At 46.2% G+C, this 57671-nt stretch carries 53 protein-coding genes (1 of these 53 running past the window's edge); 8 read left to right on the top strand and 45 right to left on the bottom strand.

Going from position 1 to position 57671, the window contains the following annotated elements; all coding sequences use genetic code 11:
* The 3 genes in view from gucD to kdgD are tightly spaced (at most 13 nt apart) and all read right to left on the bottom strand, a layout consistent with a single transcriptional unit that may run on beyond the window.
* Positions 1-407: the beginning of an alpha-ketoglutaric semialdehyde dehydrogenase GucD gene (gene gucD / locus PCH02S_RS28565; RefSeq protein ID WP_127457502.1), read on the bottom strand. Its footprint begins 1051 nt before the window's first position; only the first 407 of its 1458 coding nucleotides appear in the window; its start codon is at positions 405-407; its stop codon lies beyond the left edge, outside the window.
* A gap of 3 nt (positions 408-410) precedes the next feature.
* A complete protein-coding gene (locus PCH02S_RS28560) occupies positions 411-1412 on the bottom strand; it encodes a mannonate dehydratase (RefSeq protein ID WP_127457501.1) in 1002 nt (333 codons plus the stop codon).
* Between the two features lie 13 nt (positions 1413-1425).
* Positions 1426-2352 (bottom strand): 5-dehydro-4-deoxyglucarate dehydratase, encoded by a 927-nt coding sequence (kdgD, locus tag PCH02S_RS28555; protein ID WP_127457500.1) that lies wholly within the window; start codon positions 2350-2352, stop codon positions 1426-1428.
* 139 nt (positions 2353-2491) lie between these two features.
* Between kdgD and PCH02S_RS28550 the strand changes: the two genes are divergently transcribed.
* Positions 2492-3499, top strand: coding sequence for an AraC family transcriptional regulator (locus PCH02S_RS28550; RefSeq protein ID WP_127457499.1), 1008 nt, complete (start codon positions 2492-2494; stop codon positions 3497-3499).
* Positions 3500-3504: 5 nt separating this feature from the next.
* Positions 3505-4347, top strand: a complete 843-nt coding sequence (locus tag PCH02S_RS28545; RefSeq protein WP_127457516.1) for an EcsC family protein — start codon at positions 3505-3507, stop codon at positions 4345-4347.
* A 310-nt stretch (positions 4348-4657) separates the two neighbouring features.
* Here PCH02S_RS28545 and PCH02S_RS28535 read toward each other — a convergent pair whose 3' ends face one another.
* From PCH02S_RS28535 to PCH02S_RS28510, 6 genes are all read right to left on the bottom strand, one after another.
* Positions 4658-5464 carry a serine/threonine protein kinase gene (locus PCH02S_RS28535; RefSeq protein ID WP_127457497.1) on the bottom strand — a complete coding sequence of 269 codons (807 nt, stop codon included), beginning with the start codon at positions 5462-5464 and terminating at the stop codon, positions 4658-4660.
* Between the two features lie 96 nt (positions 5465-5560).
* Positions 5561-5899 (bottom strand): PadR family transcriptional regulator, encoded by a 339-nt coding sequence (locus tag PCH02S_RS28530; RefSeq protein WP_127457496.1) that lies wholly within the window; start codon positions 5897-5899, stop codon positions 5561-5563.
* Positions 5900-6067: 168 nt separating this feature from the next.
* The gene (locus PCH02S_RS28525) at positions 6068-7177 is read right to left on the bottom strand and encodes a GerAB/ArcD/ProY family transporter (protein ID WP_127457495.1); all 1110 of its coding nucleotides are present in this window, start codon (positions 7175-7177) and stop codon (positions 6068-6070) included.
* A complete protein-coding gene (locus PCH02S_RS28520; protein WP_127457494.1) occupies positions 7170-8342 on the bottom strand; it encodes a Ger(x)C family spore germination protein in 1173 nt (390 codons plus the stop codon). The genes PCH02S_RS28525 and PCH02S_RS28520 overlap by 8 nt, the downstream gene beginning before the upstream one ends.
* Before the next feature lie 29 nt (positions 8343-8371).
* Positions 8372-9886: a spore germination protein gene (locus PCH02S_RS28515; RefSeq protein WP_127457493.1), complete on the bottom strand. Its 1515-nt coding sequence runs from the start codon at positions 9884-9886 to the stop codon at positions 8372-8374.
* Between the two features lie 140 nt (positions 9887-10026).
* Entirely contained in the window at positions 10027-10833 is an 807-nt protein-coding gene (locus PCH02S_RS28510) for a class I SAM-dependent methyltransferase (protein WP_127457492.1), read from the bottom strand.
* A 48-nt stretch (positions 10834-10881) separates the two neighbouring features.
* Here PCH02S_RS28510 and PCH02S_RS28505 point away from each other — a divergent pair, with 48 nt between their 5' ends.
* Positions 10882-11553: a GNAT family N-acetyltransferase gene (locus PCH02S_RS28505; RefSeq protein ID WP_246069290.1), complete on the top strand. Its 672-nt coding sequence runs from the start codon at positions 10882-10884 to the stop codon at positions 11551-11553.
* Positions 11554-11582: 29 nt separating this feature from the next.
* Here the strand turns inward: PCH02S_RS28505 and PCH02S_RS28500 are convergent, their stop codons facing one another.
* Positions 11583-12143: a dihydrofolate reductase family protein gene (locus PCH02S_RS28500; protein WP_127457491.1), complete on the bottom strand. Its 561-nt coding sequence runs from the start codon at positions 12141-12143 to the stop codon at positions 11583-11585.
* Positions 12144-12172: 29 nt separating this feature from the next.
* Positions 12173-12793 carry a hypothetical protein gene (locus PCH02S_RS28495; protein WP_127457490.1) on the bottom strand — a complete coding sequence of 207 codons (621 nt, stop codon included), beginning with the start codon at positions 12791-12793 and terminating at the stop codon, positions 12173-12175.
* A gap of 190 nt (positions 12794-12983) precedes the next feature.
* On the opposite strand from PCH02S_RS28495, the gene PCH02S_RS28490 reads away from it, so the two are divergent.
* The gene (locus tag PCH02S_RS28490; protein WP_127457489.1) at positions 12984-13856 is read left to right on the top strand and encodes a pentapeptide repeat-containing protein; all 873 of its coding nucleotides are present in this window, start codon (positions 12984-12986) and stop codon (positions 13854-13856) included.
* A gap of 64 nt (positions 13857-13920) precedes the next feature.
* On the opposite strand, the gene PCH02S_RS28485 is transcribed toward PCH02S_RS28490, so the two are convergent.
* The 3 genes from PCH02S_RS28485 to PCH02S_RS28475 form a co-directional block, all read right to left on the bottom strand.
* Positions 13921-15501: an extracellular solute-binding protein gene (locus tag PCH02S_RS28485; protein WP_246069289.1), complete on the bottom strand. Its 1581-nt coding sequence runs from the start codon at positions 15499-15501 to the stop codon at positions 13921-13923.
* Positions 15502-15782: 281 nt separating this feature from the next.
* Positions 15783-17393: a glycosyl hydrolase family 18 protein gene (locus tag PCH02S_RS28480; RefSeq protein ID WP_127457513.1), complete on the bottom strand. Its 1611-nt coding sequence runs from the start codon at positions 17391-17393 to the stop codon at positions 15783-15785.
* Positions 17394-17469: 76 nt separating this feature from the next.
* Positions 17470-17871: an NUDIX hydrolase gene (locus PCH02S_RS28475; RefSeq protein WP_127457488.1), complete on the bottom strand. Its 402-nt coding sequence runs from the start codon at positions 17869-17871 to the stop codon at positions 17470-17472.
* A 106-nt stretch (positions 17872-17977) separates the two neighbouring features.
* Between PCH02S_RS28475 and PCH02S_RS28470 the strand changes: the two genes are divergently transcribed.
* Positions 17978-18415 carry a DUF6376 family protein gene (locus PCH02S_RS28470; protein ID WP_127457487.1) on the top strand — a complete coding sequence of 146 codons (438 nt, stop codon included), beginning with the start codon at positions 17978-17980 and terminating at the stop codon, positions 18413-18415.
* 58 nt (positions 18416-18473) lie between these two features.
* Here PCH02S_RS28470 and PCH02S_RS28465 read toward each other — a convergent pair whose 3' ends face one another.
* From PCH02S_RS28465 to PCH02S_RS28405, 13 genes are all read right to left on the bottom strand, one after another.
* Positions 18474-19046, bottom strand: a complete 573-nt coding sequence (locus tag PCH02S_RS28465) for a dihydrofolate reductase family protein (RefSeq protein ID WP_127457486.1) — start codon at positions 19044-19046, stop codon at positions 18474-18476.
* Between the two features lie 101 nt (positions 19047-19147).
* Positions 19148-20338: an oxalate decarboxylase family bicupin gene (locus PCH02S_RS28460; protein WP_164819776.1), complete on the bottom strand. Its 1191-nt coding sequence runs from the start codon at positions 20336-20338 to the stop codon at positions 19148-19150.
* 107 nt (positions 20339-20445) lie between these two features.
* Positions 20446-21399, bottom strand: a complete 954-nt coding sequence (locus tag PCH02S_RS28455) for a DUF4871 domain-containing protein (RefSeq protein WP_127457485.1) — start codon at positions 21397-21399, stop codon at positions 20446-20448.
* Positions 21400-21402: 3 nt separating this feature from the next.
* Positions 21403-21954, bottom strand: a complete 552-nt coding sequence (locus tag PCH02S_RS28450; RefSeq protein WP_246069288.1) for an RNA polymerase sigma factor — start codon at positions 21952-21954, stop codon at positions 21403-21405.
* A 296-nt stretch (positions 21955-22250) separates the two neighbouring features.
* Positions 22251-23069, bottom strand: a complete 819-nt coding sequence (locus PCH02S_RS28445) for a class I SAM-dependent methyltransferase (protein ID WP_127457484.1) — start codon at positions 23067-23069, stop codon at positions 22251-22253.
* Positions 23070-23196: 127 nt separating this feature from the next.
* Positions 23197-23703, bottom strand: a complete 507-nt coding sequence (locus PCH02S_RS28440; protein ID WP_127457483.1) for a hypothetical protein — start codon at positions 23701-23703, stop codon at positions 23197-23199.
* Positions 23704-23801: 98 nt separating this feature from the next.
* Positions 23802-24485: a DUF7002 family protein gene (locus PCH02S_RS28435; protein ID WP_127457482.1), complete on the bottom strand. Its 684-nt coding sequence runs from the start codon at positions 24483-24485 to the stop codon at positions 23802-23804.
* Between the two features lie 123 nt (positions 24486-24608).
* Complete coding sequence (cysI, locus tag PCH02S_RS28430) at positions 24609-26327, bottom strand: assimilatory sulfite reductase (NADPH) hemoprotein subunit (RefSeq protein WP_127457481.1); 1719 nt, start codon at positions 26325-26327, stop codon at positions 24609-24611.
* Between the two features lie 35 nt (positions 26328-26362).
* Positions 26363-28198 carry an assimilatory sulfite reductase (NADPH) flavoprotein subunit gene (locus tag PCH02S_RS28425; protein ID WP_127457480.1) on the bottom strand — a complete coding sequence of 612 codons (1836 nt, stop codon included), beginning with the start codon at positions 28196-28198 and terminating at the stop codon, positions 26363-26365.
* A gap of 199 nt (positions 28199-28397) precedes the next feature.
* Complete coding sequence (locus PCH02S_RS28420) at positions 28398-28688, bottom strand: hypothetical protein (RefSeq protein ID WP_127457479.1); 291 nt, start codon at positions 28686-28688, stop codon at positions 28398-28400.
* A 33-nt stretch (positions 28689-28721) separates the two neighbouring features.
* Positions 28722-30551, bottom strand: a complete 1830-nt coding sequence (locus tag PCH02S_RS28415) for a cache domain-containing sensor histidine kinase (protein WP_164819775.1) — start codon at positions 30549-30551, stop codon at positions 28722-28724.
* 25 nt (positions 30552-30576) lie between these two features.
* On the bottom strand, positions 30577-32106 hold the full coding sequence (locus PCH02S_RS28410) for an extracellular solute-binding protein (protein ID WP_127457477.1): 1530 nt from the start codon (positions 32104-32106) through the stop codon (positions 30577-30579).
* A 23-nt stretch (positions 32107-32129) separates the two neighbouring features.
* On the bottom strand, positions 32130-33224 hold the full coding sequence (locus tag PCH02S_RS28405) for an SGNH/GDSL hydrolase family protein (RefSeq protein ID WP_127457510.1): 1095 nt from the start codon (positions 33222-33224) through the stop codon (positions 32130-32132).
* A gap of 220 nt (positions 33225-33444) precedes the next feature.
* On the opposite strand from PCH02S_RS28405, the gene PCH02S_RS28400 reads away from it, so the two are divergent.
* Both PCH02S_RS28400 and PCH02S_RS28395 read left to right on the top strand, forming a co-directional pair.
* Entirely contained in the window at positions 33445-35019 is a 1575-nt protein-coding gene (locus PCH02S_RS28400; protein WP_127457509.1) for an FAD-dependent oxidoreductase, read from the top strand.
* A gap of 39 nt (positions 35020-35058) precedes the next feature.
* Positions 35059-36117, top strand: a complete 1059-nt coding sequence (locus tag PCH02S_RS28395) for a Gfo/Idh/MocA family protein (RefSeq protein ID WP_127457476.1) — start codon at positions 35059-35061, stop codon at positions 36115-36117.
* A 410-nt stretch (positions 36118-36527) separates the two neighbouring features.
* On the opposite strand, the gene PCH02S_RS28390 is transcribed toward PCH02S_RS28395, so the two are convergent.
* The 12 genes from PCH02S_RS28390 to PCH02S_RS28335 all read right to left on the bottom strand — a co-directional run bounded on the left by PCH02S_RS28390 (position 36528) and on the right by PCH02S_RS28335 (position 50834).
* Positions 36528-37367 (bottom strand): Gfo/Idh/MocA family oxidoreductase, encoded by an 840-nt coding sequence (locus PCH02S_RS28390; protein WP_127457475.1) that lies wholly within the window; start codon positions 37365-37367, stop codon positions 36528-36530.
* 61 nt (positions 37368-37428) lie between these two features.
* Positions 37429-38961, bottom strand: coding sequence for a type 2 periplasmic-binding domain-containing protein (locus tag PCH02S_RS28385; protein WP_127457474.1), 1533 nt, complete (start codon positions 38959-38961; stop codon positions 37429-37431).
* A gap of 90 nt (positions 38962-39051) precedes the next feature.
* Complete coding sequence (locus PCH02S_RS28380) at positions 39052-39972, bottom strand: carbohydrate ABC transporter permease (RefSeq protein ID WP_127457473.1); 921 nt, start codon at positions 39970-39972, stop codon at positions 39052-39054.
* A gap of 21 nt (positions 39973-39993) precedes the next feature.
* A complete protein-coding gene (locus tag PCH02S_RS28375) occupies positions 39994-40932 on the bottom strand; it encodes an ABC transporter permease (protein ID WP_127457508.1) in 939 nt (312 codons plus the stop codon).
* A 219-nt stretch (positions 40933-41151) separates the two neighbouring features.
* Positions 41152-42750, bottom strand: coding sequence for a response regulator (locus PCH02S_RS28370; RefSeq protein ID WP_127457472.1), 1599 nt, complete (start codon positions 42748-42750; stop codon positions 41152-41154).
* Positions 42751-42888: 138 nt separating this feature from the next.
* On the bottom strand, positions 42889-43248 hold the full coding sequence (locus PCH02S_RS28365; protein ID WP_127457471.1) for a Rieske (2Fe-2S) protein: 360 nt from the start codon (positions 43246-43248) through the stop codon (positions 42889-42891).
* A gap of 15 nt (positions 43249-43263) precedes the next feature.
* Positions 43264-44319: an amidohydrolase family protein gene (locus PCH02S_RS28360; RefSeq protein WP_174806833.1), complete on the bottom strand. Its 1056-nt coding sequence runs from the start codon at positions 44317-44319 to the stop codon at positions 43264-43266.
* A 63-nt stretch (positions 44320-44382) separates the two neighbouring features.
* Positions 44383-45948 (bottom strand): extracellular solute-binding protein, encoded by a 1566-nt coding sequence (locus PCH02S_RS28355; protein ID WP_127457470.1) that lies wholly within the window; start codon positions 45946-45948, stop codon positions 44383-44385.
* 82 nt (positions 45949-46030) lie between these two features.
* A complete protein-coding gene (locus PCH02S_RS28350; RefSeq protein WP_127457469.1) occupies positions 46031-46891 on the bottom strand; it encodes a carbohydrate ABC transporter permease in 861 nt (286 codons plus the stop codon).
* A gap of 13 nt (positions 46892-46904) precedes the next feature.
* On the bottom strand, positions 46905-47825 hold the full coding sequence (locus PCH02S_RS28345) for an ABC transporter permease (RefSeq protein WP_127457468.1): 921 nt from the start codon (positions 47823-47825) through the stop codon (positions 46905-46907).
* A gap of 198 nt (positions 47826-48023) precedes the next feature.
* Positions 48024-50201 carry a helix-turn-helix domain-containing protein gene (locus PCH02S_RS28340; RefSeq protein ID WP_127457506.1) on the bottom strand — a complete coding sequence of 726 codons (2178 nt, stop codon included), beginning with the start codon at positions 50199-50201 and terminating at the stop codon, positions 48024-48026.
* Between the two features lie 213 nt (positions 50202-50414).
* Positions 50415-50834: an HD domain-containing protein gene (locus tag PCH02S_RS28335; RefSeq protein WP_127457467.1), complete on the bottom strand. Its 420-nt coding sequence runs from the start codon at positions 50832-50834 to the stop codon at positions 50415-50417.
* A 218-nt stretch (positions 50835-51052) separates the two neighbouring features.
* Between PCH02S_RS28335 and PCH02S_RS28330 the strand changes: the two genes are divergently transcribed.
* On the top strand, positions 51053-52033 hold the full coding sequence (locus PCH02S_RS28330; RefSeq protein WP_127457466.1) for an aldo/keto reductase: 981 nt from the start codon (positions 51053-51055) through the stop codon (positions 52031-52033).
* A 214-nt stretch (positions 52034-52247) separates the two neighbouring features.
* Here the strand turns inward: PCH02S_RS28330 and PCH02S_RS28325 are convergent, their stop codons facing one another.
* The 6 genes from PCH02S_RS28325 to PCH02S_RS28300 form a co-directional block, all read right to left on the bottom strand.
* Entirely contained in the window at positions 52248-53246 is a 999-nt protein-coding gene (locus PCH02S_RS28325; RefSeq protein WP_127457465.1) for a phosphotransferase enzyme family protein, read from the bottom strand.
* Positions 53247-53255: 9 nt separating this feature from the next.
* Positions 53256-54107 (bottom strand): helix-turn-helix domain-containing protein, encoded by an 852-nt coding sequence (locus PCH02S_RS28320; protein ID WP_164819773.1) that lies wholly within the window; start codon positions 54105-54107, stop codon positions 53256-53258.
* A 56-nt stretch (positions 54108-54163) separates the two neighbouring features.
* A complete protein-coding gene (locus tag PCH02S_RS28315; protein ID WP_127457463.1) occupies positions 54164-54946 on the bottom strand; it encodes a phytanoyl-CoA dioxygenase family protein in 783 nt (260 codons plus the stop codon).
* Between the two features lie 108 nt (positions 54947-55054).
* A complete protein-coding gene (locus tag PCH02S_RS28310; RefSeq protein ID WP_246069287.1) occupies positions 55055-56179 on the bottom strand; it encodes a serine hydrolase domain-containing protein in 1125 nt (374 codons plus the stop codon).
* A 123-nt stretch (positions 56180-56302) separates the two neighbouring features.
* Positions 56303-56797, bottom strand: coding sequence for a DinB family protein (locus PCH02S_RS28305; RefSeq protein WP_127457462.1), 495 nt, complete (start codon positions 56795-56797; stop codon positions 56303-56305).
* A gap of 48 nt (positions 56798-56845) precedes the next feature.
* Positions 56846-57355 (bottom strand): AAA family ATPase, encoded by a 510-nt coding sequence (locus PCH02S_RS28300; protein ID WP_127457461.1) that lies wholly within the window; start codon positions 57353-57355, stop codon positions 56846-56848.
* Positions 57356-57671: the final 316 nt, after the last annotated feature.

The raw sequence follows: 57671 nt of genomic DNA, 5'->3' as shown, positions 1-57671 counted from the left end.
AACGCTGTGCTATCCGTTGAAGGGATTACGTCACCGATACTCCGCATGCCTTCGCCGGCGTAATACCGCAAAATCGCAACCCCGCGCGCGGTTTCCCCTTTTGCCTCCGGGAGCGTTTTTCCCATTTCGCGGGTCATCATTTCCGCAATTTCATCCAGGCGCTGCTCCACTTGATTCGCAGCTTTGTACAAGAACTCGCCGCGTGCCGGACCCGATAATTTGCGCCATCCCATCTTGGCTGCTCTGGCCGCGACAACAGCTTCCTCCAGATCATCCAACGTTGACTTCTGGATGTAGCCCACTGTTTCATGGCGGTTAGCCGGATTCATGCTAGCTTCAACCATGTTGCTTGAAGCTGCTTTCCACTCCCCGCCGATATAATTAAGAAACGTTTGAGGTTCAAACATGGCTTAATCCCTCCCGCCTCTAAATTCGGTTAATGCCGCGAGCAGCGCTTTCACATAGCCGATGGAATACGCCCAACCAACCCAGCCCATGCCGGATTTCGAAGGATTATGCGGTGCACGGTCCATTTCAAGAGAAGTAATGTGATCCGGGTTAATACAGCCGTTATAGCCAACCTGATGCAAGGCTAACAAAATTTTCGCCATATTCATATGACCATCGTCCAAAAGCGCCTCTTCAAATGCCCCGGCCGTCGCCAGGCTGCCCCGAATATTACGGAAGTGAACGAGAAAAATCCGATCTTTACGCCCATATTGATAAATCTCATCAAGAACCAGCGGTGTACCGCCTGCTTCTCCGCGAGTACCGACGCAATAAACCAAGCCAACATTTCTGCTGGAATAAGCATCTATAACGCGATGAAAACCAAGCCCGCCGAAAGGCGTATTATGGTGCGGTGTATCGGAAGGATGCACAGCCAGATTGACATTGTACTCTTCCGCTAATGGAACCAGCTTGCCGAAGACGAGATCGAAACGCTTCCACCAAGCGTTTAATTGTTCCACGGTAGGAGGCTGCTTGTCTGGATTCCGGTGAATAGATTCCCCGCGTACCAGCGCCCCTCCTCGGTGCACAGCCGTGTATTCCTCTGACAGATAAGGAAAGACATCGCCGGCAAACCGCTGACGAACAAGCGTGATCCCCGCTTCGCCAAAGGCTTTGATGGCATTGCCGACATGCTCCAATTGGATCTCGGATCCAGGTTCCTCCAACATAAAACTGCTTGATATATCTGGCAGCGTCACACGGTTAATGTCCATCCCATGTGATCGGATTCTTCGTCTTAACTTGATCAGTTGATCGAGATCCGGATAACCGAGCTCCTTCACGCCGGGAAAGGAAGATCCTCGCGTAAAATCAATACAATCAACGCCAAGCTGGCACATTTGTTTTAAATCGCTATCAGACAGATCGCAAGTTGGAACTTGAATCGATACCTTCATCATTGTTCATTACCTCCTATAGGTTATTGGCAGCAGCGATCAAGTCCACGCTCTTTTTGATAATCGATTCCAACTGTACATAATGCTCTCGCTCGACCTCTACTAACGGTGACCGAACTTGCAAACCAACGGGCAGACCGACGATATCCATCCCTGCTTTGATTAGGGAAACCGCATACCCTTTGCGTTGCTGCCGGATGCGGTGAATCGGCAAAATCACTTCGCGATAGATCATTTGCAGCAACTCCTGATTGCCTCCGATCAGGCTCTCATGAAATTTCCTTGAAACTTGAGGGATATAATTGGATATAGCCGAGGAATAGGAATGAAAGCCCAGTGCATGATAGGCAGGCATCGTCAGTTCCGCCAGCGGCATTCCGTTCATCCATTGCAGCTTATTTCCAAGGGATTGCACAAATTCGATATTAAGCTCGAAGTTGCCTAATCCGTCCTTGAACCCAATGACGTTTGGCAGATTAGCCAATCTTTCAAGCGTTTTTAATGTAAAGACCGCATTATCACGCTGATAAATAATAACTGGCAATGCCGTGCTCACAGCGATCGTACGGTAATAATTGTACAGCCCTTCCTGTTCAGGGATGATCAGGTAAGGCGGCAGCAGCAACAATCCGTCTGCTCCAATTTTTTCCGCCAATTGGACGCGTTCGACCGCTTCCTTCAGGTTGCCCCCTGCACCTGCAAAGACAGGCACTTTCCCAGCGGATACTGCAACTCCTATCGTAACTAGCTGCTCATATTCTTTGATATCCAACGATTGAAACTCCCCGGAACCGGCACAAACAAATACGGAATCTAAGCCACCCGCCAACAAAAATTGTACATTCGCTTCAAACGCTTTTTCATTCACATTCTCGTTATGATCAAACGGTGTTACCGGAAAACCCATAATCCCAGCCAGTGATAGATGTTTTTCGCTTCCCATATCGAACAACCCCTTCGTGTGATCTTCCATTTCATTATAGGAAAGGAACACGAAGTCAGTCTTTGTAAAAACACGCCGCTTTTTTAAAAAATTCCGTGATATAATAGATGTCAGCTTACTAGAGGGGAGATACGCTTTCATGCTGAGCCATACTGTTTATTCTCGAAGTAACTTATACCTCAATCAACATGTGGATCAGCTGTATGGTGCCTCCGCATCCATTTTTGTTCACTACTGGGGTGCAAAACCGCAGCATATGGGAAATAGCCCCCATGCGCATTCCTTTTTTGAAATTTGTTATGTCGTCCAAGGGGAAGGCGTTTACTTTTCAGATGGTGTAACCTACCCGCTGCGCGCTGGAACGCTTTATTGTTCCAAGCCTGAAAGCAGACACTATATACAAAGCGATGAGGGCATGCTGCTGCTGTTTTTTGCCATTGAACCCGTAGCATCCGAATCCAGCGAAGCTTTTATTCGCGATTTTCAGCAATTAAGCGCTTATCCGCATTTATTCATCCCGAATGCCGAGCAAACTTCGCCTGCACTTATTTGGCAAGCACTGCTCCTGCATGCGGCTGAGTCCGAAATTCGTTATAAAGAATCCATTGAACATCTAGCCTATACGCTGGTCATGAGTTGTGTCAGCTTATTTCTGCAGCACTGCGTCTCTGGCGATACAGCTTTATCTACTGCAAGATCAGATCTTCAAGGCACTCTCAAGCGAGCAAAAGAATATATCCAAACTCATCTCACGAATAAGATAGCGCTTTCAGAGGTAGCCCAAAGCCTGCATCTGTCTGAGCGGCAGCTTTCCCGCCTCATGGCGGAAGAATTAGGGCAATCCTTCCCTTCGGTTGTCAAAACCGAAAGGGTCAAAAGAGCCGCCTATCTGCTAGGTTACACCGACATTCCGCTTAAACAAATTGCCGAAGATACCGGCTTTGAAAGCATCCACTATTTCACGCAAGTGTTCACCAAGGAAATGGGTACTCCGCCAAGCTCCTTTCGCAAAAATAGTCTTAACGCCGAAACGGTCGATGCCTGGATTCACAAATATTTAGAACAAGTAGCAACCCGTTATCAAAAAAATCTGCCTTTGCATCCAAATGCAGCTCTCAAACGTATACAAGATGCAAAGGAGTTGTAATCATGATGGAATCAAGGGAACAATTGCTGAAAGAGTTGAACATCGTTAAAGCTTGGGAGTCTGAACAGAAGGATTTATGGTTTTGGGAGAAAATCGGGCGTTTGCCTTTTCAATTGTTGGACCGGTTGACGCCTAAAATATTGAACAAGAAGATTAGCGAGGCTTTAAATGAACTAGGGAATTATTTGCAAGCGGGTGGACGGTATCTCATCTCTGAAGCCGGGACATTGCGCCATATCGAAGAAGTGCGTCACCGAAGTGAAGGTCATCATCGGGTCCATACAGAGGTAGCTGCTATTGAAGATGTGGAGACACTTCCCCTTCGCATCCTGGATCAAGCAGCAGATGAGATCATTCACAATCGGACGAAGTTAGCAACGCTCCAAGGAGCAACGACAGGAATTGGCGGCATTCTGACACTCGCCATCGATGTTCCAGCCGTTCTCGGCCTGTCTCTGAAAACCATTCAAGAACTGGCCATCTGTTACGGCTATGATCCCAAAATCAAGCAGGAACGCATCTTCACGATTAAATGTATGCAATTCTCTTCTGCGGATATCGTCGGGAAGAAAGCGATTCTTGATGAGCTCAGCGACTATGCAGCAAATGATCAAGCAGACTCGCAGATGATTTCGCAGCTGCAAGGGTGGCGGGAAGTTTTTGCTACCTATCGTGACAATTGGGGTTGGAAGAAACTGTTCCAGTTGATTCCTGTTGCCGGCATCCTGTTCGGTGCATGGATCAATCGAGGCACGCTTATAGATGTAGGCGAATCAGCAAAAATGCTGTATCGTAAGCGTAGAATTCTTGAGCGGTTAAGCGAATTAGACAAACAAAACATTGAGTAGCTCCCGAGCCGATTGAAACTAATGGAGTCTCCATTCGTATTAAAAATTAAAACGATTGGAGGCTTCCTGACAAATGATAAAATATTTGCTAAAAAAGCTATTAGGCTCCATCTTCCACTCCAAACACCGAGGTTATCGTCACAATAGCAGTCATCGTGTCCACTATGGTCGTCGTCATTCTTCATCTGATCGGTATTACGGTAATGGTCACAGCCAGCAAGGTCATGGTTATTACCGAAACAGACAACATAGCTCAAGTTAACCATAAGCCGCGAAAGTGGCTTTTTTGTTTTGCTTTAGGATGAACGAATTATGGCTGCTGCAGGATTGTATTCAGTTCATCAATGAATGCTTGCGTACTCGTATAAGCAGGCTCTATCTGAAGCAGCTTGCGAATCATACGTTTCGTCGCCGGTGTGAGATCAAGCTCCTCCTCCCACCCGTTGGCGCTTTCCTCATGCACTTCCGATGTCTCAAAGGTTGAATACAACATGAAAAGCAAAAAGTGACCGATTGCATACAGATCGGACGTCTCCTCAGTCACCCGCCGCCTCTGCAGCGCTTCCCCTTCTACGTACTCATTTGGGTCCCCGATTCGCGAAGCTAAACCAAAATCAATTAAATAGATGCGCTCCCCTTGCAAAATAACATTAGGAATCCGGATATCGCGATGGACAAAACCTTGCATGTGCAAGTAGGACACCACTGGCATTAGCTTGCTAATCAGGCTTAACGCTTCTTTTTCTAAAAACTTCTCGCCTCTTTCAAAAATCAAATCCTCAACCGTTTGCCCTTTCACATAATCCATGAGCATGAACATCTGTTTATTTTCCTCGAAGAATGCCAGACATCTTGGTATGGATTGATGTTGCAGCTGCTGCATGATTTCGAGCTCCTTTTGCAACAGGTCCCGCCCCAACTTCCCTTTACTTGGCTTCGCTTGCTTAATGACGAGTTCTCCACCAGTCCTGATGTCCTGGCACAAGTAGGTTAACCCATAACTTCCCATGCCGAGAAATCGCAGGATACGATACTGAGCTTGAAGCAATTTTCCCTCTTGCAACGGATAATCGATCCAAGCAGCATACACTTTTTTCATATAGGCAAGCAATGCCATAATCGCTCCTTATAGTCCATTAGTTTTCATCAAGCTTCTTGATTTTTTGTTGAAATCGCAAACAGCCGTAAGCTAGTAAAACAAACACATATGAGTTCAAGGGGAATTTGTGATGGCTGATCTTGCATTCGACAGCAATTCTTCCATACGATTCATCTCAGCTTTTAATACATTCCTTCCCAGCTCGGTTATCGCGTACAGTTTGCGACGTGAATCAACACCAACATCTGCCTCAGGCGCATGCTCAATTAACCCCTTTTTCTGCAGCGTATTTAATGCTGTATATAAGGTACCTGCACCTATGCGTACCCTACCGGCGCTCATCTTTTCCACATCCTGCATCATCGCGTAACCATGTGCCGCACGGGGATATAAAGTCACTAAAATATAGTAAAATGCTTCCGTCAATGGCAGCAGATCTTTGGAAAACTCCATGTGGTTCTCACCTCCATTCAATCCGTATTTATATCGCATTTTGTTATTTCGAAGCACAATATATCGTATATCGATATAATATAACATGATATATCGAGTATCAATATAGTTGGCCGTAAAAAGACCGTCAAAGAAGAATGAGCTTCCTGACGGTACTTTTATGTTCAGTTAAGCGTTCGGCTGCATGCGGAGCTTCTTCCGTTTGACAAGTGCCAGTAAAAGCAGCAGAAGCGGACCTGCCACCATGAAGATCGGGAAAATATAAGGAGCAGCCACTTTTAAGGGAAAAATGACGGAAATCTCCTCATAATTAACGGGTATAAATGTGGCTAACATGACGATCGCCGATATCACCCATGTCATTTTTCTCCAGTCTTTCAAACCAAAAAGCTGTGAGGTGCCGTAGCTTGAAACAAATAAATAGAGCGATAATTTAGTAAACACACTCATGATCCAAATCGTTACAACGATGGCATCCAGGTTTTCAATGATACCGCCGATGGAAATCGATCGAACGATCATGAGCATTGGATAGGTGTAATTCGCGGCGACGTTGTGTCCAAACATCAAAATGCTAAAAATCACGGAGATCAATGTTACGACGCCGGAAAGCATGACGCCTCCTACCGCATGGCGGACAATCTGCTTCTTCTGCACAACAAAGGCAATTAATATGAGCAGCATGATGCAATCGCCCAAGAAGGCGGCCGCTGGCAGCGAACCTTTCATTAATGCCAGCAAACCGTTATCGATGTAAATCGGCAGCAGCCGGTCCCAATCCAATTGATTAATGGCCAAAAACATAGGACCTATAACGCCAATTAAAATGATTGGGCCCGTCAGTTCACAAATTCGAGCAATCACGCCAACACCATGCACTGTCGGGTAAATCACAACGAGAAACATGGGGATTTGGATTAAAAAAACCGGCGTTCTGGGCATGATGGTCCCTGTAATAAACAAGCTGAATTGTTTTAATATGACGGTAAGAATAACAATCCAGACCAGCAAATACATCACCGAAATCACACCGCCAAACCATTTCCCAAGCAAAATCCGGTTAAATTCAATGAGTGTTTTATCAGGAAAAATGGAAGCCAGCTTCCCGCAAATATAGGCGATTCCTACCGCCACCGCGGTAGAAACAATCAAGGACATCCAGGCATCCTGATTGGCCAATTGAATGGCTGGCGCGGTTGTCAACAGAATGGTCATGATGACTTGCGTGCTTACCATCATCCAGAATAGTTGGCGGGTCGTTAAAACCATGTCACTCATCGTTAACCTCACCTCTTCTCTGATACACAGGAATATTGGCAACTCCTGGCCCCTGTATAGAGCTATCAACTTCCACTTCCATTTCCATGGTTTGGAAGATGGAAATCCACTCGCCCTTTTTGTCTCTCCAGATAAGTGGATATTTTTTGTGAAAGGCTCTCGCAAATCCTACAACATCCGCTTTTTGCTCCGTTTGCAACCGATGCAGGGTATGTACCATAATTTCTTTCATTGATTGATTAAAAGGTTCCTCTATGCTTCTCATGGCGTCGGTACCTTTTGTAATATTAATTGAGCTTGAATTTTGAACGACATTTCCATCCAACGATAATTTCACTCTCATTTTCCAAACGCCGTTTTCAATCGAAGGGTACAATCGTATTTTGGTATGCATGATCTTGATGACAATATTACCGCCGTCCAATTTCTGAGTCATGGTTATATTTCGTCCAAGATCTTTTGGTCTTAATAAGCGGATTCCCATGATGTCTTCCGGGCTTAGAAAACCTTTTAGTTTCTGTTTTTGGATGACGGACATTCCTTCGACAGTTAGAATCTGCTTTTTAGCCCTATTTGTGATTAGAGTGGCAGGCGCAACTACCGGTAAAAGAAAGGACTGTGATTCAGCGCTTAACAGTTCCTCTACTTCGTGCATGGTAGAAGAATGGTTGACCGGCTTCTGAGAAAGTTTAATTAAGGTTTCATAAGTATTGGGATCCACTTGCGATTCCAACAGCTGTCTGGCGGTTCCTTTACAGATAAAGAAGTTGGATTGCTCCCGCGTCTGGATATCTCTGAATAAGAAATCAAACTCGTCACTCAAACCCTGTCTTGCCAATTCTTCCCCAAAAAAGAAGGCTTTCGCATGCCCCCAAGAAAAAAAACGAGGCAGTTTCTTTTGCAACTCACTTAGAGCATCCGCCATGGATATGCCCACCGATGACATGGTATATACATTTCCCTGCCCTCCGCCATTGCCCTCACTGCCTCCTGAAGCTGGATTCGGAATAAAGACCTGAACGGTCATTTCAATTTCATCTTCATCTTTCAAGTCTACTCCTGCGGATATAATCAAGGCCATGTCATTGACCTCCACACGATCCCAGCAGCCTGTAGTCAGAAGCAGCACTAGTATAAGTACTGGGAAGCCAATCCAGTGCCTCAATTCTCTTCCCCTCCATCACTCCTGCATCATTACTTACTATCCGGCTTATCGCCTTGTCTTTTGATATTGCCTTCACTGTAGAACAACGGCCGCGTCTTTAATTTATTGATAGGGGCCCTGAAAAGCACATCTTTCATACCGCTTAAGGAAATTGGAGCTAACGGAGCCATGTAAGGAACACCAAATGAACGAAGTATACAAAGATGGCTTATGACTAACAACAGCCCCAGAATTAAGCCAAATAACCCCATCATTCCTGACAAAATCATAATGGGAAATCGCAGAATTCGAAGCGCAATGCTTGCTGAGTACTGAGGCATCATAAATGAGGATATCCCGGTAATGGCAACGACCATGACCATTGGGGCCGAAACAAGGCCGGCTTGTATAGCCGCCTGACCAATGACAAGCGCGCCAACGATACTGACGGCTGAGCCGACTTGCCTTGGAAGTCGAATACCCGCTTCACGCAGCGCTTCAAACGTAATTTCCATGATGAGCGCTTCCACCAAGGCCGGGAACGGGATCTCTTCCCGCGATTTGGCTACGCGCAGAAGCAGAGTCGTCGGCACCATCTCCTGATGAAAGGTTAGAACCGCCACATACACAGCAGGAGCGAGCATCGCGATGAGGAAAAACGTGTAACGGAGCCAGCGAATTAACGTCCCGATTAAATATCGCTGATAGTAATCCTCAGGTGATTGCATCATGGACCAGAAGGTTGCTGGGACGATCAGCACGATAGGCGTATTTTCGGTTAAAATAAGAATACGTCCTTCCAGCAAGCTGGCAGCGGCCACATCGGGGCGTTCTGTTGCTTGTATTTGTGGAAAAGGCGAATACGTATTACCCTCAATCAGTTCCTCGATGTATCCGCTCTCAAGCACACCGTCAATATCGATCTGCTCTATCCGCTCTGAAACCTTGCTGATAATATCAGGCTTTGCGATCCCCTGGATATAAGCCATGGTGAGTTCCGTTTTAGAATAAGTCCCCACCGTGAAGGTGATGAATTTTAACGCCGGCGTCTTTAATCTTTTCCGAATTAATGAAGTATTGACGGTTGAAGATTCAATAAAACCTTCTCTTGAACCACGCACAACAGATTCGGCTAGCGGCTCTTCAACAGCACGTGTATCGTACTTCATAAGTCCAATGCTTAGAGCGCCTTGTATGGTATCAATGAAGACAACGGATCTTCCTCCCAGGACATCGTGGAGAACTTCACCAATGGTTTGAAGCACATAGACATCAGACACATTGACATCATCTTTGTAAGTTTCGATTGAGCTTGCAGAGTCTACCTTCGAGTTCTTTAACGGGGTAAGCACATTTCCATCCAGAAGCTCCACATCCACAACGCCGCGGAGATACAGCATACAGGCGTTCAACCCGTTGTGAGTGTGAAACTGAGTGAACAAAACATCCGCACAATCTGTAAAGTAGGTTCGCAATATTTGCAAGTTCCCGGAAAGTTCGGCCGAGACAGCGGTCTGATTGGCTTCTTTCTCCACACTTAGCTCCCTCGGAATCTCCTTCTTCATGCCAAACTCTCCTTAATCACACACTTTTTACTTATTGTTATGCGCTTAATATTGTTGGAATATTCAGGTTGATGTGGATGGAAATCGAGTTCTCCGCATGGAAAATAAAAAACCTCCCTATACAATAGGAAGGTCCCGCTTCAAACTTTTTTCATTTGCATCACTTTCTCCAAAATGACCGTGTCATACAGCTGTGATGCCGTACTTACAGGACTTTGTGTCCACCCCGGCAAGTGATTCCCCTCGGGCCACGTATAATTAAACAGCGATTTCAGCCCATTGCCGTAGCGTATCAAAATTTTCACGTGATAGCTTGCTAATTGCCTCAAATCCTCAAGAACCTCCTGCTTATCGGCCACATGAGAGGCAACAATAACATGGGTAGCTTCTTGGGCAAAGGCCAGCTCATTCAATGGTCGGTGGGTGAAAGTTACACGATTTACCCTGTCGCTCATTGCCGCTGATTGCTTAGCAAGCTCTACCGCTTCCTCGTCTAAATCTTGTCCTACCACTTCTGCTCCTGACACTTGGGCAATGGTTAGCACAGAAACGGGGAACGCTCCTGAGCCGATAATCAACACTTTGCTATGTTGATCAATCTGTAAACAGGCCAATTCGGAACGAACGGAATCTGACAATAAATCCATATACTTGCTTTGTTGAATTTCATCCTTTTCCCCATGTTCTGCTTGATATTTCTCCAAAACACGCAAAGCATTAATGGATGTTTCCCTCACATTTCGCGATAGTTCCTGCACTTCAGTATTCGACTGCCATAGAGGCCAGTTTTGAACATTCTCCTCTTTATATATAAAATCACACAAGTCATCTAATTTATTTTTCAACATTGTGTAGCACTTGGGAAAAGCGCTGGTATACGCTGTTATTTGCCTAATTTCAAACTCCAGCAATTTCAAACTTAAAATAAACTCGTATTCCTCTAGCATGGATCCCCCTCCTTTTTACCTACTGATAATACATATCTGACTCTTCTAGTGAAAAGTACAGAAACTAAGGGAGGGCGCGAAATTATTTTTTGGATGAAAAAAGGGGACTTTGTTAGGCTATACTTTTCTCTTTTTCCATGGGTAATTTCAAGTATAATAGTGGTTAAACGTGTAGACTTCCGTATCTTATTGGAGGACAAGATGAATAGACATTTGCATACAAGCCAACATACTGAAATTATTTTTTATAAACCTGAACATAAAGCCGCTTTGGAATCGTTCTACTTGCCAGAAGATCAAAAACAGTTCACTGGCATGCCAAAAGAGATGCTTCAAGTCGCCTTGGAGGATAAACACCGATTTCCTGTTGTTATCGTTTCGAATGAAAAGCCTGTTGGATTTTTTATTCTGTATGACGGAGAAGAACGATTTGAGTATTCGGATCATTCAAATTCCCTTGTGTTTCGTGCTTTTTCAATTAATCATGAAGATCAGGGGAATGGTCATGCCAAAGCAGCGCTCCTGCAGCTGAAAGCATTTACCCAGCATCATTTCCCCGAAGCAGAAGAAATTGTACTAGCTGTAAATTTGAACAATCTTCCCGCACGACAAGCTTATTTAAAAGCAGGCTTTAGAGATGATGGCCGCACGAAAATGGGCCGAAACGGTCTTCAGCATATCCTGGTTCTACCGATCGAAAAAAAGAGGAGCTGCCCATAAGCAGACTCCTCTTTCTATGTTGTCTTCTTCTACTTCACGTAATGTAATAAAACGTTTCCTGAGCCAAAGCACCTCGTTTCCTTCAATTTCAAGGTTTGTCTTCCACTCGCATCATGAAATAATGGTTTCCCAGAACCTAGAACGACCGGAGTGACCACAAATAAATATTCATCGATGAGTTCCTCATGAGATAACTGCTGTACAATCGATCCACTTCCGAAAATAACGATGTCCGCTCCATCTTCTTGCTTGATCTCATGAACAAATTTGGCGATATCCCCATTCACTAACTTGGAATTCTCCCAGCTTACACGTTCCATCGTTGAAGAAAATACGATTTTGGTCATCTCGTTTAATTCATTCGCCATCGCCCGAGCCCCTGCTGGTGCACTCGGATTATTGGCAACTTGGGGCCAATAACCTTCAAACATCCGGTAGGTCGCACTTCCGAAAAAAATCGTATCCGGATTCATCATCTCATGCGCGGCTTTGTCGACTTCAGGATCATGGATAAACCAATCGATTTCCCCATTTAGCCCCTTATAAAAGCCGTCTATAGATACTCTGTTAAACATAATTATTTTTCTCATGCGTGCCTCCCTGTTCCTGACTGTTACATTTATCGCTGTGTAGTAACTTCGTCAATTAAGGGCATTTTCCTCCGCTTAGCTTGAATGACTAAATAAAGGCTGGTCAGCACCGCGCCAATCGTTCCGCAAATAATATCTGTCATCGTATCCACCAAGCTGCCGTTTTGTGAATTTAAACCAAACCAATGATCTGTCGTGAACTCATAAATTTCCCAAACCCCTGCCATCGCTACGGAAAAAAAGAGGCATAGCCATATCGCGACCTTTGCGCTTGGCGTGACGGATTTGTTCTCCAGATCGCTTGCTTTCCCATAAATAAGTAAGCCCACGAAACAAAGGATGACCCCTGAAAAGAGATGCTCAACTTTATCTAAATAGGGGATGACACTATAAAATCCGAATTCATTTGCCAAAAACATCGTTATAAAGATGAACAGCAGCACACAGAACCTAAGCGCCGGAAACATCGTACTCTTGGTCAGCTTGACAATCCCTCTGATCAACAGCAGTACCGCTGCGATCAAGACGGCCTGCCACATTTTCGGCGAAATTCCTTTTATCAGAAAATATACAAAACACACGGCCGCAAGCACAAACAGCGCCAGTTCAAAAAGATCGTTTCCTCTGTCTTTTCGTTTAAGCTTATGCATCGCCATCTCCCATTTCACTCTGGAAATAATTACTATCTATTCTGTAAAAAGTATATTATTCCCAGATTAAATCTAGTCATACGGAGTAGTAGCAAGTTTAATTATAACCATCTTGTACCGTTGACGAACTTAGTCCTGAATTTTATATTGGAAATATCTGAAATGTCTTAACATGCAAGGAGGACAACCTTTGCCGGAACATCACGAATCTACAGCAGTTTCCAACGATCATTATCACCGTCTACGGGCGGATTGTGCAAATTGCTTTGGTCTATGCTGTGTAGCGCTGCCCTTCTCCGCTTCCGTCGACTTCGCGGTTGACAAACAGGCCGGACAACGCTGCCATAACCTGGGAGATCACTTTCGCTGTGGCGTACACCAGGATCTAAGAAACATCGGTTTTCGCGGATGCACCGTATATGATTGCTTTGGCGCTGGCCAACAAGTCGCTCAAGTGACTTACAGCGGTGAGGACTGGGTGAAAGCCCCGGAAACGGCGAAACGAATGTTTGAGGTGTTTCCTATCATGAGGCAGCTGCATGAGCTGCTCTGGTATTTGACCGAAGCGCTTGAGCTTGAGCACACGCAATCGATCCATGAAGCGCTTCGCTCCGTACTGGATGAGACGGAACGACTCACATCCCTTAGTGCTGAAGCGCTCTTGAAGCTTGACATTGCAGCACATCGTGCCAATGTGAATGTCTTGCTCCTGCAGACGAGCGAGCTCGTAAGAGCAAGTGTACAGCGTCAGCCGAAAGGTTCCCGTGGGCGTCAAAAGAGCTACGGACGTGGTTCGGATCTCATTGGCGCCAATCTCCGAGGCGCAGATCTTAGAGGCGCGCACTTGCGGGGTGCCTATCTAATCGCTGCCGACCTGAGAGAGGCAGATTTGCGATCAGCGGATCTCATTGGGGCTGATTTCCGGGACGCCGACTTAAGTGGCGCTGATTTGACGGGAAGCCTCTTCCTCACGCAATTCCAGATCAATGCCGCCAAGGGTGATACGTATACCAAGCTTCCGAAATCGCTCAGCCGCCCGCCACACTGGACCGCCTCCGCCTAGACGCAACAAAAGGCTGGACTAGATTGTCTTTTCAGACGTCTAGCCCAGCCTTTATTCAGTTAACTTACTTCCACTTCTGAGCTTCCGGACCTCTGAGTTTAATGCCGCTTCTCTTCTGATAAAGCTCATTCGCAGCCTTCAACGCATCGTTCCCGCCTTTGGACTTCCACTCTTCGATAACCTTCGGCCAATCGCTGATCGGCTCTTTGCCATACACCATTTTAACCATATGTGTGAGCAGTACGGCAGGCGCCGTATCGGATAATGGCGCAATGTCCGGATTTTTCTGCATAGCTTCCAAAATCGGATCAAACTCCAAGCCGCCACGTCCTTCATTCGGCAAGACGGTCTCAAACGTTTTGAGCAGATCCTTCCCATCCTGCGTAGTGCTCAAAATTTGTTTGCGGAACGCATCGTCCTTGACCATATGAAGGAAACCGCTCAGATAACGCTGTTCGGATACCTCTGCATCCGTCTTCGGTTCTGTCGGCAGCGTCAGATCGAACCACTTGTCAGCCTCTTCCGATGTTTGCCATTCAAAGAACTTAAGAATGCCTGGAATTTTATCCTTTGCTGTCTTCGCATTGATGAGATAGGAACGTGCACCGGATGAGTATAAATATCCGCCGCCTTTACCGTCCGGGCCAACCGGAGAAGGAATAATTTTAATTTTCGCATCAGGGACTGCTTGCTTTAATTGTGTTTGCCACTGCAGCAGCTCCTGCGCGTTCATTTCCCACATGCCGGCTTTCCCTGATAAAATAATGTTTTTGAAATTGGTCGGATTAATCGTTGCAAATTCTTTATGAATCAACCCTTCGTCAAACATCGTTTTGTACGTTTGCAATGCCTTTTGCATATTTTCTGAATCAAAAAATTTCGGCTGTACGTTCCCGTCAACGACTTCAAATTGGCTGAGGTACGGGTAAACATCGTAAGCGCCAAAGAAAATATCCGCATATTTAAAATCTTGGCGTCCCATGAACGGATGCTCTACACCTATTTTCTTAAAAGCGCGCAGCATGTCCAGGTACTCATCAACCGTTTTCGGATCCTTCGTAATCCCGGCTTTCTGCATCAAATCTTCGCGCACCCAAGTCGCTCTGCGGGAAGGCTGGGAAATATATTCCGGAATCGCATATATTTTGCCGTTCAGCGTAACTTCGTCCCATGCCGCTTGCGGAATCGTCTTCAACAAATTCGGCGCGTACTGCTTGATAAGGTCATTCAATTCAAGGAAAACGCCGGCTTGAACAGAACCTGCAAGCTCTTTACCACTTGTACTGGCTCCCGCTTGCACGACGTCTGGAATGTCGCCTGTTGCAAACATCTGAACCATCTTCTTCTCAAAATCTGCATGCGGCACTAAACGGATATCCAGGTCTGTATTCGTTTTCTTCTCCAGCTCTTTCACCCATTTGTCCTCGTTCAAATTCGCCGCTTTTTCTACATAATCAAAATTCAATGTTCGCAAGGAAATGCTGAATTTCGTAGGTCCTTGCGGCACAACAGGTGCTGTGCTCGCCGTTGCAGGCGAAACCGCAGATGCCGCAGGCGCCGGCTTATCTGTATTGGAGCTGCAACCAACCAATCCGGTTGTTAGTGCAAAAGCCATTGTACATGCCATCCATTTTGACCTTCTCATCGTACCCCTCATTCCTTTACATGTTATGATAAAACGAAAGCGCCAAACGCTTTCTGTTCAACCCAGATTCGTAGATCATCCGGCTCATAAATGTTGGCATGCATCTTGTTGTAACCGCTTCCAACGGTTTCTGCTTTCATCGTATACGAATCCGCGAGAACCTCATATAGGGTTCCTTTAGGGGAAGTCGGGTTTTTTTTAGGTTTTCCTTGTCTCCCGTGCGAAAATTAAAAAGACTGTCTTGGAAGATCATTCCTGACCTTTCCAGACAGCCTCTAATCTTATTTTGAATGGAATAATGCCCAATCCGACTCGGTATAATTGCCCATGTACCATAAAGAAATACCTTTTAACCCATAATACTTCGCAAGCCATACCTTTTTATCCACACTGGCTGTATCTTCATAGTAAATATCGTGGCTGCCACGATCATCTTGGAAAGAGATTTCCCTCAGAAAATAAGGCAGGCTCATCGATTGATTAACTCCTGGTGCTGCAAGCCTTTTCTCAACAGCCTCAATATCCGGATTGTACAGTTCCGCAACTCCGTTTGCTGTAATCCATTGATTCGCCTGCTTAGATATCCCAAGCACCAGCTTTTCTTTGGGAACAAACGCTAATGTGCGTTTCACCGCATCGTTCACCAGCGGCAATGGAGCAGAAGGAAGTTTACTGTCGTTATGCGTAAAATTATACGCCATGAGAACGACCGTATCCGCTAAGGCATTAATTTCTTTTAGATCATAACCTTTATAGTAATAATCAGGTTGAACCGCCACCGTTAACGGGTAGGATGGGATTGCTGCTTTCAACGCTTTCAGAAATTGGCTATAGTCAGATGCGCTGGTTGCGTCCATAAGCCCCTCAAAATCCATGGTTACTCCGGTAAATCCATATCTGGCATCCGTAAGAACCCCTTTTAAAGATTGGATAAACGCTTTTTGCGCGGGCTCGTCCTTCAAGAAATCCTTCAGATTCTTCTCTCCGTAATAAACCATCAAATTTTTCTGAATGTTGGCCGTATTCGCTGTCTGAACAACCTTCTCCCAGCCGGAAGGAATGCGATATTCGGTCGTTGTTGTCTCCAATTGAGCGTTGCCTGGTGCTTCGTATTTCAAATGCGACCATCCGAACGTAACTTGATCGAGCAGCGGCATGTGGTTGATGGCAGGATAGGAATTAATCGCATAAAAACCTACCGTATCTAATTTACGAGTGTCTACTTCTGTCTGAATCACACGATAAATAATGGCAGCCGCCTCTTTGCGTGTCAGGGATTGCTTGGGGTGAAAACCAAGTTGATCGCCTTCCATGATTCCTTGATTGACCGCATAGTAGGCATATGGCAGCAGATTTTGATTCAAGGCATCGCTATCGGCAAAGTTTCTCTTGTTCTTCTCGTTCTGCCAGCCTTGAAGTGTCCAACTGCTGCGAGCCTCGGCAGTTTGAGCATCGAGCAGGGCTTTACCGACAATGCTGGCCACCTCTTCTCGGGTTATCGATTGATCCGGGTGAAACTTGCCCTGCGAATCCAGCATAAAATCAAGCCATTTCCGCTCATATGCCGCAGATACGAATGGGTATGACCATCGGCCCTGTTCAACATCTACTGGAGCGCCCGCCACACCGGAACCAGAAGCAGCTACCTCCTGGTTGGCATTCATCAGTAATTTAATGAACGCCTCCCGCGTTAACGTTCCTTCCGGTTTGTAAGTCAAATCCGAATAGCCGTCAATAATACCGATCGCCGATAACGAGTAGACCTCATTTTGAAACCAATCCTCATTGGTAACATCCGTAAACGGTTTTAAGGAAACGTCGTACGCGTAGGCGGTTCCTGCCGAGGCCAATACAAACAGCGCAGCAGTTTGAACAACCGCTTTTTTTAACATAGACAATAGCATTCTCTCCCCTCTGTCCTAATTTGACGTCAGGAGAGAGAATTAGTTGCACAATATGTCTAAAGCCTTACGGCAGCAGCTTCTTTTCATGTAAGTGATCAAAAATAATTTGAACCACGCGTGAGACTCGATCCCTGTCCTTATAAGACAGCCATTCCAATTCATCGATTTCGGATGCGGGACTGAGTTCGCCGTCATAATCGGCCGTATAACAAGCCATTTTCACCACAATCCCCTCAGCCTTACCGTCAGCTTGCGCTTCGAAATTCCCGAAATGCGCCACTGTCTCCGGCTTAATGTGTACCGAAAGCTCCTCCTCAATTTCCCGAATCAGCGTCTCGGTATCCGTCTCCCCAGGGTCTCTTTTGCCTCCAGGCAAGTAATAGAGCTCTTTCCCCTTCGAACGTGTCCCCAATATTTGTCCATCAACGATACGTATCAGCGCAATCTTATCAATAAAAGTCGTCATGTCTTTTTCTCCTTATCTTGAAACTCTATTTTCTATTGAAGCGTATTAAAACAATACCAAACCAAACCAAATTTCTCAAATTACACGAAAAAGGAAGTGATGATTAATGAGAAAATCCATGCTGCTTTTCGTCGTTCTTTCATCCATGATGATAGGAGCATGTTCGATCCTGGACGGGGCAAATCAATCATTGGATTACGTGAATCAAGCCACGGCGCACATTAACAAACTGAGTACATTTGCCGAACAAGCCCCACAGCTAATCAAAGACGCCGCTGCGAATCCTGAAACAAAGATGAAGCTTGAAGAACAGTTACTCGCCTTAAAAACGGAAATTGAACAGTTTAACTTGAAAAGTGTACCTGCTTTCGCAAAAGATATTCACGAGCAATTAGTTGAGAAAAATAAAGTTTTGTTAGATGAAATTAATCAAGTGGTAGTAAATGGACACTTGGCGCTCGACAAACTGCAAAACTCTCAAATCCTTGCTACAATAACGGACATCACGGGGTTAATCAATCGGATTTCCAATTTAGGCAGTTAACAAAAAGAGTTAAGCGATATTTTCGCTTAACTCCTTTATCTATTTAAAATCGGATGTATTACTCCTTCTTAGCTTCGTAATGAAGCACCAGCACACCGGATGGAAGTACTTTGGAAGACAGAAGATTCAACCGTTTGGTCGCCTTATCCTCTTGAAATAAGCGTGTACCGCTCCCTAGCACAATTGGACTAACCGTTAATCGATACTCATCTATTAAATCCAAATCCATAAACGTGTGTGCGATGCTCGGGCTGCCGAAGATGACAAGGTCTTTTCCCGGCTGCTGCTTGAGCTTTCCGATTTCCTCTGCAATATTCTCGTTAATGAGCGTTGTGCGGTTCCACTGAACTTCCCTTAGGCTTTTGGAAATCACAACTTTCTCAATGTCCTCGATCCAATTCGCATGATCGATATCATGTTGCGTGCTTTTAGGATCGTTCAGAACAGTAGGCCAATAGCTCTCCATCATCTGATACGTTACGCGGCCATAGATGGGAGACCCCACTGTCTTTACGATCTCATCCGCAGCGTCCATCAAATCTTGGTCATAGGAGATCCAATTCAATTCCCCATTCGGTCCAGCTACATAACCATCCAGCGATACGTGCACAAATAATACAACTTTTCTCATTGTCATTCTCCTTTAGTTTGAGAGTCTCACTTCATTTTAGTGGATTCAAACTATAGGACACAACCTCTCATAAATTTCTATCACAATTTCAAAAAATATTTTTATCGCGGATAGTAAGAAAATCCCGGATACTTGACGACCGGCCATTTTTCTTTGCGCAGCGCATGGATAAGCTCAGGTCCAACATGCAAATTGCCTTTCACAAGCTCCTGCGGCGTAAGTGCCATCAACTGGTTTAATGAGACATCCTCAAACAGATTGCTTTTAAACACTTCAAGAAACCATAGGGATTCTGTTCCTGTATTTTGAATATAATGCCCCGTAGCAAATGGCACATAACCGACGTCACCTGCCCGGTAGTCAAACGTCCTCGCGTTGCCATCGCCAAGAACCACCGTCATGCGCCCCTGACCTGCGAGGTAGTACTGCCACTCATCGTTATTTGGATGCCAATGTAGTTCACGCATAGCACCTGGTTCGACTTCGACGAGGGCTGCCGCGATTTTTTGTGAGATGGGAAAATTTCTTGAGTCTACGATTCGTACACTTCCTCCGGGAGTTTTGATCGGTGTTTGAGCTAACAGTTGATATTTGAAACTTATGGGGATTGTACCGTAAGGGGATTGCATGTTCACACTTTCGAGCGGACCGGGAACGTTATCTTGATAAATGTAGACTTGCTCTGTCGGAATATTGTCAAATGCACTTATGGGAACACCGAAATTCGCAGACAATACTTCCTTCGGCGTATGAGCAAACCAATCGGAAATCGATAACGTATGAAGGTCAGAGAAATTACCATCATCGAAAACAAGCAGGAATTCGCAATGCTCCAACCCTTGAATCGAATGTGGAAGCCCTGGCGGAAAATACCAAAGATCACCTGGACCGACATCGGCAATAAAACTCCGCCCGTCTTGATCTATTGCCGTAATACGCGCACGTCCGAGCAGCATATAGGACCACTCCGCTTGTTGGTGCCAATGCAGCTCTCGGACACCACCTGGTGTTAAACTCATATTTACACCGGCCAACGTCGTCGCGATCGGCAATTCTCTCGCTGTAATTTTCCGCGACCACCCGCCGTGATTTAACGTCATGGGAGTGTCAGAGAATGAAAACTTCAAATTAGGCACCAATCCGGCATCGGTGTTAGGTGGTACCAGCATATTGGGGTTTTCCTTATCCCGCATGATATCCCTTGGACCCGTGTCGATTCCGCCGGCACCGTCATAACGGATGGGCTGCGGTACAATGCCGTTCATGCCTTGATTCCGTTTGGGAGAATTCATGGTACACTCCTTTCTTCGGTGGCGATCTTGATATCTCATTCTAAAAAATATATGTATCGTGCTGGCTGTACATGCTTGCACCTCGCTAAAAGGGGGAGAAAATAAGCTCACTTGACCTCAACCACGATCGGATCTAGTAGTCTCCCATGCACATAAGGGAGCAGTCGCCAGCGCCCGACTTCTGGCAGCATCATTGAGGTTGGGAGCGCTCTATCAGCACCATTAAGAGGTCCGCCTAAAGCATTGGCTGAGCTCAATGGGTTTGAAGCATAAACATTGATAAGGCTATCAGATCCTTCTTTTATGGCTTTTACCTCGAACGGGCCATTTAATTTTTCTTCCGTTCCCCAAAAATGCCAAATATATTTCTGAACCATTCCTGCTTTGAACCCTGCATCGATAAAGCCGACTTGTTTTTCAAATCCACGCAGCCAATATACATCTGATTGGAACATCGGGGTTATTTCCCAGGAAGGAGATTGCATATTTATCATTAACTTTCCGTATAGCTTGTCATCTAATTTGACTTCAAAACGCCAGATTCCATCTAGGGGAAGTGCAAATCTGAGCGCGTACCTTTCGAGCCCAAGGTAACCAATGCTTGGTTCTTGAATCACCTCAGATGAGACTGTTTCCACTAAACCTGATCTCAAGTTCACTGCTTGAATTGTCATTAATTTCCCAAAAAAATTCTCGAATGGTTCTTCAAAATGGAAAATGTAACCGCTCATTTCTCCGGCTCTTACCTCGTGTTGAGTTGAAAGAGAAATGAGTAATTGCCCATTCTTATAATATTGTTTCTGTTCACTCATTGAAGCGGTTGCCATTTTGAAATAAGAAGGATCATCTATAGTCTGGAGAGAATCTCTTTTCGCAAAAATGAAGAAGCTAAACAAGACAATGGCTACAGGCAGTAGAGTTGCAACTGTTATCGAAGTGAACTTTCTGTTATTACTTGTGGTACTAGTTCGCGTAAGTATTTTATTTTTCAACTGAGGTGTAAAATGACTGTCAGAAAAAGGGGATTGAGCTAATCTTTTTGCCAGGTTTTCTTCTTTCATATGTTATACCTCCTCATTTTGACGTGCTAACAATTCGTTCATTTTCTTCTTCGCACGATGCACCCTTGATTTGACGGTTCCCTCCGAAACACTTATCAACTTTGCGATTTCCTTATGTTTTAGTCCATAGTGGTAATCCAAAATAAGGACTTCTCTATATTTTCGCGGGAGCTGAATAACGGTGTCCCATAATTTTTGATTTTCAAGACGAGTGAATAAAACTTGCTCAGCCGGAGGAGATGAGTACTTTGAAACAAAGTGATTTGTTAGCGTTACTTTACGAAAAAATGCACTTTTTAAATAATGGATAGACATATTTCTGGTTATTGTAAGCAACCAACTTTTGACGGAACATTCTCCACGAAATGTATACATGCTGTTGTAAGCAGCCAAAAAAACTTCTTGTGATAAGTCATCTGCTACATCAGCTCTACGTGTTATGAAGAAGGCAAAGTTCCACACATCCTCCCCAAACTTATCCATTAAATCACACAATATACCATCGCGGTCGTAGCCATGGGCTAGAAATTTTAAATATTCCATTTGGTCCGACAATGTGTTCACCTCAATAGATAAGACCGTTCAACATAAAAAAGGTTCCAATTATAGCCAAAATTAATATTATTATTTTCTTGAAATTGAAACAAGCGTACATACGACCACCGGTAAGAAAATAAGTTCTAACAATGTTTTGCATCGTTAGAGCTGCGAAGAGCCTCCGCTTGTTCAGTGCGCCTTCCAACCCAACGATGGTTTATATCGTTACTGTTTCCACCAGCTCGCAAGCTCATGATCCTATAACAACCAAAAAGGCTATGATGAGAAATCCATCATAGCCGACCTTTTGAAAACTAAACCACACCCATGCGCAAGCGGTAACCGAACATAATTTCCCGTTCCACGCCACCAAAAACCTCAGCTACCAGCTCGTGGAAAGCTGAGAACTCCTCGCGCAATTCTTCTGCGCCCAGCTTCAGCGCCGTTTGCAAGCCTCCCTGGCTGAAAGCCAGATTCGCATAACGCTCAGCATCACACGTTTCCCAGTTATGGAAAACGATCTCCCTCGCATATCGGAATAAGCCGGAATCGCGAATTTGCTGCAAATGCCCCTCTTTGTCCCATTTGTGGGCCTGTTGTTCGCTCGGAGCCAGTTCTAACGCTCTAGCATCGCCTAAAGCTAGGAGGCGCTTGTACTGTTCCTCAATTCTCCAGTCAACCGCCGGCGGCCAATCACAGTCGTAAGCAGCGAAAATCCCTCCGGGACGGAGTACGCGAGCGAACTCACACAGTGTGCTTTGCGGCTCCATCCAATGGAAAGACTGCGAGCAAGTGATAACGTCAGCGGACGCAGAAGGCAGTTCCAGCTCATGCGAAAGTCTTTTGACAAACTGCATATTATCAGGTTTATGTATCGCTTCCCACTTACTAACGGCAACAGCGCGCATATCGTCACTCGGCTCAACGCCAATGATTTGATCCGCTACATCAAGCCATATAAATGTTGAAAGGCCTGTGCCGCAGCCTACGTCAACAACGGTTTGCGGTTTATGCTGCAAGTATGTTGTAATCAGTTTAACGACTTCCTGCGGAGCCGTGGGACGATTCTGATCGTACAACGCGCCGAAACCGGCAAAACGCTGTACATTACTCGTGCGTACGTTCTCTATCATGGGCACAATCACTCCTTTTTTCATCTACAGCCCTAATTATACCTCATTCCACCTGCACAAAAGATGTAATTGTTCTAAACGAAAAACGAAAGAGCTGCAGCAGCAGCCCCTGGAAAACCATGATATGTTAATGTGTGACCATTTTTTTAAACAATTCATCGACCTTATCCTGCATACTGCGAACCGTCGTTTTCTTATACTGCATACCTAGCCGAAGCACCTTCAGCTGCTGCCTGCGCGAAAGTTTACGAAACCGCGGTTCACGTTTCAGAAATGTACGGATGATCGACCAGCTGCTGACGGTTACCCGATCCGATTTGATGGCTGGAAGATCGTAAGGCAAAGGATGCTTGCGAAAACGATCAATAAATTTCCCAACACTAGCAGATAGTTTACTTTCATCAACAAGGCACACCGCTGATTGTTTATGCGTATGTTTTTTGAGGAAATTCAAATGTTGATGTCCGTCTACAACGACGTATCCTTTGTCTTTCTTGCTTTTTTGCACAACCAATAAATGCATCAGATCTTGCGCTACTTTTTTTAATTCTTTTTTCCGCTGTGAGGTTTTGGTTGTGGTACTTTCCGGCGGTTTAATTTTACTTAGGGATATATATTGCACGGTATATCTCACCTGTACCCCTCCTCGTCAGACCGCTGTTTCATGTCATGAATTCCTTGATGTAACAGTGTATGTGGGATAGTGTCAGGTAGATGCTTGTTTCCCCGAAATTAGTCAGTTAACATCGTCCAGGAACGCGCCAAATCGCTCCAACCAGCAGGAATTTCTCCCCCATTGCTGACATAAACCGCTGAGAGAAGCTCAGTCACACCTTTCATCTGGCCATCTATTAATATCTCTTTGATCTGCGAGGGAGTACTTGGCACCAAGTCATTTTTAACAAGGCCAAACTGGTCCAATGGCAGGAACATAGCCAGGCTTTTCTTATAAGAACAATGATTGGGGAAGCGCGGCGAACTGCCAGAGTCATATTTCGAAAGCGTAATTTCAACGCCGTGTTTCATCAACAGAGATGACGCATCAAATTCGAGTACGGCAAAGGCTTCCTCCGGCTCTCTTCTGGCATACGTTGCCATCATTTTTTGACAATCTTTCAGGGTAGGCCATAAAAAAACATGCCGATCCAAAAACGCTCGAAATTCCTCTTGTGTCGTAGAGGCGTCGATCATGCTATCTGCGATTCTCAAATGAGAATTGATCGTAACCTGCTGATCTTGATAGCTCAAATGCCTCGGCGCTAACCGACGCGGGCCATCTTGAGAAGGATCGATTTGATAACTTGAAAACAGCGTATCAAAGTGCGCAATAGCCGGTAAATTTTTGGCGCGTGTAAAATGGTATAGCTTTTTTCTGTTTGGTGTTTTCGTAATCGCTGAGATGCTGGTGTCATTCATCGTTTTGCTCCTTGTACGTCAAGCCTCGCCATATTTTACCACAATAATTGTAGGAACATTCAAAAAGGGACCATCCATTCAGATCTATAACAGATCTTCAGGACAGCCCCATAAGATGAAATATTATGCGTGAAAATCTTGGCCGGAACGAACTTCTTTCACATAACCCGCGCGAATAACGAAGTCACCGAAGTGCTCGCCATCCCAACGCTCTTTGGCATATTGATTGAAAATCGGACCCAACGATTGTAGAATCTCTTGCTCGCCGATATTTTCTTTGTATAGCTTATTGAGTCGGTTACCCGCGTGGCCGCCACCCAAATACATGTTGTATTTGCCAGGTGCTTTCCCGATGAACGCAAGCTCAGCCAGCATTGGACGTGCGCAGCCGTTCGGGCAGCCTGTCATTCGAATCGTGATTTCTTTCTCGCTAAGACCAGCTTCTTCCAGCAGCGGATCGATTTTATCCATCAACTCCGGTAAATAACGCTCGGCTTCCGCCATCGCCATGCCGCATGTCGGAAGTGCCACACAAGCCATGGAGCTTCTGCGCAGAGCGGAGTAATGAAGACCATCTGTCAAGCCGTATTCCTTGATTAATTCTTCGATTTTTTTCTTTTTCTGAGCGCTAACATTTCCGATAATCAGGTTCTGGTTAGCCGTAAGTCGGAAATCGCCGGAATGTACTTTGGCAATTTCACGAAGTCCAGTTAACAGCTGATAGCTGCCTTCATCTTTGACGCGTCCATTTTGGATAAACAGGGTGAAATGCCATTTGCCATTGCTTCCTTTTACCCAGCCATAACGATCTCCGTTATCGTCAAACTGGTACGGACGCGGAGCTTCCAGTTTCCAGCCCAGACGAGCAGTCAGTTCTTCCACGAACCATTCGATGCCGCGGTCATCAATTGTATATTTAAAACGTGCATGTTTACGCACGGAACGATCACCATAATCACGTTGAATCGTGACGGTTTTTTCTGCCAAATCCACAACTTTATCCGGTGTAACAAATCCAATCACTTGAGCGACCTGCGGGTACGTCAGTGTATCGCCATGCGTCATCCCCATACCACCGCCAACGGATACGTTAAAGCCCTTCAGCTTCCCGTCTTCCACAATGGCAATGAAACCAAGATCTTGTGAGAATACGTCTACATCGTTAGATGGTGGAACGGCAATACCGATTTTGAACTTACGCGGCAAGTACACTTTTCCGTAAATCGGTTCTTGCTCCGTGTCTTGGCTGTCGATGACTTTCTCTCCGTCCAACCAAATTTCGTGGTAGGCGCGAGTTTGTGGATCCAGGTGGTTACTAATGCGGCAAGCCCATTCGTAAACTTCACCATGCACATCCGAAAGGTAAGGATTAGGATTGCACATCACGTTACGGTTAACGTCACCGCAGGCTGCCAGCGTGCTAAGCAGAGAGGCATTGACTTCTTGAATCGTTTTCTTCATGTTCCATTTCAGAACGCCATGAAGCTGGAAAGATTGGCGAGTCGTTAGGCGAATGGTTCCATTCGCGTATTTCTGTGCTACACGGTCCATCATAAGCCATTGGTCCGCTGTCACGATACCGCCGGCTGCACGTACGCGCAGCATGAACTGATAGGCCGGCTCCAGCTTTTGCTTTTGGCGCTCATTACGCAGATCTCTGTCATCCTGCATATAGCTGCCGTGAAACTTCATCAGGCGGTTATCATCTTCAGGAATCGATCCTGTGATCGTATCTAGAAGTGTATCAGCAAGACTCCCACGCAAATAATTCGTTCTAAGTTTAATGTGCTCAACGTCGCTATGCGGTGCGCTGTTCTTCGACAATAAATTGTTTTCTGACATATCGGCTCTCTCCTCTGGCAATCAACGGCTTCGTCTTAGTAGACGTCCCGCTGATAGCGTTTCTGCTGTTGCATCCGGGACAAATATTCAGCCGCTTCTTCCGAGCTGAAACCGCCCTCTTGTTCAATAATTTTTGCCAATGTTTCATGAACATCATGAGCCATGCGCTTTTCGTCCCCGCAGACATACACGCTAGCCCCTTCTTGCAGCCATTGATACAATTCTTTGCTTTTTTCAAGCATGCGATGCTGAACATACACTTTTTGATCCGTATCCCGCGAGAATGCGACATCCATGCGCGTTAGAACGCCGTCTTTCAACCAACGCTGCCATTCGATTTGATACAAGAAGTCTGTTGAGAAATGCTGATCGCCATAGAACAACCATGTTTTGCCTTCCGCACCCGTTTCTTCACGCTCGCCAAGGAATGCACGGAAAGGAGCAACTCCGGTTCCAGGTCCGATCATAATGATTGGCGTATCTGAGCTTTCCGGCATTTTGAAATTCGGATTGTTTTGAATGTAAACCGGCAGCGAATCGCCTGCTTTCACTCTTTCCGCCAATTGCACGGAACACACGCCGTAACGTTCGCGGCCGCGCGCTTCATAGCGTACCGTACGAACCGTTACATGAACTTCATCCGGGAATGCTTTTGAGCTGCTGGCGATGGAATATAAGCGAGCAGGCATTTTACGCAGAACCGCGATGAAATCAGCTGCTGCAATCCCTTTTAGCGAATAGTCCTGAACCAGATCAAGCAGATCTTTGCCATGGATATAGGATTTTAGCTCTTGCTCATTTCCTGCAGCTACAAGTCCGTTCAGGTCTGTATTTACAGTTAATTTTGCAACTTGTTCGACCAAAGGTTTTGTCAAAACTGTAATTTCAAAGTTATGTGTTAATGCTTCACGCACGGAGCGTTTGTCGCCGTTTTTATTAATCGTAACAAGCTCTTCCGCATTCCAGCCCATGGCTTGAATTAATTCTTCGACAAGCTGAGGATGATTTTCCGGATAAATGCCTAGGCAATCGCCTGGCTCATATTGAAGGTTTGATCCCTCCAGGGAAATCTCTACATGTCGCGTTTCGCGGTCCGATCCGCGTCCATTCAGGTTCAAGTTCTCAAGCACTTCAGCCTGGAATGGATTTGTTCTGGAAAACTCAGATTCAGCTGCGCTCGCAGAGCTAACTGCTGCACCTGCTGCTGCCGCGGATGATGCGCCTGAAGATGCGCTCAGCGAGCTTAATACGCTGCTCATCCATTCTGCTGCCGGTTCGTCGAAATCAACATCGCAATCTACGCGCGGAGCAAGCTGCTTCCCGCCAAGTTCACCCAAACGCTTGTCGAAATCTTTCCCCGTCTGACAGAAGAACTCATAGGATGTATCGCCGAGCGAAAGCACGGAATACTGTAGTCCGTCTAATTGAGGAGCTCTTTTACTATGAAGGAAGTCGTGGAAGGAAATCGCATTATCCGGTGGAACCCCTTCGCCATGTGTGCTGACAACAACCAACAAAGTTTGCACCTTTTTCAAAGCATTTGGCTTGAAATCGGACATTGAAGAAAGCGTTACCTGAAATCCTTGCTCTTCGAGCTTTTTGGCAAACTTTTTGGACAAACCTTGCGCTTTCCCGGACTGTGATCCGAAGAGAACCGTTACTTCTTTGGAAATTGCCGCTACGCTTGGTGCCGCATTTGCTGCTGGTACTGCAGGAACTGCGCCAGTGCTAACTGATCCCGCCACACCATTCATTGCTGCGAAATAACCGCTTAACCAGACTCTTTGTGAATCTGTTAAAGTAGGCAGTAGACGATTAAGCAGTTCTACTTGTTCCTGATTAAAAGGACTGTTTGTTACTTGAAGTTCCAACAAAATCCACCTCTCATATGCTGCAGTAATAAGAAATTCCCCAATTAATTTGTCACATAAAATTTCACTCTCTTGAACCTATCACAGGTTTAGTTGCAGGTCAATTATAATGAATTTATAAGTTCTATCAGAATATCTGATATGCCAAATAAAAGAGCCTTAGCGGCATACCCGCTAGGGCTCTATGTAACTTCCCCAATCACAGCCGCATCAACGCCCGGCGTTCTGCTTGCGGCCTGCAATCGGAGCAAACCCCAACGACCCGCCCCTCCTCATCCGAGTAGAAAGCCAGCTTTTTCTGTTTCTTCTTGCAAAAGGAACATGCCTGCGTATTCGTATTCGTATTCGTAGAAGTCTTCTTCTTGGATTGATACGACGACATTTGAATGACTTTCGAAATCTCGACCTTGCCCTTTGCTTTTCGCGTCATTTTAACCACGCCATAAATCATCAGTGCGAGCACGGGAATTAGAACAATAACATAGAGCATAGCTCACCCTCCCTATTTCATATAAAAACCTTTTCAGCCCACTTGATCTTCCAATGTCGTTACACACTTATCAAGCGGAAGGCACAACGTCATTCGGGTGCCGCGACCGGCGCTGCTCTCGAAGCAAAAATAAGCATCATCGCCATAGTACATTTTCATGCGGGCGACTACATTGCGCAAGCCGAACAGATCTTTCTCTTTTTTTCGATCGGTAGAAATGCCTTCGACTGCTTGTTTGGATGCTTCCTCCAGTTTACCACAGATGTAAGCAAGTTTTTCCCGATTTACGCCTACCCCATTATCACTAACCTCCAACACGAGATTAGGTCCCCGCAAATAGGAGGAAATGACGAGTTCTCCGCCTTCACTCTGTTTCTCAAGTCCGTGTATTACGGCATTTTCCACTAACGGCTGCAAAAGGAGCTTCAAAACATGATAAGGCTTGCTTTCCTCCGCAATTTCGTACCTGACGGTAAAGTGATCCAAAAACCGCAACTGCTGGACTTTAATATAATATGTCAAATGAATGATTGTCTCTGCAACTGAAAAAGTCTCGTTTCCTTTATTCAAGCTTAACCGGAAAAACTTCGACAGATTCAAGACCATCTCGCTGATTTCATCTGCCTCATAATTTTTGGCCGTCCAATAGATCGAGTCCAGCGTATTATATAGGAAATGCGGATTAATCTGCGACTGCAAAAATTTCAGCTCCATTTTGGACAGTAATAATTGCTTTTCATAATGGTCGCGGATCAACGTCTTCTGATTCTCCGCCATTCGGTTGAAGGACTCTATTACATAGCCCAACTCGTCAACGCGTTTATCTTCCAATTGAATGGTAAAATTGCCGGTACGCAGCTGCTTCATCCCATAAGCCAATTTCCGCAAAGGAGCTGAAATGCCGCGGTATACGATCCAGGAAATAATAATCGCAAGCATTAAACTGACGACTACAATGCCATAAGTAAACACTTTTAGCGAATCGGTATGGCTTCGAATCTCCCACAGCGGCTGTTCCATCATAATGGACCAACCGGACAGCTTCGACTTGACGCTAATCGTGACCATTTCTTGCCCGGTCTGAGGAGATTTGCGGATCGATCTGACCTCATCTTTTTTATCCCAAACTTGCGCATTGACGCTTGCACCCGTTCCGGTAATCAGATTACCATTGCTGCCAAATATGTAAATGTTCGCATTCTTCGAAGGCAGGAGCGGTTTGGCCTGCTCAATCAATGCGCTCTTTTTAATAGATATGATGAGCAAATTAGGATTAATCAACGTTCGATTATAAGGATCCATAGTCCGGATCAAATGAACGCTGTCCGCGTCGAAATACGACTCTCCATCTTGAGGGGTATAGAAATACGTCCCTCCTCCCGCTTCCATTAATCGCATATACCACTCCTGCTTCTCAGCGCCTTCAGGCAGCTTACTGCCCCCAAATTTCGTAGAAATCACGGTACGCGACGGCATGTGGATAATCGTAATTTGATCAACCATGAGATTCACATTCGTCATACTCGTGATTTGGTCCATCACCTGAGCGAATTGAACAAACGATTGCTTCCTCGGCTCTTGGCCGACAGACTGCAGGGTCGCATTCATGTTCATATCAAAAGCAATCAAAGAGGAAAGCTGCTCAATGTTTTGAAGCGAGAGGTCAATGTAATCCGCCATCGTGTGCAAGGCCCCTTGGGTTCTCTCTCCCGTCTGCACTTCCACGATCATCTGTGATTTGGCAATAGCAAAAAGACTGAATCCGGAAAGCGGCAGCAGTATCAGTAAAAAATACCACGTTAATCTAACCTGAATGAACCCGGTTAACACTTTTCGCAATTTTGGCGCGATGTCTCTGGCCATGTTGGTTCCCTCCATGGGTACCGGGTCATTTTCCAGGCTGCTTCCCGTTATCCCGCCACCATTCGTTCACTTCCCCGGTAATCTCATCTCCGCCGGCTTCCTTCCATTTTTTCACAAAGTCATCGAATTCCTCTAACGGAGACATGCCCGCGATCATCCGCGTGAAGGTTTCTTCCTGCAGTTTGGAAAGCTTCACTTGATGCTTGCCCATTGCGGGCGTAGGCGGTCCGTTAAAACGATTTTCCATGAGATTGCCTTCAATCTGTTGCAAATTTTCATACAGCTGGAAAGGCTCGCCCAGCGCTTTCAAACGATCCCGGGTCATGTCCGGCTCAACCGTATCCGCCAACGCTCCATAAATCCCCCTATAACCTTGCTTGATATGCTCATCGAATCGAATGGACAACTTGCCGCCAGCCCTCGTCCAAACCTCATTTTCAAACCCCAGCTTCAAATTTTGCTGACCTGGACCTGCGATGAAATCAAGAAATTTGACCACCGATTCTGCCTTCTGGCTCTTGAGTGGCACAACATTGTAGGATCGGACGTTGGACGTGCTGTATACCCCGTGTTTACCACTGCGTCCAATTGGAAAATCAAGTGGAATCCATTCCGCTTTCGGATCATTTTTACGGTTAGCTGCAATAAGTGATCGCGTATCGGACCATGCCGCTGAGTAGAGTCCGACTCTGCCAGATGCAATCTTTTCACCAAGCACATCGATTTTGTTCAGAGGAAATTCCGGGTCCAGAATATCCTGTTCATACAAACTGTGCAGGTAGGCGAGCGCTTCTTTCATTTCAGGCAATACCCCTGAGTAAACTAACTTGCCGTCTCTTTCGTACCAAGCGTTCATTTGAACCCCGAAGGCCCCCAGAAAAGGTGAAGTTCTCCCTAATCGCTCCAAGATCGAAAGTCCGTACGTGTCCTTCTGACCGTTGCCGTCCGGATCCCTTTCTGCAAAAGCTTTCATCACAGTCGTATACTCCTGCAGGGTCCGCGGAGGACGAAGGCCAAGCTTGTCCAGCCAATCTTTCCTGGCGTAAATCAGCTCCGTCCCTTTCACCTCATTGAGGCTGGGAATCGCATAAATTTTGCCGTCAACGGTTACGTTATCCCACGCTTCTTTAGGGATTTTCGCTTTCAGATTCGCGCCGTACTTATCGATGTAGTCGTTCAGAGGTGTCAGCGCTTTTTGATTAACAAAATTAATAAACCAAGAGGGACTGCTTGTATTAAGCAAATCCGGGGGATCCCCGGACGTCATCATGACGTTCAACTTCTCATCATACCCATTCAGCGGAGGCAATGTGACCCCCACATGAACACCCGTATTTCTCTCGATGTAGGCTAAATAAGGATTGTTGTTTTCATTCATGCCTTCCGGGAAAATCACACCCAGACTGTTTACGACAATTCGTATGGCGGAAGTTGTATCCTGTTGGCCAGCTTCCTTACCTTCCTTATTATCTGCTTGAACGCTGCAGCCAGAGGCGGTGAAACAAGTAACGAACGCGAGAGCAACGAGACTGGACGATTTCGATCTTAGTTTCATTCAACCACCCCTTCAAGCAAACGTTATCCTAAAATCCGCCTTAGAATCGGCGTCAACCCGTCGGCCATCTTTAGAAAGCCAAGATCAGTCGGATGAGAACCATCTACTGTACATTCTTGCGCGTTCTCTCCTAAAAGCAAAGAACCGTCGCAGAAATAAATGTTGGCGTCATTTCTCTCTCGCCGCTCCTCTACGGCCTGTATGGAAATCTGTTTGCGGTCCGCCCGATCCTTCGCCATCTGAACATCAAAATACTCTTTCGCATGCGTAATCCGGGATATCACCAAGATGGGTGTTAAAGGGTGCGTCTCTCGATAGATCGAAATGAAATTTGGCAGTGTTTCCTGCAGCAGCTCCGTGGATACGCAGTTAGCCTCGTAGTCCAAAATCAGACAAGCCGGATCTTGGATTTCAGCCAAGAGATGGGCCAACTCAGGTTCGCCTTTCCCGTTTCCAGAAAACCCCAGATTGAGGAATTCCATATTAAAACGGCGCGATAAAATGTTCGTATAAGACATCCCCGGGCGGGAGGCACAGCCGCCTTGTGTGATTGAGGTTCCATACACAATGATTTTATGATTATGGTCATACGCCGGAGGCTCCGTGATTTGTGCTTCCGGGTTCAAACCGATTAGCACCTCATCCACCCCTTGGTATAATGGAAAATTCAGTGTAATAACCCTTTGTTCCCTGCTCATATCTGTAAATAGTACGCTTTCATATTCTGTCAGTTGATGATTGTATGTTGTCGTTCCGTAATAGATTTGCTCGCCAGGACCGCCGATATAGCAATCAAATCCGCATTGCCCGGTAGCCGGCATATGATACATATCCGCAGCACCGGTCAGGCGTACCTTGACGGAAAATGAGACTGCGTCTGTTGTAAAGCGAATTTGGCCGCCAGTCGTGCAGTTGGCCAGCAAATCAACCGCTAGCGGCAGCTCCCATGCTGGTTCTGCTGGAAGCCGACGATACCGCCTCTCTTCTTCCAACCAGCCGAAGCCCGCTACTTGAAAAGGTTTCTCCATCGGAGAGTGCCATTGAAGACTATTATCACTAGTCTCAATCTGCATATTCGCATCAAGTTGTACAGCGTTAACGGTTTTTTTATCGCTCATCCGGATAACGACCTCTTTTCGTTCACTAATAAGTACTTCTGTAAAAATTTTCGGCACACGGACGTTGAATCCTTTTTTTCTTTACTTCAAAGGTTATTAAAGTACCAAAAGAAGTCATAGTCCTCTGCTGTGGCTATTTTCCTGCTGTAATACAATAAGAATAGCTCGTGCAACTGCTGCGCAAACAAGAGAAAAGGAGGGATCTTCGTTGACAGACAAGATCAATAAATCATACACCGCCGATATTGTCATTATCGGTGGCGGTACCGGGGGGTGCGCCGCTGCGCTAGCCGCAGCCAAATCCGGGAAATCGGTAATTTTAACCGAAGAAACCGATTGGATTGGGGGGCAATTGACAAGCCAAGCCGTCCCTCCCGATGAGCATCGATGGATTGAACAGTTTGGCTGTACGCGTACTTACCGCGAGTTTCGAAATGAAGTGCGGGACTATTATCGACGCCATTTCCCGCTTACCGAAGAGGCACGATCCCGCATTCATCTGAACCCGGGGAACGGCGGCGTTTCCCGGCTGTGCCACGAACCGCGAGCGGCACTAGCCGTCCTGCTGGCGATGTTAGCTCCTTATGTTCACAGCGGAAGATTGCAGATCCTTTACCGTTACCAAGTACAGGCTGTTTCCGTTGACGGGGATGACATTCAATCCGTAAGGATGAAGCATTTGCAAACAGATGAACTTATTGAACTAAAAGCTGCTTACTTTCTGGATGCTACAGAATGTGGGGATGTTCTGCCGCTTGCCGGAGCGGAGTATGTGACAGGAGCGGAATCGTTCAGCCAAACGGGCGAGCCCCATGCGGTTAAAGGCGATGCGCTTCCCCAGGATATGCAGGGCTTTACCTACTGTTTTGCCATGGATTATATCGAAGGCGAAGATCATACGATTGAGCGCCCTGAGCGTTATGACTTTTGGCGTTCGTACAAAGCCGATTTCTGGCCGGATCGTTTGCTCAGTTGGACCGGCGTCCGTCCACATACGCTTGAAGCTGTCGACTACGAACTATTTGAAGGCACTGAACGTTACTCCCTTTTCTACTATCGCCGAATCATCGACGCAACACAGTTTGAGGAAGGCACTTACCCCGGGAGCATCACGCTGGTGAACTGGCCGCAAAACGATTACTGGCTGGGCTCCGTCATTGATGTGAGCGAAAGCGAACGACAGCGGCACCTGTGGGATGCCAAGCAGCTCAGTCTCTCCCTTCTCTACTGGCTGCAAACGGAGGCTCCGCGGCCAGACGGCGGCACAGGCTACCCGGGGCTGCGGCTGCGCAAAGACGTGGTCGGCACGAACGACGGGCTAGCCATGTATCCCTATATACGGGAATCCCGCCGGATTAAAGCCGAGTTTACTGTGGTGGAACAGCATGTAAGTACGGATTGCCGCGCTGATGGCAAGGCAGAGCAGTTCCACGACTCCGTCGGGATTGGCTGCTATCGCATCGACCTGCATCCAAGTACAGGCAATCGGCATTACATCGATATTTCCTCCCTTCCGTTCCAGATTCCACTTGGCAGTCTGATCCCTATTCGGATGAATAATCTGTTGCCCGCCTGCAAAAATCTTGGCGTTACCCATATCACAAACGGCTGCTATCGCCTCCATCCCGTCGAATGGAATATCGGGGAAGCCGCAGGTTTTTTAGCTAGTCGTTGTATCGATCGCAAGTTGAAACCCCGAGACATTCGAAACCAAGAATCCGAGCTTCGGGAATTTCAACGCATGTTGGTCAGCTTCGGAATTGAGCTGGAGTGGCCGACTATGCATGCTGTTTAGCCTTACCAAATACATCCAATGATGAGGTGCTTTTTTACGATGAGCAAATTACAAGTAGCCGTAATCGGAGCTGGCTCCATTTCTGAAATGCATTTAAGATCTTATCAGGGCAATCCGGATGTAGAGCTGTACGCGATCTGTGATTTGAATGAGGAGCGCGCAAAAGCGAAGGCTGAGAAATATGGCATTAACCGTGTGTTCACGGATTATAAAGAGCTTCTTGCAGACTCGGCTATTGATGCGGTAAGCATCTGCACGTGGAACAACAGCCATGCCCCTATTTCCATCGCTGCGCTTGAGGCAGGCAAACATGTGCTCACGGAGAAGCCGCTCTGCAAAACGGTGGATGAAGCGTTGGCTGTTGAAAAAGCGGTTCATCGCTCCGGCAAAACGCTGCAGGTGGGCTTTGTCCGCAGATATGCCTCGAATACCGGCATCGTCAAATCTTTTCTGGATCATGGCGAACTAGGTGAGATTTATTATGCCAAAGCTTCCTGTATACGCCGTCTGGGCAACCCCGGCGGTTGGTTCTCTGACGTGGAACGTTCAGGCGGTGGGCCGCTGATTGATGTCGGCGTTCACGTGATTGATCTTTGCTGGTATCTGATGGGGCGGCCGAAGGTCAAAACCGTTTCCGGCAACACGTATAACAAGCTTGGCAATCGTGCCAATGTGAAGAACCTTGCTTTTTATAAAGCGGCCGATTACGACGCTACCCACAATACCGTAGAGGATATGGCAAATGCGCTGATTCGCTTTGAAAATGGGGCTTCCATTCTTGTTGATGTCAGCTTCACTCTGCATGCCAAGGAAGACGAGCTTACGGTCAAGCTTTACGGCGATAAAGGCGGCGCAGAATTGGAGCCTGAGCTGTCCATCGTGACTGAGAAATACGATACGATTTTAAACCTCACACCGCAGATCAATAATCTTTCCTTCGATTTTGTGGCCGGTTTCCAACAAGAAATCAATTACTTCGTCGAAGTGTGCCAAGGGAAAAAGGAAACTCTTTCCCCTGTGCAGGACGGCGTTGAGATGATGAAAATTCTTTGCGGCATCTATGAATCCAGCAGATTAGGAAAAGAGATAAGCTTCTAAGCAACGGAACTAGCGATGAGAAGGTCAACCTGGCATTGGCATTAGAGAGAGAATTGGATGAAATCCCATCCGGAGAGCTTGAATAAAGGTTGAAATAAACGTGAAAAAGCATCCGTTTCCTCCAATCCGGGAGGGAGATGGATGCTTTTTTTGACGTGACAACCCACTAGGCGTTCATTAAGGAAACTGGAGACCTCTATTTCGAGGAAAAAGAGCTTTTTCTTTTCGGAGCGGAACTACAGGGTCTTATCTCGGCTCCACGGCATGTTTTTTCAGTGAAACCGCAGAAATAGCGGATCGTAGTTCCTCCTACCTGTGGAAAATGTGCATGATCACAGAAATAACGACCTGTAGTTCCCACTAGACGAGTCTTTCACCGTCTTTCCACTAATCAGCCCACGCAAGTCCGCTCACGACGGCAAATCCACCCACTGAAACGGTGCGGACGCAGCCTTTTTGCCATACTCCAAAATAGCAGCAATAGCAATCGTTTCCTCCCGGGGAACGGCAGGAACCCCCGTGTCAAAAAAACGAACAAGATTCGCAATAAAGGCCCCGAAAAAATTGGAATCAATTTTCAGAAATTGCGACTCCCCCTGCTCGGAACGCAAGGCCATGCTGAACGGACAGTTAGGGCCATAATGGTTGATAGTGGCCTGGCGTCCATCTGCGAACCCAATGACAAGAGACGGTGCGTTCGGCGTCCCCGTCCACATCACACGTTTCACATCCGTTCCCATGAGCGCAACGATTGGCTCAACCTGGTGAATCGCATACGTTTCGAAGCTCCCGGGACCCAAAGCGCAAATGGACTCGATTCCCTCCATCTTGAGCTCGGTATACTCCGCAGCAAACCGCAACGCCGAGGTCGAATACATCGGCGTCCCATGCTGCTCTGCGAGCTCAAACATCCGAATGGCGGCAGCCCGGTCCGGCGCAAAGGTTTTGTCGACGTAGGTCGGCTTGCCTGATCGGAGAGGAAGCTGCGAAAGCTCTTCATGGAACTCAACGTGATCCGGCGACAAAACGATCAAATAATCACTTTGCTCGACGACGGATTCAATGGAATCGAGCAGCTGAATGCCTTTTTTCTCACACCAAGCTGAGTTGCTCAGTTTACCTTCGAGATTTGTCTTCCCGTAGGCATAAGTGACTTTCATTCTGCCTTGGGATGCGGTTTCTATCCACTCCGGATATTTCTCTGCATGCCATTCATCCAAATAATAATCAATAAATCCGATTTTTTTCATCCTCTGATCACTCCCTCCAGTCATAAAACCCCCGTGGAAAAACCACAGGGGATGCCGCTTCTTACTTCTTGTTCGCTGCGTACCATTCATTGGCCGCTTTCGTCATATCGTCGCCGCCGTCGGCTTTCCACTGAGCCAAAAACTTATCATAGTTTTCAAGCGGTTCAGCACCTGTGATGTACTTCAGGAAGGTGTCTTCCATCAGCTTTTGCAGCTTCTGGCTGTTTTTGCCGATAGCCTCAAGCGGTGGTGCGAAGGCAAGGGGGTCAACGACCATATTCCCTTTTGCAGCTTCTTGATTTTTATTAAACGCATCCGTCAAAATAGGATCTTTGCGCACGCGTGCTTGCCAATAGATCGGATAATTTTTCTCATCAACACCTGTCAGGAACGAAGAAGCGTTGTTGTATTGATCATTAAAAATCGGAAGAATCGGGTAATAATTTCCGTTTTCCACTTTATGATGAACGCCTTCTTTACCAATCGATGCTTCTTTATGAATATCTTTGTCCAGCTTCAAATCCAGATACTTGATGATCTCTTCTTTCTTCTCCGCCCACTTCGGAATTCCTACGTAAAAGCTGATTCCCGCACTCGCCATGACTTGAACTTTGCCGTCGTCCCCCTTGAGATAAGGCAGGCTGGCAATTTTGGCGTTCGGCGTGTTTTTGAGCAGGGCATTTTGAACAGTCGGAGCATTGAAATAACCATTGGAAATGATGGCTGTTTTACCGCTTGTAAAGTTTTCGATGACTTTATTCGCTTGGTTAAGCGACCATTCTTGGTCGATCAATTTCTCGGAGTAAAGCTTTTTCATGAACTCCAAATATTTTTTCATATTCGGATTCTCGACGGTATTGACGAGCTTTCCATTTATATCCTGCCAACCCGTCGTTAAGGTTGATTGTATCATGGTTAGCCCGAAGGTCGGTAGTACTTCAGGAAGCAGCGGGCTTTTACCGCCTGACATAGCCATGACATTTTTCTTTTCTTTAATCGTTTTCATCACATTGTACAGTTCATCACGCGTGGTTGGTGGCTTCAGTCCCAGCTCATCCATCCAATCCTGACGTATGATTAGCGCAGAGTTAACGACAGTTCCTGAACCCGTTTGCGGGATCCCGTAAATTTTACCGTTTAGCTTTGCCCCGTTCCAGGAATTTTGCGAGATCACGTTTTTCATATTGGTCCCGTATTTGTTAACCAGCTCGTCAATGGGTTCCAAGGCGCCTGAAGAAGCCAGTTTCGAGTATTGAGGACCCGTTAGCAGCATGAAGGCATATTGTTCTTTATTTGCCATAAGCAGATTCAGTTTATCGTCTGGATTTTCAACCGGCAGCATGTCATACGTGACTTTGTAGCCTGTTTTCTCATTCAGAAACTTCGCCACAACTTCCGCGTTCGGATCAAATCGCGCGTATTGCAGAAGCGCCTTGAATTCCGGCTTGGGTGCATTCGCACTTGCGGTTGTGGCAGGAGCCCCGGATGAAGATGGTTCCGCCGTACCGGACGAGGCCCCTCCTCCACTTCCACATGCGGCCAAAGACGCCGCCAAAGTTGTGATCGACAATACAGCTAAACATTTTTTCAACATGCATATGCCTCCCTTTTATTCGTATCTCAAACATTGCCCTCGACTTGCCCACCACCACCCTTCGAGTAGTTCCAGCCGGCCTTGCAACAATTAACCTTTAACTGAACCAACCAACACGCCTTTGACAAAATATTTCTGTAAAAATGGATAAACGATAACGATGGGAAGCGTAGCCAGAATGATCGATGCTGCTTGAATCGATTGCGGTGATACATTCAGCGAGGCATCCACATTTGTGCGCAGAAACGCATCCGTGGAAGAAACGAAAAGTTCTTTTAAATAAAGCTGGAGTGGCTTCATATCGGCTGAATTGATATAAATCAAGGAAGTAAAATAATCGTTCCAGTAAGTAACCGCATAAAACAAACCGATGGTCGCAAGCACAGGCAGCGATAGCGGCAAAATAATGCGCCAAAGAATCGTCATATTGCTGGCACCGTCAATTTTCGCGGATTCTTCCAGGCTGTCGGGCAGGCCCTCAAAATAATTTTTAATAATTAGCATGTTATACACGTTTATCATATAAGGCAGAAAGAGCACCGGCAGTTTATCGATCAAATGAAGGGTGTGCATGAGCAAATAGGTTGGGATCAAACCGCCACTGAACAGCATCGTGAATAAATAGAGGAGGATAAAAAACTTACGGCCCCGCAGCCTCGGCTTGGAGAGCGGATAAGCGGCTAGCGTTGTCATAAATAAAGAAAGCAGCGATCCAATCAGCGTCACTGTGATCGAAATCGTGAATGCACTCAGAAACATCGCGTTGCTGGCCACATATCGATAGGTCCCTATTTGAAAATCAATGGGATACAGGGATACCATGCCCGACACAACGGCTGCCTCGCTGCTGAGCGATTTGGCAATCAGATTAATGAATGGAAATATCGTTGAAAGTCCTAAAAGGATGAAGAATACATAATTGAGTAAGGTAAACACTTTTTCACTTAGCGAAGTGCGAATCGCGCTTGCAGCTTTTGCAACCGGTGATTTCACTGTTTGATTAATTTGCATGACATGCCTCCTTTCTCCCGTTTACCAAATACCGCGTCCAAAAAACTTTCGCGCCATTTGGTTTCCCGTAAGTATTAAAATAAAGGCAACCACCGATTCAAACACGCCGACAGCGGTTGAAAAACTGTAATCCTGCTCACCCAAACCGACCCGGTAGACATAGGTGCCTATTACGTCAGCTACGTTGTATACGCTCGGGTTGTACATAACGAGAACTTGTTCCGTCCCCGCTTCCAAAACATAACCTAGGCGGAGAATAAACATCAATAAGATGATGGGCAGCAAGCCGGGAAGCGTAATATGGAGGATTTGTTTCCACCTGTTGGCGCCATCGATTTTCGCCGATTCATAGAGCCCTGGGTCGATGCCGGCTAGAGCAGCCAAGTAGATAATCGTATTCCAGCCCGTCTCCTTCCAGCCTGCGGATGATACCAGAACCGATCGGAAGATATGGCTGTCCAGAAAAAAGCGAACGGGTTCGCCGCCCATAGCGACGATCATTTTATTAACGATACCGCCGTTGGTGGAAAGCAGATCGATGAACAAGCCGCTGACAATAACCCAAGATAGGAAATGCGGCAAATAAATTACCGTTTGGACACTTCGCTTGAACGCCATATTTTTCAATTCATTCAGCAGGATAGCGATTACGATTGGAAGCGGAAAAAGAAAGACAATTTTATAGATGGAGATGGCCAATGTATTCTGAAACACCTGCAAAAAGCTATCGGAGGACAACAGTTTCTCGAAATGCTTCCATCCCACCCAAGGACTGGCGGCCATGCCTTCAAAAATATTGAAATCCTTGAAAGCAATAATAATCCCGTACATCGGCGTGTATTTAAAAATTAGCAGAAATGCAATGCCGGGGATGAGAGCCAGATACAGATCCCAATCCTTCCGGATATCGATCCACAATCGCTGTACGTAGCTCTTTTTTGCGTTATTTGGTGTAAGCATGACGGTTTCCTCCGTTGCGGTAGTTTCTCTCAAGCTGCCCGCTCCTTCTTGTCTGTCAGGTATAGATTTAGTGTATCATCCGCCGATTTAATGCGAATTAGAGTAATATTACTTGTTTTGGTACTTTCAGTACTTCTCGATTGAGACGCAGCTTCACAAGTGGAACAAAAAAACCTCCTCCGATAAGGGAGAAGGTTCTATTCAGAAAGGAAGAGGAATTCAAGAACGAACTTCCCCGGGGGTTACCCCCCAATATTTACGGAATACTCTTGTAAAATAACTCACATCCCGGTACCCGACGGCCGCAGCGGCATCATAAACGCGAACGCCTTCTTGCAGCGTAGCCTTTGCGCGTTCCATTTTTCTTTCCATCACATAGGTCGAGAACGCTTTCCCGGTTTCCTGCTTGAACAAACGGCTTAAGTAAGAGGAATTGACATACAGTCGATCAGCTACGGCATGCAGCGTCATCTCTTGGTCGATTTCATTTTCCACGAGGCTTAAAATCGTTTTGATCATATCGTGGCTTGTTGATTTTCGACGTTCTCTCGCATGGGTTAAATAAGCTTTGATCATCCTTTGCAGCCAAATGAAAATTTGCTCTTTGACCATCAGCTCCCGATGATTGTGGAAATAGACATAGTCTTCCCCTGCGACCTCCCGCACGGACCATCCCTGTTTTTGAATCATACGTACAAAAAGGCTTTCGAAGTATAAAATATGCTCATGAATTTCCTCAATGTTTTCCGCTTTGGCCATGCCTCCCTCCCACAGTGTGGATAGCATATCCGTCGCCTTATTCTCTTCTCCCGTTTCAAGAGCGATCTCGAGCGCTTTCTCCAAATTCGGCTGCAGCACGAACTCCGGCTCTCTCCCTTGTACTTCCTGATAGGGTATAGCGAGATCGTGACCCAGCATAATCCGGTTCTGCAGCGCCCTGACAGCCTGAACGTACAGCTTGTTCAGATCCTCGCAACCGCCGATCGTCCCGCTAATACCGGCGCTCGCTGTAAGTCTGAGGCAGCTTAGGACGGTAAAAAGCAGCTTCTCCGTCAACACATTTATCCTTTGCAGGGCTTCCTTTGGAGCTTCATCCCCTGAAAGCTTATACACGACAACCGTATAGCCCGCATAATCCGAAACCACCCAACAGGGAGTAGATTGCAAATATTCCTGCACGATGCTTCCGAGTGAAAACTGGAGCAAGGACATATCTTTCCTGCTGAATCGAGTCTCCGTATCCGGCAGCGGGTCCATATCGACAACAGCAACTGCAAATTGCGCACCCTTCGGCATGTTCATTTGAAGATACTTGCTTCGCTGTTCAATCTCCCACAACTCGAATTTACCTTTCAGCCATCCTTGCAAAAAATCGTTCACCAAATAGGGAAGATGCTGCTCCCATCTCTGTTTCAGCTCATCCTCGTTATGGCGCTGCTCCAGTTCTGATCTCAGCTTCTCAGCCGCTTCAAGTACCGTCTCCAAAATTTCCTCGTCGCCAGCCGGCTTCAGCAAATACTTCATGACGCCTATCGAAAGCGCCTCCTGCGCATAAGCGAAATCATCATATCCACTTAGCACAATGATTTTCAACAAAGGATCGCTCTGACGAAGCTGTTTCGCCAAGGTTAACCCATCCATCTCCGGCATCTGCAGGTCGAGCAAAATGATTTCCGGCTTTTTGCGGTCGATGAACCGCAGCGCTTCCATCCCGTTCCCTGCTTGCCCGACGACTTCAATCCCATGTTTGTCCCACGGAATGTTGTTGGCCAGCGCGTTTCTAAGGCGAACTTCGTCTTCCACAATTAATAAATTCATGAGCTGAACTCCTTCATGGATACGATTTGTATGGAACTTCATTCGCTTCAGGTACTTGCTTTTCCTGCGAAAAGCTTTGAATAAAAAAGGACCGAAAAGGCTGCTTCAGCCCTCTCCGATCCCTAACTGTCACCACACTTACGTTCTTTGCAATTGAACACCGATTCTGCCGTCAAGCACGCTGACTTCAAACGTTTTCAACCAAATTTTCTCGCTGAACAGCGACTTGCCCGTTCGAATATCGAATTCCCAGCCATGCCAAGGGCAGCGCAGGATCTCCCCTTTTTTACCATACTCATATTCGTAGACGTCTGAAGGGAGCGTCGTTCCAGAGACGAGTCCAGCACACATCGGCGCACCTTGATGCGGACAATAGTTGTTGATTGCGTAATAAGCACCGTTAATCCGGTAGACGCCGATACTTTTTCCCTCGATTGTGACGACGGCGTGCCCGCCTTCGGGAACTTCGTCTACATCAAGCACATAATGTACCTTCATTTGCTCCTCCATCAATTAAAGGTTGTATAGGCTTTTGGCGTTTTCATAAAAAATTTTCCGCTTGGCTTCGGGCTTTAATCTTCGCAATATCATATCCGGTGAATCGAAATCCCAATGCGGATAATCGCTAGAATAGAGAATCATATTCTCTGCATCGATCATATTGAATAAATCAATCAAGTGCTGCGGATTGTCCGGCTCCTCGATGGGCTGCGTCGTCAAATAGCAATGCTCGCGAATGTATTGACTTGGCATCTTCTTGAGCCATGGGACTGTGGAGCGCAGCGCTTTATAGTTCTTATCCAGCCGCCACATCAGATGCGGCAGCCAGGCAATGCCACCCTCGGTCAATACGACTTTCAGACGAGGGAATTTCTCGAAGACCCCTTCGCATACCATCGATACGAGATGAGCCATGAACATTTGAGACAGACAGGTATGCCACTCAATGTAACGGGACGGGTATCCAGCTGCCGTAGGTGCTGTTGAACCGCCGCCGCCCTCCGCTCCGGGATGGAGTGCGATAGGGAGACCATTGCGTTCCGCCGCCTCATAAATCGGATGGAATTGGCGTTGGCCAAGAGGCGCGCGCGCCGCACTGGAAATCATTACCTCGACGAAGTCGGGATGCCCTCCCATCCGGTCAATCTCTCTTGCAGCGAGATAGGGATCCTGCGTGGCGACAGCCAAAGCGCCCTTAAACGCCTTATGCTTGCCAAGCCACTCAGCGGCCAAAAAGTCGTTATACGCTGAGCAGATCACCGCTGCATAATCCGCATCATGCGTCGTAGAAATGTTATACACAACTCCCGTTAGTATGCAGTATTCGACGTTATAGCCTTCCAGCAGCTGTTTGATCATCAGATCCGGGTCAGAACCTGCTTTGCCCCCGCCCGGCGGAATAGCGTCTTTCTTCATGACGCCTACCGGCGAGTAGTAACCTGAACCGGAATATCCGATTCCTGTAGCTGCTACGCGTGAACGCCAAGGCTCAGCCAAATACGGCAGCAGATCGGAATCGTTTTGCTCATTGTGGACATCCACATCAATGACCTTCATCTTTTCGGCCATCTCTATCCCTCCATTTCGGAGGCCCATTCTGAGTAAATGGGCCCCCTTACAGTACCAGTGCGATTATTTTTTGCCGTATGTGCGCGTATAAGCGGCATTGTACATATTCAACAGATCATCTGCGCCCAGCTTTTTCGTTTGATCAATAAATTCCTGCCAAGTTTTATCGTTAATCGGTGTTTTACCAGACACGAATTCCGTCAGCTTTTGTTCCAAATACTTGTTCAAATTGTTCAGCTTCGATTTTTCCAGCTCCAACTCTTCACTGGTTTTAACGATCTGCTTCGGTGCCGGGATAATAACCGATTCATAGAGCTTGTTAATCGCTTTGCTCTTATCACTTAAGCCGCTTTCCCATACTGCGCGGGATTTGGCGTTGTCCAGCGTAATCATGTCATACCAGACACCCCAATCTTTCCGCAATGTTGTAAATGGCGATGCGCCAAAATCCTTGTTGTACACAGGCACGCCGTTTTGCTTCGTATACGTTTTGCCCTCGATCCCCAAGGATAAATAATTCGAACCTTCTTCGCTGAGCAGGTAATCAAGGAATTGAACGGCTCTGTCTTTATCTTTGACCTTGGCGGAGATCGCACGACCTGTAGCGCCTACAACCGAACGCGAGAATTGATAGTTCTTAATGCCGTCGGCAGCGAACTGCGGAATCGCATCCAGTGTGTAATCGGCAATTCCTGCTTTACGTCCTTTATCCATAAGCGTCTCCAGATCAGCCTTCCAGAAGAAGGTAACCAACGATTTGCCCTTTAGAATCCGTTCCTCCCACTGCGCTTGCGTGATCATCGAGAATTCAGGATCCAGCAATTTCTCGTTATACAGTTTGTTGAGGAAGATCAGAGAGTCCTTATACCCCTTGTGGTAAGGTGCAAAAGCATATTTATCCGTAGCCGGATCAACGTTATAGAAACCGTGAATGCCAGTGAAAGCTCTGCCGAACGTCGTGAATAGCCCTGTATCGCCTGTAATTGCGTTATTGATCAAAGGGTACGTATCCGGCTGTTTTTCCTTCAACGTTTTCAGGAACTGGTAAAATTCTTCCACGGACGTCGGCGCTTTCAAGCCGTATTTATCCATAATGTCCTTACGGGTATACCAGATAAAGTTGAACCCTTTTCCTTCTGCATCACCTTCGATAACCGGCACGGTATAAATCCCTCCGTCGGCTCCAGTTGCAACAGCCTTGGCTTCCGGATATTTATCGAAAAACGCCTTCATATTCGGCGCTTTATCCATGTAATCCTTCAGATTCAGAAACACTTTGTCCGGCCCATGCTGTCTGCCTTCCAATGTATCCACCTGAATGAAATCAGTAACCGCGTTGGTCGCGATCATGATCTGTTTCTTCTCTTTCAGGCCTTCCTGGCTGACCACTTGAAACTCTACTTTCACGCCGGTTTTCGCTTCAATTTCCTTGAAAATTTCCCAGTCTTGACGTACTTTCCCTTCTGGACGATCATATGCCAGCCATGAAAAAGTGATCGGCTTCTTGGACTCTTCTCCTTTTTTGCCATCCCCGGATACAGGCGTATCTTTTGACCCACTCGTACAACCTGCGACCAAGCTGGAAAGCATAACGGCGGATACTGCTGCTGCTACTGTTCTTTTTTTCATGGAAAAACCTCCCCAATGTGTTTAAAAGACTGTTTTATGCTGTTTTATAACCGTTGTCACTAGCTGTAGTCGCAATCCGAACTTACCCTTTAATACCGCCGATCATCGTACCCTGGACGAAATATTTCTGGATGAACGGATACACACACAGGATCGGGAGCGTAGCCATCATGATGATCGCGTACTTCATGGTTTGCAGCAGGCTCATATCCCCTTCGCCCTGAATCGTTGTACCGGCTACAAGGATGTTGCGCAGCATTATTTGCAGGGGATACATCGAGCGATCGTTCAAATAAATAAGGGCGTCAAAGAAAGCGTTCCACTGGTTCACAGCCGTGAATAGTCCGATTGTGGCCATAACAGGCATCGAGAGCGGCATAACGACTCGCAAAAGCACCTGCAGGGAGGAACAACCGTCAATCGTTGCTGCATCTTCCAGCTCTTCCGGCAAAGCCTCAAAAAACGTCCGCATGATGAATAAATACCAGGTGCTGATCATCGAAGGCAGAACGATGGCCCATATGGAGTTCAACATGCCGAGCTTTTGCACAACAAGAAACGTTGGGATCATTCCTCCGCTGAACAGCAGCGTGAATGCCGCCATCATCAAGATCAGCTTGCGGCCGGGCAGCCATTTCTTCGCTAACGGGTAGGCCATAGCTGCCGTTGTAATCAACGTCAGAATGACATGAACGACCGTGTAACGGATCGTATTCCAGTAGCTAATCCATAGATCTGAATTTGCTGCCAATTGCTTATAGGCGACCAGCGTTACTTTCTTGGGTAAAAGCAGAACATCACCGCTTGAAACCAGAGCGTTATCGCTTATCGAAGCACTAAACACATAGACAAGCGGATAAATCATCACAAGCATAAGAAGGATCATAACGGCGTAATTTAATGTGTCAAAAAGGACGGAGGCTGCTGATTGTTTAATTTTCAATAGTGTTCCTCCTTTACCACAAGCTTGTCTCTGAGTGTTTTCTGGCAATGCGGTTTGCGCCGATGACGAGAATGAGACCAATCACGGACTGAAATAATCCGACTGCAGTTGCGAAGCTGAAGTCTGCATCCAAGATCCCTCGCCGATAGACGAACGTGTTAATCACATCGGAGGTTTCGTAGTTCATGGAGTTGTATAACAGCAAAATTTTCTGAAACCCTGTTTCCATAAAATGTCCTAAAGTCAAAACGAACAAAATAATCATCACGGGAACCATGCCAATGAAGGTGATATGGCGCATCTGGTGATAACGGTTCGCTCCGTCCATTTTCGCCGCTTCATACAAGGTCGGATCGATCCCGGCGATCGCCGCCAAGTAAAGAATCGTCCCCCACCCGATTTTTTGCCATATTTCCGAGGAGACATAGATCGCTCTGAACCATTCAGGCAGCCCGAGGAATAAAATTGGCTCCATGCCAAATACTTTCACCAGCAAGAAATTAATGATGCCGGTTTGCGGCGACAGAAACGTAACAAGAATTCCCGCTATAACGACCGTTGATAAAAAGTGCGGCATATAGCTGATGCTTTGTGCAATGCGTTTAAACATTTTGTTCTTCAACTCGTGAAACAAGATGGCGAGAATGATTGGCGCCGGAAAATGGAACAGCAGGTCATACACATTTAACATGACCGTATTGCGAATCAGCTTCCAGGAATCCGGATTGACATAAAAAAATTCAATAAAGTGCTTAAATCCTACAAATTTGCTGCCCAAAATTCCTCTGCCGATCGAATAATCCTGAAAGGCAATGACGACCCCGTACATAGGCACATACTTGAAAATGATGTAGTATAAAATCCCCGGCAGCATTAACAAATATAACGCTTTATGTTTCATCAATACGTACCCTATCCCATTACGCTGCTGCATACTGCCTCCCCCCTCCTCCTTTCGGAAGTTGATGGCCTTACTATACCGAGAGCGGAGCAGTTGCGTAAAGATCGCATAATTACCTCGTGTCTCTTTTTTTGCAAGCCCGATTTTTTGCGGTTTCTCGGCAGTTTATTAGCGGATTCTCGGTGCTGGAAGAAAAAATAGAGACTTCGGAAAAAATGAAGTCTCTATCCTTTAATGATGCATCGTGCGGTATTTCGCCGGCGTGATGCCTTCGTATTTGCGAAAAGTGCGAATAAACGAATTACGGCCCCAGTAGCCCACTTTCTCAGCGATGTCATCGATTTTCATGTCCGTCTCCAGCAAAAATTGCTTCGCTTTCATAAGCCTGTATTTGGCTATGTATTCCACATATTTCTCGCCCACCGCCTCTTTAAACGTTCGGCTGAAATGCCCGTTTGACATGTTGAGCAGCCCGGCAAAATATTCAATCGAAAGCTCCTCGTTATAATGCTCATGAATATAATCCAGAATCTCCGAAAACTGCTGCGTGCGCTGATCGGGTTCCTCCGTCCGGAATAAAACACGATGGATGTCAAAGAAACATTGATCCAATTCATCCCACGTCATACAATTATGCAGCCGATCGTACAAGCCGGAAAAAAAAGGCACATTAAAATCGTTGTGCTCGGTTTCTACCGCACGAATCCATGTATTCAGCACGTCCGTGCTTAAATATTTGACCTGCATGGCAGTTGCTTTTTTGAGTTTTCCATCCTCCAGCTTCTCACGCACAGACTCCAGCAACCGCTCATATTCCTTGGTTTTGTGCTGATTGAAGATGCGATTCACTTCCTGCACCGATAAAAAGCTTTCCCACTGTGTCCGTTCGCCTACAAGCGGTCCGCGGCATATTTCCACATCGGCATCTAATCCACGATTTTGCAGGACAGATAAGGCTTGCTCATATGATTCATGCAGCTCTTCTGCAGCGTTCACGGTTTTCCCGATGCCGATCGTTGCTTTGAAATATTGGCTGTACGACTCCAGCACCAATTTCGTAATGTCCGCAGCCTCTTCCGCGCCTAGATGCAGGAACGTATCATGGGTGACAACACAGGCTAACACATCCGGTTTCGTTTGGCATAACCAGACCATGGACGGGGTGGATTTGCGAATCAGTTCCTTGATCTCCACGAACATGAAAGACTTCGTCGTCTCCGACAGCCAGTCATACACCTCCGAGTTATAGTGAAAAGCAATACACAGCACTGTGCGCATGGCCTGCTTGTCATAGGTAAAATCAATTTCCTTCGCATAATAAGCGATAGACAGCTCGTCTTGATATTCCCCCTGCAAAATTTTGGTGATAAAAAGCTCCTGCATCAAGGGGAACATGCCGTTCATTCGCTGTGACAGCTCTTTATTTTCATTGGAGATTTCTTGAATCGGCCGATACAAACGACGGCTTAAATAATACGACACCACGCTGCCCACCACGAGAAAAAAGACTAGAAATCCCCAACTAATCAATCTTGTCATATATGCGGGCTTCATCAATGTACGAAGATCGGCGATGGTCACATAATACCAAGCATCGTTGAACCGGGATTTCACCAGTGACATGGCAATTTCATCCGTGACGAGGAATTGAGATTCAATAACCTTCGAACGCGTATGCTCCAGCACCGCTTTAACCTCTTTATCCGTCAGACTGTGCTGATTCAAAACTTCACCTTGGCTAGTAGCAATCGCCGTACCTGTGACCCACTTCTCAGGGATTGAAATTTGTTCTTTCAATTTGTCCTGATCAAAATGCACGACCAGATAAACCTCCGGAGTTTCCGTATTAAACGGATAACTCATAACCGCTGACATGCCGAGCGTACGCGAGTCTATAATATCCATCATTTTTTTACCGGTAAAATGAGCGAGATATTCCGCCTTCTGCTGCTCATCAAGCGGATAAGTCATGTTAAAGTAGTACGATTTATCCGTATAAATATCGACATCCGCCACCAGGTCATGATTGGCAAAATATAAAAATACCTTTGAGACCAATTTATCCGACTGAAGCTTCATCAATTGTTCTCTGAGGGCATAAAATTGATCCGATCGCTGCTGATTTTCCCGTGAATCGTCAACAACCCTTAGCAGACCGGTTACATTCGATGAACTGAGCATGTTGATCATATTGGTTTTGAGCGACTCTAGGGCCGTATCGGTTTGCTTGGAAAAATGGCTGATCACGACATCATTCAGCTTTTCGGCATCCTTCTCAATTGTGCGGACGGCAAGCACATGTGCAAGGATACTGGCAACAATAACGGGAATAAGAATCACAATGAAATAGTTGGTAAAAAGCCGCCAAAAAAGGGCTAATCGGAACTTATGCACCTTAGAAATGGCCATCACGATCGCCCCCTCCCCTGTTAAGTTGTCATCCATTCCAATCCGTAGAATGACTATTGTTTTTATACTATTGAAAAAGAATTGGAGGGTCAATAGATTTTGAAACTTTATTTTATTGCACAAATAACAGCGTGAATTTTTATTTCTTTTTACGACAAAATGAGACAAAAAAAAACACTCGCATTCCTAAATGGAATGGAGTGCTCTGCGCGTCTAAAACTTGAGCTCAGCGATCGCTTTTTTGTATCTATCGATTCTTGCATAATCAGCGTCTGTGGGCTGCGGAATTCGGTTGATATCGCAGTTATCTTCCAGATCCAGAAGCTTCACCTTCGAGGCAAGCGGGTTGAGTTTAATTCGTTTAATAAACCCCTCGTAGCTTTCATCCGCTCTCCTCGTCAGGCAATCCAGCGCTGCAATGACGTTTGAACTAAATCCTTCATTTTTCAGATCAAATAAGGTCATATTTGAATCCTCAACGACATCGTGTAAGACGGCTACAATGGATTCTTCCGTCGTTTTGGCTTTGCTTGCTAATCGAATCGGATGCAAGATGTAGGGATTTCCGCCCTTGTCGGTTTGACCGTCGTGCGCTTTGGCTGCTAGTAGAATTGCTTTAGTTAATGTACTCATTTCTACACCTTCATTCCGTAATAGGTAACTTTCCCATCATAGCATTATTGCTAAATTACGGCTACAAATAAGCGCTTACCTTTAAGTGAGTAGGTATCACAATGTCTACTAAATAAAAGAAAAGTGCGTACTTCTGCCCCGTCTAAGAATCTAGTAAGATGGGAGTGATAGATTAGAATAAGCTTTGCCCAACCTTACCTTTAATGGAGGAGATCACGATGAAATACAGTTATTTGGGACGTTCAGGCTTGAAAGTGAGCCAATTGTGCTTGGGAACGATGAACTTTGGTGTAGATACCGATGAACAAGAAGCTTTTCGCATCATGGATGCTGCTTTGGATGCCGGAATCAACTTCTTTGATACAGCCAATATATATGGATGGGGCGAAAATTCAGGCCGCACCGAAGAAATTATCGGCCGATGGTTCGCTCAAGGCGGCAACCGCCGTGAGAAGACCGTTCTCGCCACCAAGTTCTATGGTGATATGCACGACGCTAATGATGGACCGAACCGTGATGGCGGGTTATCCGCTTATAAGCTGCGCCGTCACTTGGATGCTTCCTTACGCCGCCTTCAAACCGATCATATCGAGCTGTACCAGATGCATCACGTAGATCGTAATGTATCTTGGGATGAGCTCTGGGAAGCTTTTCAAGTTCCTGTGTACCAAGGCAAAATTGGTTACGTCGGCTCCAGCAACTTCGCCGGGCGCGATTTGGTGAAAGCGCAATACGAAGCCAAATCCCGTCATCTCCTTGGCCTTGTGTCAGAGCAGCATAAATACAGCTTACTCTGCAGATTGCCTGAGTTGGAAGTCCTTCCAGCTGCTGAAGAGCTGGGCATTGGCGTTATTGCTTGGAGTCCGCTCGATGGAGGTCTGCTTGGCGGTAACGCATTAAATCCAGTCAGTGGCTCGAAGCGCGCAAGCAACCCTGAGCGTGTCGAAAAACATCGCGCCAAGCTGGAAGCCTTCTCCGCACTATGCAAGGAACTCGGAGAGAGCGAAGCGAATGTAGCCTTGGCTTGGACCCTCGTCCATCCGGCCATGACGGCACCGATTATCGGACCTCGTACGTTGGAGCAATTCGAAAATACGTTACGTGTGGTTGACATCCAACTCGATGCTTCCACATTAAGCAAGTTAGATGAAATCTTCCCGGGACCTGGCGGAGATGCTCCACGAGCATACGCCTGGTAAAAAAGAAGGGCTGTCCCAACGTCACCTGTGACTGAGGGATAGCCTTTTTTTGAATCTATGCGTCAGGATCTTTAACCAAGGGTACTTACTACCACTAATTTGTGGTATTCCTCAGTTGAATCCGGAATAGATGGAATTTCTCCAGTTAGTGAGGATGAGTTTCCAGAAAAGCATGGTTGTTGAACAAAATCAGCCGGATTTTTTCCAATGAGTTTCACAACAAATGAGCTATCAGCATCTGCTCAATTGTTGTGCCATGCACCATTAACCACGTATCTCTATGTATGAATTGATTCATAATGTAGGTGAAGTTATGTTGGATGTCGATACCCGCATAATGCTGGCCGATGTAGATGTGCAGCACTGCGAGATGATACACCTGAGTTAAATTCCGCAGTTGCTCAATCTCTTGCAAGCTGTGCGTTCTGTAAACGGAATAACTTTTTACAAAAGCTTCTGCCATCTCTAAGGAACCATTCGACATCTGTAAAATATGATTGAAACAAATCGCAAACTCCATAAAGCTTGTATCCATCGAGATAAAATCAAAATCCAGTACGCCGCAGATGTGGTTGTTTTGAGCTAACAAATTAAAGATTAACAAATCATGATGAACAAGCTGAACAGGAAGTTTTTGTATCTCACTAAGGCTGTTTCCAACGGATTCAATCTTGGTTCTATAAAAATTCAAACTCGCTTCTGGAATATGAAACGATGGATTTTCAAAAAAAGCGGCAACAGCGTTTTGATCTGCAAGCGGATGAAGATTGTAATAATCCCTAAATGATATGCCTTGATAATCGAGCCCACTTCTATCGAATCGCTGGAGTACCTGACTCATTTCACCAACAACACGCCCGAATTCAGCGGCATCATATACATTTGCAAGTACGTGATTCGTGCCTTCAAGAAAAGCGACAAGCGCGCCTAAGCTTCCGCCAGACAATTGAACATAATCGTCCCCGCTTAAAGTTGGAAGAAATTCCGGCACTTGAAAAGACAGCTCTTTGTTCGCTAAAAATGACGTCACTTTTGATTCAAACTCGATACCCTCTACATGTTTTGTATGCCGGTTATAGATACGGAGGACATATCTTCGCTCGTTTAATTTCACTATTTTTGTTAAATTGGTTAGTCCAAACGGAACGGCCTCCATCTCATAATCCGTTTCCTCAAAATAATGACGAACCAATTCATCTAGCTGCTCCTGCATGACTTCACCCTAACCATATACATTTTCGGTTTGTTTGTATCGGACAGACTCGCGATATTCCCCAGGAAGCACACCGTACTCTTTCTTAAATTGCTTGCATAAATAGGACGCATCTGTGAACCCGCATCGTGCGGCAATGGTCTCCAGCGTCTCTTCGCTCATCTCTAGAAGCTGTTTGGCACGCTTAAGGCGCATATCTCGCAGCATTTGCATAGGTGTTAGTCCAAACTGCTGCTGAAACGCTCTGTCCATATAGTTCGCACTCAAACAAACGAGCGACGCGAGTTCCTCTCTGGTCAGCCTCTCTTCCAACCGCATGGACATCTGTCCAATTAACCGGGCAAAGCGGTCGCCAGATGAGCTGTACGCGCTTGAACGCTCCGGATTCCCTGCTTTTTCCCAACCGGTCAGAATCATTTCCGTTAACTGCAGCATCGAAGTTGTGATTTTCAGGTCACGAAAAGACAGCTCCCTATTCCCCCACTCGGCAAGCAATTTGGCGAAAACAGCCTCATAACGGGCAGGCTCAGGCAGGGTAATAACCGGTGAGACGCGATAAAGCATCAGGAGGTCGAATTGGTGGGAGCACAGAATGCTTACCTGCATCCATAAGTGAACACCGCCAACATCCGCATGCTCCGAAAATGGCAGCCCAGGTGGATGAAGCATCACATCACCCGCTTTCGCCGTATGGGTTTCGCCTCCTGTGCCTGTCGTGACATGACCGGTTTTCACATAACTAATGATCCAATTCGGAAAACTGCGATTTTCCATATGAAGCTTGACATACGGCGATCGATTCACACTGTGCAGCTGAACGGACCATGGCCCTTCTACCCATTCGGGCGGTTTCGTTGACATTGACATTCACCTCATAGGTTCAACTTAACCGATTTCCCGGGCATTGACTAGATCCATTAGGAACAATTCTCTCTAGTTACAAAACCTTCATACGCAGACTTCCCGTCTTTTGCAATCAGCGGTCCGTTCTTGAATAATTGACCTGTATTCGGATTAAAAGACCCGTCCACCGAGTACTGCACCACATAACCTTTGCGTGTATGCGTTTTGCTCAAGTTTGGCGTACTGCGATGGAAGAGCAAGGAGTGGAAAGCAACCAAGCTGCCTTTTTTCAGTTCAACCGGTATGCCCTTATCTTCTCCAAAATAACAAACCCAACCGAGATCTGTTTTCACATGCTCCACGAAACCATCCAAATGCGTACCTGGCTGAACCCAGATACAACCGTTATCCACCGTAGCGTCTTCAAGTGCTAGCCAGCAAGTGACATAGTGTATCGGCTCCGTCGGTACATATCCGTTATCCTGATGCCAGGGGAAGTCTTTGCTTGCTTCCGGACGTTTGTACACCGATTGATCCCAGTACAGCTTAATGTCTGGTCCCAAGATCGTTGTCGTAATATCAACAAAACGCTGATCTGCAATAAATTGCTGCAGTTCCGCGCTTAGGAAATTCAGGTTGGCAGTAAAATTAATTTGACCTGATCTGCTGATGAATTCCTTCCCTTTCGCGCGCAGGGCTTTCTCGGAGGCTTCATCGAAGCCGTCAATGATACCGCAAATACGATCCATCTCTTCCCCTGAAAAAAGATTTTCAAAAATGATATAACCTTGTTCCTGATAATGTTTCATCTGCTCGGATGTGAGGTGGACTTGGTGGCCTGTGTGGGCGTTATTCATGGCGATTCGCTCCTCCAACAATGAGATTTACTTCCTATCCTCATTATCAAGCAGCGCTAAACCCTTATCAATGAAGCGATTCCACCTCATCTGGTACTTTTTCCACCTTTATGCTTCAATCGATGCGGCAATGGCATTATGAAAGCAATCCCTCAGCCGTACGACAGACTTCTCGCGTCCAAAGTGCACACGGTTGGTTAATAATACGGCGAAAACGCTGCTTTGAGGATCCATCCAAATGCTGGTCCCTGTGAACCCCGTGTGCCCGTAGCTAAGCGAGGAAAACAAATCCCCCGAAGCGTCCCAGACATCCCCCTTTAGTACCCAACCAAGGCCACGGTTAGCATTTACCTTGTCTTCCGTGTAGCTTCGCGTAGCTGCTGAGACGGATGCACTCGACAGCACATGGCCATGGCCGTCTGCAGCAGGCTTTCCATGGTTCAGCCACATGGCCGCATATTTTGCAACATCCATCGCCGTCGAGAAAACACCGGCATGCCCGCTGACGCCTCCCATTGCCCATGCGTTCTCGTCATGCACTTCGCCCCATCGATAGGCGCCGTCCATGAATTCCGTTGCCGCTATGCGCAACTGCAATTCTTTCGCCGGACAATAACCTGTATCGTGCATCCCCAGCGGTTCAAACACATATCGGGTAGCGGCTTCGTCCAGCGGCATGCTAAACAGCTTCGCAGCCAATTCGCCAAGAATGATATAGTTAAAATCACTGTATGCATAAGAGCTGCCGCAAGCATGGCTCAAACTCTCTCCGAGCACAGCAGCCTTAATCTGCTCTGGTGTCCAGCCATGTGAATGCAAATCCTTGAAAGCCTGCAGCCCGGAAGTGTGTGACAATAAATGTTTCACCGTCACCTCATCCTTCCCATTCCCTGAGAATTCAGGGAAGAACCGGGTGATGTGATCCCTGAGGCGGAGTTCACCACGATCGATCAGCTGCATAATCAAGGGAAGTGTCGCCATCACTTTGGTCAAAGAAGCACAGTCGTAAATCGTATCTTCCGTTACCTTTAGCTTCGTTTCGTCTGAAATAATTGAGTGACCCACGGCATACGTTCCTACGATGGTCCCTTTTCGACCCACGATTGCCACACCACCTGGTATTTGTCCGGCTTCCTCTTCACGATCCAACAGTTGGAAAGCAAGTTGTAACTTATCACCATTTATTCCTAGTTGTTCTGGAGCTGCTTGGGGCAATGCCATGTCCATATTCATGTCTCAACGAGACCTCCTTACAATCAGTTATTTTCTTTATTCGAACTAAAACGGCAAATCCCTCTACAAACAGCGAAAAAGCCTGACGAGTTAATCTCCGTCAAGCCTTACACTTCTCATTTTTTATTCAAATGAACGACGGGATGGCCAAGATCCCTGCAGCTTCCGGATGAACATGATTTGTCCTGTGTGATAAGCATCGTGCATAATCAGACTGTTCACCCAACGCCCAACGGATTGCGAACGATTCGGATACACATGCTCAAAATCATGCTCCACCCACTGCGCGATCCGATCTCGAATACCTTGGTGAACAGCTTGCAAACGAGTTAAAGTTGTCTCCCATGTCTCGTTTGAAGTTGATGCCACAACAAACGTATCATCATTCGTCATATCCGGATACTCGGACTCTTGTCCTGTCATTCTATACAACAATCGTTCTTTATAAAATATTAAATGATTCAAATTCTCTGCGATCGTATTCACATACTCGCCTTCCGGCCGCCAGTTGGCCTGCTCGGCAGTCAAACCTTGGAGTGCGTCCGTAAGCGGCGGATACCAATCCTCATTCTCATAGCAGCTATCCCAACCATGAAGCAAAAGCTCGATTTTATTCATTCCATTGCCTCCTAAATTTGTTATATCTACATGAATATAGTATCTCATTCAAAGAGACTTGAAAACCTGATCCATTAATAAATCAATAGGCAAAACCGTGTCCAAAACAAGTTCACCCTCCAAAAATTCCAATCTAACATGCTTATAATGTTCCTTCAATTTATCTAAATCGGTTATTAATTGATTGGCCTTTGGCGCTTTGCTCCTCTCAGCAAGTCGCTGCGCCCAAGTAGACTCATCGCTGCATATGCAGTGCAAGGTCCTCAACTTCCCTCCTCTTTCCTCGACCCAATGCTTAAACTTCAATACATCATCCGAGTGATTAAACCCATAATCAAGAATGACATCAGCTTCCGTCGCAATAACTGTTTGAAGAAACCGATACAGAAAATCAAAACAGATTTGATTTCTCGCCTCATGTGCGAAGACATCCTTTGCGACAGCATCATAAATATCATCTTTATGAAGCACAGCTGTCTTGAGCCTCTTGCCAAGTTCATTGGATAACGTTGTTTTGCCTGTTCCAGCTTTCCCGCGAAATAAGATAATGGATGACATATTTGCTCTTACCCTGATTCGTCTATCTTCCCAGGATCCTCCTTTTGTTTGGCATACTAATGAATTCTAACTTCACCCTTTCATTTCCTTTCATAAAAACAAACCGAGCTCCCGTACCCAATTTTCACAAGAGCTGTATACACTTCGAGAAACTTAACTGGAATCCCACTTTTGGGAGCTTTAAGGGAACTGTGATCCTCTATCTGGAGAATAACGAGCTATTTTGAAGGTTGAGCGGAACTACAGGCACTTATTTGTCCTCCACAGCGGAGTATCAGCAGAAAATGACAAAATAACGAACTGTAGTTCCTACTCT

The sequence above is a fragment of the Paenibacillus chondroitinus NBRC 15376 genome (genome assembly GCF_004000765.1).
GTDB lineage: Bacteria > Bacillota > Bacilli > Paenibacillales > NBRC-103111 > Paenibacillus_E > Paenibacillus_E chondroitinus.
The sequence above is the reverse complement of the archived record's forward strand: the minus strand, read 5'-3'. Positions and strand labels throughout refer to the sequence as shown.

Coding starts and splice junctions, on each gene's coding strand:
- PCH02S_RS28480 (WP_127457513.1), bottom strand. CDS start 17,393: ATGTTAAAAAAAGCGGTTGTTCAAACTGCTGCGCTGTTTGTATTGGCC.
- PCH02S_RS28500 (WP_127457491.1), bottom strand. CDS start 12,143: ATGAGAAAAATAATTATGTTTAACAGAGTATCTATAGACGGCTTTTAT.
- PCH02S_RS28455 (WP_127457485.1), bottom strand. CDS start 21,399: ATGAAAGAAGAAAACCTGGCAAAAAGATTAGCTCAATCCCCTTTTTCT.
- PCH02S_RS28310 (WP_246069287.1), bottom strand. CDS start 56,179: ATGAATATGGACATGGCATTGCCCCAAGCAGCTCCAGAACAACTAGGA.
- PCH02S_RS28340 (WP_127457506.1), bottom strand. CDS start 50,201: ATGGCCATTTCTAAGGTGCATAAGTTCCGATTAGCCCTTTTTTGGCGG.
- PCH02S_RS28405 (WP_127457510.1), bottom strand. CDS start 33,224: ATGAGCGATAAAAAAACCGTTAACGCTGTACAACTTGATGCGAATATG.
- PCH02S_RS28330 (WP_127457466.1), top strand. CDS start 51,053: ATGAAATACAGTTATTTGGGACGTTCAGGCTTGAAAGTGAGCCAATTG.
- PCH02S_RS28385 (WP_127457474.1), bottom strand. CDS start 38,961: ATGTTGAAAAAATGTTTAGCTGTATTGTCGATCACAACTTTGGCGGCG.
- PCH02S_RS28545 (WP_127457516.1), top strand. CDS start 3,505: ATGGAATCAAGGGAACAATTGCTGAAAGAGTTGAACATCGTTAAAGCT.
- PCH02S_RS28510 (WP_127457492.1), bottom strand. CDS start 10,833: ATGCTAGAGGAATACGAGTTTATTTTAAGTTTGAAATTGCTGGAGTTT.
- PCH02S_RS28435 (WP_127457482.1), bottom strand. CDS start 24,485: ATGAATGACACCAGCATCTCAGCGATTACGAAAACACCAAACAGAAAA.
- PCH02S_RS28495 (WP_127457490.1), bottom strand. CDS start 12,793: ATGCATAAGCTTAAACGAAAAGACAGAGGAAACGATCTTTTTGAACTG.
- PCH02S_RS28485 (WP_246069289.1), bottom strand. CDS start 15,501: ATGAGAAGGTCAAAATGGATGGCATGTACAATGGCTTTTGCACTAACA.
- PCH02S_RS28560 (WP_127457501.1), bottom strand. CDS start 1,412: ATGATGAAGGTATCGATTCAAGTTCCAACTTGCGATCTGTCTGATAGC.
- PCH02S_RS28305 (WP_127457462.1), bottom strand. CDS start 56,797: ATGAATAAAATCGAGCTTTTGCTTCATGGTTGGGATAGCTGCTATGAG.
- PCH02S_RS28325 (WP_127457465.1), bottom strand. CDS start 53,246: ATGCAGGAGCAGCTAGATGAATTGGTTCGTCATTATTTTGAGGAAACG.
- PCH02S_RS28335 (WP_127457467.1), bottom strand. CDS start 50,834: ATGAGTACATTAACTAAAGCAATTCTACTAGCAGCCAAAGCGCACGAC.
- PCH02S_RS28375 (WP_127457508.1), bottom strand. CDS start 40,932: ATGCTTACACCAAATAACGCAAAAAAGAGCTACGTACAGCGATTGTGG.
- PCH02S_RS28300 (WP_127457461.1), bottom strand. CDS start 57,355: ATGTCATCCATTATCTTATTTCGCGGGAAAGCTGGAACAGGCAAAACA.
- PCH02S_RS28530 (WP_127457496.1), bottom strand. CDS start 5,899: ATGGAGTTTTCCAAAGATCTGCTGCCATTGACGGAAGCATTTTACTAT.
- kdgD (WP_127457500.1), bottom strand. CDS start 2,352: ATGGGAAGCGAAAAACATCTATCACTGGCTGGGATTATGGGTTTTCCG.
- PCH02S_RS28320 (WP_164819773.1), bottom strand. CDS start 54,107: ATGTCAACGAAACCGCCCGAATGGGTAGAAGGGCCATGGTCCGTTCAG.
- PCH02S_RS28475 (WP_127457488.1), bottom strand. CDS start 17,871: ATGACGACTTTTATTGATAAGATTGCGCTGATACGTATCGTTGATGGA.
- PCH02S_RS28420 (WP_127457479.1), bottom strand. CDS start 28,688: ATGCTCTATGTTATTGTTCTAATTCCCGTGCTCGCACTGATGATTTAT.
- PCH02S_RS28415 (WP_164819775.1), bottom strand. CDS start 30,551: ATGGCCAGAGACATCGCGCCAAAATTGCGAAAAGTGTTAACCGGGTTC.
- PCH02S_RS28395 (WP_127457476.1), top strand. CDS start 35,059: ATGAGCAAATTACAAGTAGCCGTAATCGGAGCTGGCTCCATTTCTGAA.
- PCH02S_RS28515 (WP_127457493.1), bottom strand. CDS start 9,886: ATGAAGAAGGAGATTCCGAGGGAGCTAAGTGTGGAGAAAGAAGCCAAT.
- PCH02S_RS28390 (WP_127457475.1), bottom strand. CDS start 37,367: ATGAAAAAAATCGGATTTATTGATTATTATTTGGATGAATGGCATGCA.
- PCH02S_RS28470 (WP_127457487.1), top strand. CDS start 17,978: ATGAGAAAATCCATGCTGCTTTTCGTCGTTCTTTCATCCATGATGATA.
- PCH02S_RS28360 (WP_174806833.1), bottom strand. CDS start 44,319: ATGGCCGAAAAGATGAAGGTCATTGATGTGGATGTCCACAATGAGCAA.
- cysI (WP_127457481.1), bottom strand. CDS start 26,327: ATGTCAGAAAACAATTTATTGTCGAAGAACAGCGCACCGCATAGCGAC.
- PCH02S_RS28370 (WP_127457472.1), bottom strand. CDS start 42,750: ATGAATTTATTAATTGTGGAAGACGAAGTTCGCCTTAGAAACGCGCTG.
- PCH02S_RS28315 (WP_127457463.1), bottom strand. CDS start 54,946: ATGAATAACGCCCACACAGGCCACCAAGTCCACCTCACATCCGAGCAG.
- PCH02S_RS28365 (WP_127457471.1), bottom strand. CDS start 43,248: ATGAAGGTACATTATGTGCTTGATGTAGACGAAGTTCCCGAAGGCGGG.
- PCH02S_RS28410 (WP_127457477.1), bottom strand. CDS start 32,106: ATGAAACTAAGATCGAAATCGTCCAGTCTCGTTGCTCTCGCGTTCGTT.
- PCH02S_RS28355 (WP_127457470.1), bottom strand. CDS start 45,948: ATGAAAAAAAGAACAGTAGCAGCAGCAGTATCCGCCGTTATGCTTTCC.
- PCH02S_RS28550 (WP_127457499.1), top strand. CDS start 2,492: ATGCTGAGCCATACTGTTTATTCTCGAAGTAACTTATACCTCAATCAA.
- PCH02S_RS28460 (WP_164819776.1), bottom strand. CDS start 20,338: ATGAATTCTCCCAAACGGAATCAAGGCATGAACGGCATTGTACCGCAG.
- PCH02S_RS28465 (WP_127457486.1), bottom strand. CDS start 19,046: ATGAGAAAAGTTGTATTATTTGTGCACGTATCGCTGGATGGTTATGTA.
- PCH02S_RS28445 (WP_127457484.1), bottom strand. CDS start 23,069: ATGATAGAGAACGTACGCACGAGTAATGTACAGCGTTTTGCCGGTTTC.
- PCH02S_RS28380 (WP_127457473.1), bottom strand. CDS start 39,972: ATGCAAATTAATCAAACAGTGAAATCACCGGTTGCAAAAGCTGCAAGC.
- PCH02S_RS28525 (WP_127457495.1), bottom strand. CDS start 7,177: ATGAGTGACATGGTTTTAACGACCCGCCAACTATTCTGGATGATGGTA.
- PCH02S_RS28535 (WP_127457497.1), bottom strand. CDS start 5,464: ATGGCATTGCTTGCCTATATGAAAAAAGTGTATGCTGCTTGGATCGAT.
- PCH02S_RS28345 (WP_127457468.1), bottom strand. CDS start 47,825: ATGCAGCAGCGTAATGGGATAGGGTACGTATTGATGAAACATAAAGCG.